Origin of the sequence: Paenibacillus turicensis (genome assembly GCF_017873435.1) — a bacterium.
In the GTDB taxonomy this organism is placed as follows: domain Bacteria; phylum Bacillota; class Bacilli; order Paenibacillales; family Paenibacillaceae; genus Fontibacillus; species Fontibacillus turicensis.
Window position 1 is genome coordinate 1 of sequence record NZ_JAGGKG010000022.1, and the last position, 57,671, is coordinate 57,671.

Here is a 57,671-nt window from a genome sequence, read left to right on the forward strand (position 1 = left end):
ATCTCATGGAATCTATTCCCTGATAGCTCAGTTGGTAGAGCACTCGACTGTTAATCGAGTTGTCACAGGTTCGAGTCCTGTTCGGGGAGCCATTAAGGCCCGTTGGTCAAGCGGTTAAGACACCTCCCTTTCACGGAGGTAACAGGGGTTCGATTCCCCTACGGGTCATTTATATATGGAGGCTTAGCTCAGCTGGGAGAGCATCTGCCTTACAAGCAGAGGGTCGGGGGTTCGAGCCCCTCAGCCTCCACCATATATTTTATATTATTGACGCGGGGTGGAGCAGTTCGGTAGCTCGTCGGGCTCATAACCCGAAGGTCACAGGTTCAAATCCTGTCCCCGCAATTAAAAATTATTTATTAGTGTGGAGCCGTGGTGTAGAGGCCTAACATGCCTGCCTGTCACGCAGGAGACCGCGGGTTCGAATCCCGTCGGCTCCGCCATTAAAAATTTTTAAAAAGACTCTCTTATTAAGAGCCATTAGCTCAGTTGGTAGAGCACCTGACTTTTAATCAGGGTGTCGAAGGTTCGAGTCCTTCATGGCTCACTTTTATGAATGCGCGCGTATGGCGGAATTGGCAGACGCACTAGACTTAGGATCTAGCGTCTAACGACGTGGGGGTTCAAGTCCCTCTACGCGCATCATAAATTGCGGACGTGGCTCAGCGGTAGAGCATCGCCTTGCCAAGGCGAGGGTCGCGGGTTCGATTCCCGTCGTCCGCTCCATAATTTAAAATGCGCCCTTAGCTCAGCTGGATAGAGCGTTTGACTACGAATCAAAAGGTCGGGAGTTCGAATCTCTCAGGGCGCGCCATTTAACTTAATAAGCCGGTGTGGCGGAATGGCAGACGCGCTCGACTCAAAATCGAGTGGGAAACCGTGGAGGTTCGAGTCCTCTCACCGGTATAAGTAAAAGAGTTCATTAGAGATATTCTCAAATGGGCTTTTTTTGTTTGAGTTTTATACCAAATTTGAGTAAATACTCGCCGATGTTACGTAATCACTGCGCCCTAGCCATTCCTGAACCTCTTTCATGCTTACACCGCTGGCTAATAATAAGTTGGCGCAGGTCGTGATACCAGTTTGGCTTAAAACCGTGTCTGTTGAGCAGAATGGAAAAGCTGCGTAATATATCGCTTAATGCGACACCCTAACGTATTGCCATAGATATACTCTAGGATATCTATGAGGCTGGCATGTTTAATCGTATCGGCCTCCTATTGCGTGGCATGTCATTTCCTCAAATAGGGCTTTCCATCGGGATTACTATCGGCTCTCTGGGCTCAATAACTGATCTTTATAACTTCTTCACAATGTATAAATTAGTTCTTCATATTTATTGTTTATATTATATTCATAAGGAGGAGATACTAATGAAAAAACTATGGATTGGAATCGCAACGATGGCTTTGGTTATGGGGATTGGAACGGCAGGTGTCTATGCGGCTACAGCCGAAAACGGCACCGACAACAGCGGTAAAGCAAATAAGCAAATCACCTTTGAACAAATGTTGCCGCATGCCAAGCAAATGCACCCGGATCTCTCCGAGGAACAAATTCGGGAGATGTATAATAGCTGCCATGGTGGCAATGGCCGGGGTGTTAAAGGTATGATGAACAATACTCAGATGTTTAGGAATATGATGAACTTCTAATTACGAATTTAGACAGGCCTCGCGAGTTACGTGAGGTCTTATCTCTACTTAATGAAAGGGATTTGTATGGAACGGACAAAAATTTTAATTGTCGATGATGAACCAAGCCTTCTCCACGTCATTAAAGCCTACCTGGAGAAACAGGACTACCTGGTTTATGAAACAGATTCAGGACAGGGGGCGCTTCGGCTTTTTGAGAATCTCCAACCTGACTTAGTCATCTTGGACTTAATGCTTCCGGACCTTTCGGGCGAGGATGTTTGCAAGACGATCCGAAAGAAATCGGATACTCCTATCCTCATGTTGACCGCCAAAAGTAGTGAAGACGACCTTGTTCATGGTCTATTAATCGGAGCAGATGACTACCTTGTCAAGCCGTTCAGTCCTCGGGAACTGATGGCCAGGGTTATCAGCTTGCTAAGAAGATCGAAGTCTGCGGGATATACGTTGAAGGAAAAAAAGATTTCTTTCGGTGGGAACCGCCTATCCATCGATCCGGAACGGCATGAAGTAACAGTCAGGGGCGAAAGCGTCCAGCTTACCCCCATTGAATTTAAATTACTTGAAATTTTAGCCAAACATTCGAAGAGAGCATTTAACCGTTTCGAACTGGTTAATCTGATACAAGGGGATGATTTTGAAGGTATGGAACGAACAATTGATGTCCATATCAAGAACATCCGCCAAAAAATCGGTGATCACCCGAAAAATCCATCGTTTATTATTACGGTCTATGGGGTGGGGTATAAATTTCAGGGGGTCCCTGATGAATAGCGGAGGACTGCGTAAAAGACTGTTAATTTCGCATTTAGGCGTAAGCCTCGGTTCACTGCTGCTTATCATGATCATTGTTTATCTGGTCATGGCTTACTCATTTGGAAGGTATACGCAAACTCAGCAACAGGCAGAGGTAGATACGATTGTCGAAGATTTGGTAGGATCCTATGATGAAATTGCAGGCGGATGGTTTGAGGTTTCTTTTATGTCTATCTCACATCAAGCTATGCTTCGGAACTATATCGTGAGAATTTATGACGTTGGAGGCAATTTAATCTGGGATACGAAATCTATGGGGAGAATGATGCATGCCTCTAAACTAACTGAAAAAGGCACTATAAATACGAAAGTAATAACGCGAGATATTACAAAAAATAATGTGAAGATCGGCAGGATCGAAATTGAGGGACTTGCAGGCAATTTTGAGACACAAAACCGGCAGTTTCTGAACCTATTTAACACATTACTTTGGGTGGCGTTTATTTTGGCCATTGCCGGTGTAACAATCTATAGCGTACTTATGGCAAATAGCCTAAGCAGACCTTTATTACGCATCAAACAAATAGCTACTCAAATGAAGGAAGGGGATTTGTCATCTCGTGTTGTATTGGCAAACCGTCATACGGAAATCGAGGAGGTGGGGCTCGCTTTAAACCATTTAGCAGATGAACTAGAGCAACAAGATCAGTTACGAAAAAATTTAACGGCCGATATTGCCCATGAATTACGTACACCGCTTGCCACGATCCAAAGTCACATTGAAGCTTTTCAAGATGGGGTATGGGAAGCGACTCCTGATAAATTGGAGGTGTGTCATGGGCAAGTTATCCGGTTAGTAAAGCTTATTCATGATTTGGAGAACTTGTCAGCGGTCGAAAATCCGATGCTCAAGCTAAAACAAGAACCGGTTAGACTGCTTGAGGTGATCAGAGATTCCGAAGAAACGGTAAAAGCTCAGTTCAGCGAGAAACCGATCGATCTCAACATTCAGGAAGAAACACCAGTTGTTATTATCGGCGATGCTGGACGCCTAGTTCAAGTTTTTGTTAACCTGTTGAATAACGCATATAAATATACCGGCGAAGGTTCAATTCATGTTAGGATTTTTGAAGTCGCAGATCATGCGAACGTAACCATTTCAGATACAGGTACAGGCATAGTACCCGATGAGCTGCCGCATATTTTTGAGCGTTTCTATCGTGGAGATAAATCACGGAATCGCAGAACAGGCGGTGCCGGAATCGGTTTGGCCATCGTAAAGGCTATCGTAGAAGCACACGGCGGCAGTATTTATGTCGAGAGTAAAATCAATCAGGGCACTCGGTTTACATTACACTTTCCGAAACAGTTAAAATAAACATACTAAGATTAGTGGGTAAGGACATCGACGGATGACTTTACCCACTATTTGGCTTTTTAGAGGCTGTGACAAAACCAATGCCTAAAGATAAAAAAACGATGAACGTTTACAATAAGTAAAAATTCATTGGTTTTCTTTATTTTATCAAAGAAAAAACACCTTCTGGTAAAATTAAGTCAACAGGCCCAAACACAACCAGAGGAAGTGTCCTTATGTTTAAAGGTTGAAAATAAAATGGGTTTGCACAAGAAGATAACCCCTCTTGTGCAAAACATAAAAAATACAAAAAAGTGGAATATGAATGGCGATTCCACTTTTCTTCTAGAGGCTTAGGTTTTGTCCTGCGCCTTTTGTTTCAAATAAGCATAAAGGTTAATTTCCAGTTTCAGCAAACCGTCGAATTCTTTCACCAATTTGATCACGTACACGTTGAAATACAGCCCACTTTTCTTCATCTGTGCCTTGGGCTTTTGCTGGGTCATCAAATCCCCAATGCTCACGTTTCACTTTAGGCGGTGTTATAGGGCATTTATCTGCGGCATCGCCACAAAGAGTTACAACCAAATCAGCGGTGTTCAAAATCTCAGTATCAATTATATCGGAAGTTTGGTTTGAAATCTCAATTCCTACTTCCTTCATAGCCCTAACTGCATTTGGATTTAAACCATGTGCTTCAATTCCTGCACTGAACACATTCCATTGATCCCCTAGATGCTTTTTTGCCCAACCTTCGGCCATCTGACTACGACAAGAGTTTCCTGTGCATAAAAAATAAAGTGTTTTCTTATCCATATTATCTTCTCCTTTATATGTGAACCTTATAAAATGGTTAACCACAGGTACAAACCAAGCAATGTTATAAATAGCGTTGGGACAGTGAGGATTATTCCTGTTTTAAAGTAGGTTTTCCAAGATATGCGAACGCCTTTATTCGCGAGTACATGTAGCCAAAGTAAAGTTGCTAATGAGCCAATCGGTGTAATTTTAGGGCCAAGATCTGAGCCAATAACGTTAGCATATATTAAAGCCTCATGAACTACTCCTGAAGTCTGAGTAGCGTCAATGGCAAGAGCATTAATCATTACTGTAGGCATGTTATTCATAACAGAGGATAAAATAGCAGCAATAAAGCCCATTCCCATCGTTGCAATAAACAACCCCTGATCCGCAATTTGGTGAATGACTTCGGCAAGTAAAGTGGTTAATCCGACATTTCGTAAACCATACACCACAACATACATTCCAATAGAGAAAAATACGATTGCCCAAGGAGCACTTTTAATTATTTCTTTAGTGTGAACAGCGTGACTTCTGCGTGCCATTAACAAAAAGAGGAGTGCAATGATGCCTGCAATGAGGGAGACGGGAATTTTCATAAACTCACTGACAAAATATCCAATCATCAGAACAGCTAAAACATACCAAGATAGCCGAAACATTGAGGCATCTTTAATGGCATCTGCAGGTGCTTTTAAGTGAATCACCTCAAAACGCTGCGGAATACTTTTGCGGAAAAAGAAGTAAAGCACTAAGATGCTGGCAATAAGAGAGAATAAATTTGGAATAATCATTCTGCTTGCAAATTCGCTAAATCCAATACCAAAAAAATCAGCCGAAACGATATTAACCAGGTTGCTGACGACCAGTGGGAGAGAAGTGGTATCCGCAATAAATCCACTTGCTATAATAAAGGGAAATACTTTCTTCTCATCAAAATTTAATGCTCGAACCATGGCTAATACTATAGGTGTTAAGATGAGTGCTGCGCCATCATTGGCGAAAAATGCAGCAACTATAGCTCCAAGAATACTGACAAACACAAACATACGTATGCCACTCCCATGGGCAGCGCGGGCCATGTGTAGCGCGGCCCACTCAAAGAAACCAATCCTATCCAAAATCAATGAAATGATAATAATAGCCACGAAAGCTAATGTTGCGTTCCAGACGATCTGACTTACGTCCAAGACATCTTGAAAATCGACAACTCCTACAAGTAGTGCTAATACTGCACCACCGCAAGCGGACCAGCCAATGGATAAATTTTTTGGCTGCCAAATTACGAACGTTAATGTAATTAAGAAAATAAAACATGCCAATACAATGGATACCATTTTAAGCCTCCAATTTCACCTTTAGCTGGATTCAGCAAATAAACATATTCGTAAATCATTATATAATCATATAATTATATAATCAATAGAAGAAATATTAATTACAAACCGGAGCTATTTCTTCTTTGTTTAGGAATGATAAAATGCTTTTTGGATCAGGCGTGAAGTCTAATACTGCTTTAATATAAGGCTTATCCTTTACGTTCAAGGAATAGTATACCCACTGCCCACGCTTATTTTCCTTTACAATACCCTGCGATTTTAGTTTTCTTAAATGTTGGCTTACACCGGGTTGGGAAATTTCTAAAATCTCAACAAGTTCACAAACACATAGTTCTCTATCTTTTAGTAAAGCCAGTATAGTGAGCCTTGTTTTATCACTTAATAGCTTTAACTTTTCAGCCATGTCAATTATTTGCTCCAAGATCATTCCTCCAGTATCAAATTTGAGAGTGTTTATTATCCATTAATATAAATTAAGTATATCACAAAACATTCTTCATACTTCCCTTCATTGATTTGGAATAGTATCTCTGATTTATTAGTCATTATGCGTTTAGGAGATAATGGAGTATCACCTGAGAAAGAAAAAATTTTGGTTACGGGAGCAACTGGTAGTGTTGGTGGTGCAGCTATGCCCATGCTGCATAAAAAAGGCTATCAAGTAGTCGCTAGCACAGGGAACTTGGATGCTGCTGATTATTTGAAATCACTTGGAGCAAGTGAACAGCAATGGCAAGCTGCCGTTGATCCTGTAGGCGGTAATATGCTTGCTGCTATTTTGAGCAAAATCGAGTATGGAGATTCCGTTCGATATTTTGAAATTCAAAGCTCTTGGCCGTATTCTGGTTCATGTGTCTCAAGATTAATTGTACAGATTTTGATGAAATGTCTTTTCGCAACAGTCTGATATTAAAAAAAGGCGAGCTTTTGGGAAGCCTGTTCAGACCTATCCCTCAGTTAAATGAAAAAATGGTTTTTTATGAGTTATCTGATCGTTATTCATGTGGAGGTTTTAGTCAGTTGAGAGCGTAAAATGTTTACGAACGTTATTGAATTCGAGAGAAGTTTTTTCTAAAAATACTTGTTGAAATTACAATTTGAAGATGATATGATCCATCTATGTAAAATACAGAATATTGTATATTGAAAGGGGAAGTTATTGTTGTTTGAAGGGCTAAACTCGAAAAGCAGCATAGTCATTCAAAAAGTTGCTGAAGAGCTTCTGTTTGTCGAATTAGATTCGAGAATTCCTAAAATAGATGATTTGTCTCAAAAGTATAATGTAGGACGGGGTACTGTACAAAGTGTGTTAAAAAAATTGGAAGAGACTCACTGCATCTCTTTAGAGTCAAGAGGACACTTGGGAACATTTCTTAGAAGGAAAAATGTGAATTTACTGCTTCAATGCTGCGGTTTAAATAATATTGTAGGCGTTATGCCTTTGCCATACTCCCGTAAATACGAAGGACTTGCTACTGCACTGCATGAAGTATTTGAAAAGTTAGGTCTGTCTCTTCATTCCGCATTTATGAGAGGAGCAACCATCCGCATAAACAATGTGTTGGAGGGGAGATACGATTTTGCGCTTGTATCTAAGTTTTCAGCGAATGAAGCTGTGGCAAAAAATGATGATTTGATGATTGTGAAAGATTTTGGCCCCAATTCGTATGTTTCTCGTCATGCACTTATTTTTGCCGAGGATAAGAGCGAAATTGAGGATGGGATGAAGATCGGCGTTGATAGTTATTCAATTGACCAACAGGTTTTGACCCAATTGGAAGTGAAAGAACGAAATGTGGAGTATGTGAATTTGAACTACATGCATTTATTGAAACACTTGAAGGCAAAATTAATAGATGCCATGGTATGGAATATGGATGAAATCGAGAGCAGTTCTTTGCATTTATCGGGCTTGACGTCGCCAGAAGCTTTGGAGATGGACAACGAAATGAGCCAGGCTGTATGCGTAATACGCAAAAATAATAAGAAGATTGAGTATTTGTTTAACCTGATATCAACTGCTGAAATTGTAAAAACCCAACAGGATGTGGAATCTGGCAAGTGTATACCCAAATACTGATGTATATAATCACTTGTGAATAAGCAAGGTCAATTTCTTGCTATTTGTTTTTGTAAGCGCTTTATAATGGTGGTACCCAAAAAAGCCACTGCGATATGCAATGGCTTGGCCTGTCAATGTTTTGAGATTGTATTTGTTTAAAATGCGCCTGCTTCGGCGTCCGTCAATATAAGGACACGGGGATGAACCTGTAGAAATGATGCTGGACATTGAGTGGTGATGGGACCATAAATAGCCCTTTGTAGTGCGTCCAATTTTTCCTTTCCTTTGGCAAGGAGTAATATCTGTTTGGCATGTAATATAGCACCAATCCCCATCGTAATGGCCTGAGTCGGAACCTCTTCAAGCGATGAAAAGAAGCGAGCATTGGCTACACGTGTTGATTCATGAAGGGAAACGACATGCGTATTTCCAATTAGTTCATTGCCCGGTTCATTGAATCCAATATGTCCGTTGTGACCGATACCCAGTAGTTGCAGATCAAAAAATGGTGACTTTTCAAGTAATGAGTTGTAGTGGGCAGCGGCTTTATCGGCATCTCCGGAGTTTCCGTCGGGAATAAACGTATTAGCGAGATCAATATCTATATGCTGAAACAGATGCTTTTTCATAAACTGGGAATAGCTCTGCTCATGATCTTTGGGGAGGCCAACGTATTCATCAAGGTTATAGGTCGTTACGTTTTGGAAGGATAGCAGGCCCTTTTGATATAATTGTATCAGTTTATTGTATACTCCAATTGGCGTGCTCCCTGTAGCTAGACCTAAAACCGCTTTGGGATTTGCTTGGAGCAGGCTGGCAATTATAGCGGCCCCTGTTTCATTAAATTGTTCCTCATCGTGTACTCTAAGTATATTAAACATAATTGTTTCCTCCTGGAGTAATAATTTTGCTTATAAACTATTGAACTTAATGTAACACGATGATATGATTAGTTCAATACAAAATACAGAATATTGTATATTGAAAAAATAAGATCAAGGATCAATTCCTCTGCTTGGTTTTTACAGGGGAACTATACTAAGAGGAGCGTGAAGAAAAGTGAGTGCTTTAAGAGAAAGACTTGATATCTTATTTACTACTAATACCATCACACCAAGCGCTATGAAGCTGTGTGAGGCAACAATTTCAAAATTTATTAATGCAAATAACGAAAAGCAATACACTAAGCTAATTACTCATCTCGCCATGGCTGTCACACGTATAGAGCGAGAAGAAGAGTTGATTGCTCCACCAGAAGATATCATGGAGGAAATCAGACGATCTCCGCATTTCTCTCAAGCTGTTGAAAACGTAAGTTGGATCGAGTCTCAGATGAGCATTATGCTTCCTAATGAAGAACGACAATATCTGATCATGCATTTTGTTAATGCTTCGCATCTTTAAAAATACTTTCGGAAAAGAGGAGAGCACATATGAAAATTGTTATTGGTGGACAAGTGGAGAAGAAGGAAATTGAGGCATTGGTTAAACAATACGGCGGGGATGCGGTTGAAGTAACTGTTAAAAACGATCTGGAAGCTGCAATGGCACTTAAAACGGGACAAGCTGATTATTATTTGGGCGCTTGTTATACAGGGGGAGGCGGTGCTTTAGCTATGGCGATTGCTCTTGTTGGCAAGCCAAATTGTGCAACGATTTCCATGCCTGGTCAGCCGCCAACACAAGAGAAAGTAAATCAGGCTGTCGCTCAAGGTGCAAAAGCATTTGGATTTACTGGTGATCATAAAGACAAAGCTGTTGAGCTTATTATGACAGCGCTTACCAAATAGGAGTTATATCAAAATTAAGGGGGGAATTGTATGTTGGAAGCTTTGTTAATCATCGCGCTAGGAACGGTAACTGCTATTATGGCCAATTTAGGAATTGCTGTATTTAATGATGGTCTTAGACCTATTGTCCCTGAAAATCTCGAAGGGAGAATGAGTCGAAAGGAGTTAGGTGTTACCGCATTTGCCATGAGCTTTGGGCTTGTGATCGGATACGGTTTACCTATTTCGATTTCAGCTAGCATTTTGCTTATTCACAGTATTTTGCTAGGAACAGATATCATCGGTTTAGTTTTCAACCGTGGGAAATTAAGTACAGCTATTGCTGGTGTGGTTGGTGGCGTGTATGGTGCTGGCATTTATTTTGGACTTCAAGCGGTGGTTAAAGCATTTGAACTGCTTCCGCTCAACTTTATTGATGGTTTTAACAAGATCGGCGAGCCTGTTGTTGTTTCCTTTATGGTGTTTCCTGCTCTCGCCATTGCACTACAATTTTCGGTCAAGAAAGGTATTATCGCTTTTCTAGCAGCGGCGTTGGTTAGACAAATTGCTGTCTTTAGTAACACTAAACAGCTTATTCAAATTGATGGCACGCCGGTTGTTTTGAGTCCCGAAGGCATTGCGCTGATTGTGGGCATGGTATTTTTAATTGCATTTGCAATGAAGGAAAAATCTGACGATCAGAGTTTATCAACATTGGCTTCGATGTTCACAGACCGTGTGCAACGAATTAAAAAGTTTTCGTGGATTATTATGATCAGCGGCGGTTTGGCCGCGGCTGCCACTAATCTCCTGCTGATTGCTGGCGATCCAATCTCGTTAAGCTTACTGGCAGATGGAAAAATTACAGAGGGCGGTATTGCCGCATTAGCCAAAGCGATTGGATTTGTCCCTCTTATTGCTAGTACGGCAATTGCTACCGGTGTGTTTGGTCCGGTTGGATTTACATTTGTATTCGGAGTAGGGATATTTTCACCAAATCCGCTTATTGCAGCACTGCTTGGTGCGGTCGTTATTTTCTTGGAAATTCAGCTGTTGTCGAAAATGGCTAAATTTTTGGATCGTTATCCAGGAATCCGTTCTTCTGGGGAGAGCATCCGAAATGCAATGACCAGAGTGCTTGAGATTGCACTTTTGATTGGTGGGGCCAATGCGGCTAATGCCATCGTACCGGGGCTTGGATATTTTGGAATTGCAGGTTTCTACTTGTTGAATGAAGTAGCAGGACGTCCAATTGTACGAATGGCCGTAGGTCCTGTGGGAGCGATTGCTGTTGGTATTATAGGGAACATTTTAGTTCTACTAGGCCTGTATACTCCGCCGTTGTAAGGAGAGAGGAGAGAGAGAAAAATGTATATTCAAACCGTGCTTGGTGAAATAAAACCAGAGGAACTTGGCGTTTGTGCGTGTCACGAGCATCTTTATGTGGATTTGAGCCGGATTAAGAAAAATGAGGATACGTGCTTGCAGGATACAAAACTTGTATTAGATGATTTGAAAAGTTTTTATAGTTATGGAGGACGTGCCATTGTTGAGGTAACTAATGATGGAATGGGACGGGATGTAAGCAAGCTTGCTGAGATTAGTAAGGCTGCAAACATTCATATTATTGCAAGCACTGGTTGCTATAAAGATCCTTTTATTCCTGAGGAGAAGCTGCAATGGAAACGAGATCAGTTCGCTGATTGGATGATTCGGGAAATACAATATGGCATTGAGAATACAGGAATCAAGCCTGGCGTGATCGGTGAGATTGGGAGTAGTCTGAACGAATTCAAACCGATAGAAATAGAGTTGTTTCATGGAGCCATCGTAGCCGCGGTAGCGACAGGTCTTCCGCTTTCTACTCATACGACGCTTGGAACCTGTGCGCTGGAGCAGATTGAGCTATTTACAAGAGAAGGTATACCTTTAGATCAAATTATTATCGGACACCAAGATCTTAACGAGCATGATGATGTGGTACTGGAGGTGCTGAAAGCTGGTGCCTATGTTGCGATGGATACCATTGGGAAGGAAAACTATCGTAGTGACAAGGCTCGCTTGGAATCCTTATTAAAGTTTATTGATCATGGATTTGAGAACCAACTGCTGTTGTCAACCGATTTGACACGGAAATCGCACCTGCGTGCACGTGGAGGACAGGGCTATGATGTAGTATTGAGATCATTTGTACCTTCATTACAAAGCAGGGGAATAGCGGATGAAATAATCAATAAGCTGTTGGTAACCAATCCACAGCAGGCATTCAGCATCAGGAAGGCGGGTGACACCTCAGTATGAGATATAAACAATCTGTATTGAAAAACCGCACCATGGAGCAGGCGCAACAGTTGCAGTTTAAATTGATTGACGAAATTACTAAGGAATTTACCAATAATGATTTTTTTCAAATTGGAGATGTCGGATTGCATCCTGAATACAACAGACCGTTAACTACCGCTCGAGTTGAAAAGGTACTTGCTCGGACATTTGGTGGAGAGCAGTGTGCACTGACAAGGGGAAGTGGTACCGGAGCAATTAGAGGGATTTTAAGTGTGCTAGTCGAGCCGGGTGATTCTGTTATCGTTCATACGGCTCCGATGTACACCACGACAAAGGAAACTTTCCGTTTAATGGGGCTTCGCCAGTCTGCTACGGATTTCAACGACATGAATGCTGTGGCGGATTTGCTAGAAAAAGATCAGACTTCCAAAGTGTTTTATGTTCAGCATGCAAGACAGCAGCCGACGGATACGTATGAGCTCCAAAAACTAATTGAGTTTGTTAAAAGCAAGCGACCTGATCTGCCAATTGTGGTCGATGATAACTACTGTGCGATGAAAATGCAGGGAATCGGTTCAGAATATGGCGCAGATTATTCTACATTTTCAGGTTTTAAGCTAATGGGTCCACAAGGGATCGGTGTCATTATCGGTAAACAGGAAGGGATCGAGAAGCTACAAGCTAGCAACTATTCGGGTGGTGGCCAAGTTCAGGGGTACGAAGCACATGAGTTGCTACGTAGTATGGTGTTTGCTCCGGTCATGCTGGCGATTCAAAACGAACAGGTGGAGAAGTTGTGTCATCGTCTAGCAAACGGCGAAGTTGCAGGGATCAAGGAAGTATATATCACCAATTCCCAATCAAAAAACGTTATTGTAGAGCTGGAGCAGCCACTTGCATCATTAATTATTGAACGTGCTTCCCACTATGGTGCGGCTACTTATCCAGTAGGGGCGGAATCTCGCTTTGAGCTGATACCGATGATTTATAGAGTATCGGGAAGCTTTCTAGAGAGTCAACCAAGGCTTAAGGAGTATGGTCTGCGTATTAACCCAATGAAAGCCTCGGCAGATACGGTTATCCGCATTTTAGAAAATGTGCTGCAGGAATTTAGGGGGTAAAACCAATGTTTATAGATATGACTTTAAAACGGAATGAGGGATTGATCACAGCGGCGATGCTTCTTCACCAGAGGGGGGAGATCCCCCCTAATACGTACGTGATTGATGCGGACGGGCTTGAGCATAATGCCAAAGTTCTGTCGGAAACAGCGATTGAGCATGACATGAAGCTCTATTATATGACCAAACAGATTGGCCGTGGGGGTTTTGCTGGAAAGCTGATTGAAGGAAGCGGGATAAAGCAAGCTGTGGCTGTTGATATAGATGAAGCTTACGCACTGTCCAAGGCTGGATGTAGTATAGGCAATATTGGACATATCGTACAGCCCGGCAAAAGCCAGTGGAGTGATGTTTTGAGCAAAATGGAGCCAGAGGTGGTAACCCTATTTTCTCTGGAACGAGCTGTGCAATTGTCAGATGCCGCTTTGGCACTTGGGTATGTACAGGATGTCATACTGAGAGTCATCTCACCAGGAGATGCTATTTTTCCGGGACAATTCGGCGGGTTTTTACTGCATGAGCTGAATTCGTTGCTACCTGAAATGTTGAAGCTACGTGGAATACGAATTGTGGGGGTTACCAGCTTTCCCGTGCTACAAATTAATGCGGAAAATACGGATTTTGCTTTCACATCGAATTTGCAGACACTACTTACTTCAGTAGAAACCTTAGCGTCGCATGGCATCGAGGTAAAGCAGGTGAACGCTCCTAGTGCAACAAGCTGCTATACTATTCCACTGTTGAAACGGTATGGCGTCACACATGGCGAGCCAGGTCATGCGCTGACAGGTACAACACCGCTTCATGCTTACAACGATAAACTTGCTGAAATTCCAAGTATTGTCTATGTTTCGGAAATTTCGCATATGGACGATGAGTACGCATATACGATTGCTGGAGGTTTTTATGCTCGCTCGCATATGCAGCAGGCCTTATACGGTGCAACATCGGAAGAGATTACTACTCAAAGGGCAAAGATCAGTCAATATTCTGCGGAAAATATTGATTACTATGGTTGTTTAGATCACGAGCAGTCAATGAAGGTTGGGGATACCGTGATTTATGCCTTCCGTACGCAAATATTTGTAACTAGAGCCCATGTCGCTTATATAAGAGGGGTAAATAGCCTCAAACCTGAATTGGTTCATTTCCAGAAAAGAGGGATTTAACGTGGGAAAACTCACCTTGTTTGTGCTGGATGGATTTGGTATTGGAGCTATGGCAGATTGCCATAAGCTTAAGCCAGAAGATGTTGGTGCCCATACGTATAGACATATTCGAGAAACAGTGCCGTTAAATATTCCAGTTCTGTATAGCTTGGGTCTTGGCAAGCTGGTGGATGATATCGGAGAGCCGCTTGGGGCATATGGTCGCAGCAATCTAGCTCATTATGGAGCGGATACTTTTATGGGGCATCAAGAGTTGATGGGTAGTAAACCAGGGATGCCGGCAACACGACTAATGTCAGAGATTGGTACAGTGCTTAAGTGTGCACTTGAAGCAGTGGGATATCGAGTGGAGACTCCCATTGCTGGCGCAACCGTTTTGCTCGTAGAGGGAGCTGTTGTTGTGGGGGATAATCTGGAGTCACAGCTAGGTAATATTATCAATGTGGTAGGGGATTTGAATCTGCTAGCTTTTGATGAAGTTGTGAGGATTGGAAAAGTCGTCCGTGCCAATATAGACACGAGTAGGGTGATAGTGTTTGGCAACAAAAAAACAGATATCAATGTCATTTTATCGGTTGTACATGAAAAAAATCCAGGCCAATGGGGGGTGGACGCACCCAAAGCCAATGTGTATGGTGAAGGTTACCAAGTCGTGCATCTTGGCTATGGGGTGGAGTTTGAGAAGCAATTTGCTTACATGGCGGAGAGAAGTGGAATTCCAGTGTATCGGATTGGAAAAACGGCGGATGTTATTCAGGCTAATGGGTTCAGTGATCCTGTAGTAGAAACGAAGGAAGTTTTGGCCACGTTTAACCAAAAGTATCAGGAAGCTGAACATAATGCAGTATTTCTGGTCAACGTGCAGGAAACCGATCTTGCTGGGCATAAAGAGGATTCCCTCTGGTATAAGGAGGTGCTCGAACAATCGGATCAGTTCCTAGAAACTTTTATTAAGGAGCTGGGAGATGAAGATCTGCTCATTATTACGGCTGATCACGGCAATGATCCCACCATCGGTCACTCTAACCATACGCGGGAACAGACACCAATTTTAATAATAGGTAAGCAAACTCTACCTGTATTTATAGGAGAACGGACTACGATGGCTGATATCGCAGCAACGATGGCGGAATATGTAGGTATTGGAGCACCGGAATATGGAACAAGTTTTTTACAGTTAATCAAAAAGAGGTGAGATCTCTCGCATAGAGGATGAAGGAAGCATATTAATGTAGTTAATGGGTCCATTAGAGAATTTCTCTAGTGGGCTTTTTTTGTTTCTGACTTTACATCCTCGGGGTATATAGTTTGAAATACAATTCATAGATTGAATAAAAAATAAAATGTAAAATACAAATTAAATAATCAAGGAGTGGAGGAAATAAGGATGGCTGAATCCTGGCATAAATTTTACACACTCATGCACAAAAGTGAACCTGTAGCTGAGATTGAGCTCGATGAAGCGACTAATTCCATCTCAGCGATAAGACAGGTTTATGCACCACAACATGTGCCAGTGGGGGTACGTGTTAAAGAGAGGAACATAGATCGCGCAGCACTAAATGAATGGTGGAGGGAACGTGCGATTCCGATTACCCGTGACGGAATTAAGGAAGCATTGCTTAAATTGAATATGTCTATAACACAGGAATTGCTAGATAAAAGCTACGGGCTGAGTTTGACTGATCAATATTGGATTTCCCCATCTGAATCACAGTTGGAATGGAATGTCGTTAATTTTTTTCACAATCCTTTTTCGGAGGATGTAGGGAATGTGTTAATTGGGCAAGGTTCATCTGATGTGATCAGTTTCATGTCACCAGATAACACAACCGATGGCTGGTTAAAAAAGAAATGGACGATGATAGATGGAAAGCGTTACTTGTTGAAAGGGGGAAGCGGGGAGACTCAGCAGGAGCCATATAATGAAGTTATTGCCACCAAGATTATGGAGCGTCTCGGTATACCTCATGTTCCTTACACGTTGATAGAGCATGAGGGTTTCCCCTATAGCGTGTGTGAAAATTTAATAACTCCACGAACAGAACTCATCACAGCATGGTACATAATGCAAACTAGCAAAAAGCGGAATCATATATCTGTGTATCAGCATTATGTGAACTGTTGTGAAGCACTCGGCATTACCGGTATTGTGGAGGCACTTGACCAGATGATGGTGGTTGATTACTTAATTGCAAATGAAGATCGACATCAGAATAATTTTGGCGTAATTCGCAATGTAGAAACCTTGGAGTGGGTTGGGCCAGCGCCAATTTACGATAGTGGTTCATCGCTCTGGTTTTCTAATCCCCTTGGTTTGGTTGCCGCAAATGCTAAGCTGACATGTAAACCATTTAAGTCTGATCATAACGAACAAATCAAGCTAGTAACCTCCTTCGATTGGCTAGACCTTTCTCTATTAGATGGAATTGAAGAAGAGGTGCAAACCATTTTTAATGGTTCACATTTTGTAAATGAAGCCCGTTGTCTTAGAGTTTGTCAGGCTTTGCGTGGACGCATTGAACGTTTGCAGAAATTTATTGACAGTCGTGAGCCACACGTATGGGTAGATGATTCCAGCACTGATGTAAAAGAAAATATTGCGTACAGTGGTTCGTTGGAAGAAGATGAAGGAGGGAGATAGGAAAGAAAAATAGAAAGAAAGATAGAAAGAAAGATAGAAAGATAGGAAAATAGGAAAATAGGATAGATGATTTGATATTCAGTTTCAAACATAACGTCTCTATGAAGATAAAATCGTGGAGGCGTGTTTTTATGGTGGTCTAAATGATTAAGAAATCCGATATATCTGGAGTAGTGCGAAGTATAAAATTGGATTGAGTATTATGTGAGTAATTTTAATCTATACTTACACTACTTTTTAATTATTGATTTTAGACATTTGATAGTATAGTAGGGAATAAATAATGTTAACTAGGGATTTTTTGTGATTTTATTCACATTTAATATAGAGTGAAAATTAGATTAATCAGATTAATCTACATTTTGTTAAACATGGAGGAATCAGCTTGAGGAAGTTAAAACCATTAATTTTATTGTTACTTATAATTTCACTTATGATGGGGGGATTCGCTGGTTGTACAAGCTTATCAACATCAGACACTACAAAGCTGAAAGTAATGACCTACGATAAGGAAGACAGATACTTTAATAATCAATATGGAGATATGTTCCATGCCAAAAATGATTCAATTAAGATTAAACTTGTTAGACATGATAGTAAAGGACTTGAGGGTAACGAATCGAACTACTTAGAAAAGCTAAAGCAATCTTTTGAGCAGGAGGAACTGGATGTTCTTTACTTAAGTATGAATGAATACAATCAGTTGTCGCAGGATGGTTTTTTGTTAGAACTTGATCCGTTAGTAGTACGGGATCATTATAATATCGATACAATTTTTCCTTCTATTACTAGCCTTTTAAGGGAGCAAGGTGGTGGAAGGTTATATGGCTTTGCACCTACATTTCAACGAAAAGCAATTTATTACAATATCGATTTGTTTGAGCAGTATGGGGTTGAGTTACCACACGATGGAATGACTTGGCAAGAAATAATTGACTTAATAGGACAATTTCCTACTGATGGAGATGAGCAATCGAGAATATACGGAGGGCTAAATTCTTTTGGGTTATCAAAAGAAAATCCCTTATTAGGGTTAGGTCTAAGCATTGGTTTATTTAAGGGATTAAAGGCAGTTAATGTTAATACTATGAAAGTAACAATGGATACAGAAGGTTGGAAACAAGCGTTTCAACAAGCGAAAGTGGCTTTATCATCAAACTCATTTCTTATTGGAAGATTTAATGAGGATGAAGATTTCGATAAACAGCAACCCTTTGTTCAGGGGCGACAAGCGATATTAATTTCTGACGAACCTATCTATGCTTATAGTGCACTCGACTATATAAAAAGTGGAAAATCAGATAACAAACCTTTTAAGATCGGAATGGTAGTTGGTCCCGTGAATGAAACTAACCGAGAAGTAACAAGAGATTTATATATGAATAATGACTATGTATATGCCATTCGTGCCAAATCCTCTAATGTAGAGGCTGCATGGGAATTGTTGAAGGTTATGCAAGGGGATGAAGTGGCAAGTAAATTAGCGAGAAGACCTGATAACGGAATTCCTTCGCGTATGGGACATAAAAGTGATTTTAATGGAATTGACCTAGATGTTTTTTATCACTTAACCTCGGTGCTATCGAATGGCTATGCGGATGATCCTAATAATGTTATCCCAGATAAATTCAATGATAAATATTGGGAATGTATGGAGCGAGAATGGACGCAAGTAGAGAAGTCCCAAAAAACTATTGATGAAGCATTAAAGACCATTCAACAAGACTTACAAGTTGCACTTGATAACGTCATGCTTGATAAGAAAGTGACTGGAGAAAATAGTGAGGGGAAGTCCAATAATAACATAAGAAAAGACATGATAATTAATTGGGAGGATTTTAAGACAATACCTTTTAAATGATGATTCTGAGTGTTGAAGTAAAGATAGGAGCCAATAAATGAAAAAAACATGGTTACGCGTACTTACAATGCTTGTTGTTAGTTGTGGATTAATAGTAGGTTGCACAAGTAATTCTATGGTACCAGGTAAAACTAAGGAGCAGCAAGAAAAGACAACTCTTAAAGTTATCTCTCCAAATTCTGAATTATTTTATAAACAATATGGGGATTGGTATACAACACTTCATCAAAATATCCAATTTGAAGTTATTAGTGAAGCAGATATTTACAAAGACATGGGGGATAAGACGAAGGAAGAAGTGTACAAAGATTTTATCACTAAAGAACAGCCAGATATATTAATTATGAGTGTGGATCAGTTTAAGCATCAAATCAAGGAAGGTAACCTAACTGAACTTAGCTCATTAAGTACAAGAGATAAGTACAATTTGGAAGACTTCGTTCCTGGTTTAGTGGACCAGTTACGTGAATTGGGCGGTGGTGAATTGTATGGACTTACTCCATCCTTCTCAAGCAAAGCGTTATTTTATAACAAGGATATGTTTAAGAAATATGGTCTAGCGTTTCCAACGGATGGTATGAGCTGGTACGATATAATTGAGCTTGCTCTTCAATTCCCTACTGGTGGGGAGAAGCAGCAACAAGTTTATGGATATAGCAGTGGGGAAATTTACGAATCACCTATGGATTTAGTTACACTGATTGATAAGATGAGTCAAACCGAGGGATTATCCATTGTGAATACCAATCAGATGCAGGTGACCATTGATACAGAGGCTTGGAAGAAATTAATTCAGACCGCAATTCAGGCAGATCAGTCTGGAGCAATTTTTAATTCCATGGATGATTTATTCACTAGTGGCACCAAAGAGGAGTTTGTTGATAGTCAACCATTTTTGATGGGACATGCGGCTATGCGTATCGGTTCTGTAACAACGATAGGACTTATGGAACATTTAAAAAAGGATTTGAACAGTGTTACATCTTTTGAAACCGGTATTGCTGCTGGACCTGTTGATCCCCATGACCCAACATCCACGTATGTGACATTAGGCGATATAGTTGCTATTAATATAGAATCCATTCATCAAGATGCAGCATGGAAATTTATTAAGTATGTGTGTGGAGAAGAATATGCTGAGGCCAGCTCTAAATCTAGTGAATTATTGCTAGGTCAACAGATGTTGTTAAGTCGAACAGGATTTATGAAGGAGTATGAAGGAATAAGCCTGGAGCCATTTTATAAGCTGAAGGCAAAGCTACTAAAGCGAAGTAGCGATTGGGGAAAGCTACCGGACTCATTTTTTAATGATTTTGCTACGATCCTAGGTAGAGAATTAGAACTAGTAAAAAAAGGGCAAAAGAGCCTTGATGAGGCATTAGCAGCAGTAAAGTCTGAGGCTCAAAGTAAACTAGAACAATCTGTTAAGAATAGATAGGATAATAAATTTGAGTTAAAACAAATGTAAGAAGAGATAATGTTTAAATCATTTCAACAAAGAAGTAGCTGTTAAGTAAATGTATCATATTTTGCAATCTTACAACGTTTAATGATTCTGATAAAGATCAAAGAATTAAGCGTTTTTTTATTTTATCACTATACTTTCCTTCATTTTCCCTTCTGCCTCTCATTAGCTTTTATTTTGTTAACAGGAGTATCGGGTGAAAGCCTTAATAAGTATAAAGCAAAAGTCAAAATAGCTTCTGTATAAATATGGTTGTATTATAGTTGTATCTAATTATTACATTTGTGGAGGGGATTAGGTATGAGTGAGAATTGGACAAAGGAAAATATGCCAGACTTAACCGGGAAAGTCGTTATTATTACTGGAGCAAGTAGTGGATTAGGTCTTGCAACGGCAACAGCGATGGCACAAAAAAATGCAACGGTAATTGTTGCAGTTCGAAACCTACAGAAGGGACAAGCTGCAATTAACCATATTAAAACAGTATGTCCGACGTCTAACGTAAAGCTGATGAGGCTTGATTTGTCTGATTTAGATTTGATCAGGTCTTTTGCTGATCAATTTGTTCATGAATACGAAACCCTCTCCATTCTTATTAATAACGCAGGGATTATGAATACACCTTATAGGCTGACAAGCGATGGCTTTGAGTCCCAATTTGGCTGTAATCATTTAGGGCATTTTGCATTGACGGGGTTACTATTACCACGGCTCCTTAATACACCTTCCTCAAGAGTGGTTACCGTAAGTAGCTTAGTTGCTCATAGTGCTTCGATTCGTTTTGATAATTTGGATGGGTCAAAAGGTTATAGTGGCTGGAAAGCTTATGGTCAAAGTAAGCTAGCAAATATGATGTTTGCAAGAGAACTAAATAATAAGCTTTCTGAGCACCAATTGGACACAATGAGTATAGCTTGTCATCCTGGTTTTTCAAATACAAATCTGATGTCATTTGGCTCTGGTAAGAGAGCGAACCCTTTGCTTCGAATGATTAGCAATCTTGCAAGTCAGTCTGCCGATATGGGAGCATTACCTTCCCTATATAGCGCAACTGCACTAAATATCAGTGGAGGTGAATATATTGGACCTGATGGACGTGGTGGAAGAAAGGGCTACCCGAAGCTTGACCCTATTATCAATAAGCTCTATCAAACTGATATCTCACAAAAGCTATGGGAAGTATCTGAACAGCTTACAGGAGTTATATATAAGTTTGAGAAATAATATAGTCTGCACAATAGGTTAGTATTTAAGCACAATGTGTTATTTCGTAAAGTAAGGTGTTTATTTATGCTAAAGATAGTGGTATGGAGGAAATGAATGATAATATAAAGGGAGATGAGTCACATTATGAAAATATGGAATGGCTATTCCAAAGGCATTAACCTAGGAGGATGGTTGTCACAATGTCCTTATAATCATGCACATTATGATAGTTTTATTACTGAAAAGGATATTGAAACGATAGCATCATGGGGACTTGACCATGTCCGTTTGCCAGTTGATCATGAGGTCATTGAGAAAACTGAAAATGTGGAAGCATATGCTGGATTTAAGTATATAGATGACTGTATGAATTGGTGCACTAAAAATGGCCTGAATTTAATTATAGATCTACATAAAGCACCAGGCTTTTCGTTTAATAGTGCAGCAACAAATTCCTTGTTTGACGATGAGCAGCTTCAGCTGCGTTTCATCCAAATATGGAAGGAAATTGCGATTCGTTATGCTAAATATAAGGATACGGTGGCTTTTGAACTTTTAAATGAAATCGTAGAAGAGGATAGCTCCAGATGGAATCAGCTAGCACTTAAAACAATTACAGAAATTCGCCAACTTGCACCTGAAACCAAAATTGTAATCGGGGGAATTCAGTGGAACAGTGTGCATACCCTTGAATTACTAGATGCGCCTTATGATGAAAATATCGTTTATAACTTTCACTTCTATGAGCCATTTTTATTTACTCACCAAAAAGCGGAATGGGTAGAAAACATGCCTGAAAGTAATATGGAGTATCCTGGTAAACTCGAAGTTTATCGCAATACGGCAAAACAAATCGGAGCTTATGGATCAGGATTGCATTTAGAAGAGTTAAAAGAAATGGGTCCGCAATATATTGAGGCGATGATTTCTAGTGCGATTGAGGTTGCAAATGAACGTGATGTTTATCTATATTGTGGAGAGTACGGGGTGATTGAGCATGCCCCTTCACAAAGTGTAGTTAACTGGTATAAGGATGTGAATGGTGTATTTGAGCATTACAATATTGGTAGAGCCGCTTGGACCTATAAATATATGTCGTTTGGGGTTAGTGACCGATATGAAAGTAGTATTAAACCGCAAATTATTTCTTATTTGTAGTTTAAACTAGTAATTTTCTTGATAAATAGCTCTGTATATATTGAAATAACCTTTCGTATCACAGAACACAAATACGAAAGGTTATTTTATGAAAACATGATTAAATCCCAACAGCTGTCATTTTAGTAAGCACCTTTTCCCCTCTTACCGCCATATCTTTGTCGTTGAACCTATGAAGTACCAGCTCTGAAACGATATTTCCGTCCTTCATAAATAGAACCCTGTCAGCCCTTGCTGCGACTTTTGGATCATGGGTTACAAGCAATATCGCTGTCCCCTCTTGGTTGATCTCTCCCAGTAGCTTCATGATTTCATCCGCAGACTTTGAGTTAAGTGCACCCGTCGGCTCATCAGCAAACAATATGTCTGGGCTACTCATTAGGGCACGGCAAATACTGGCTCGCTGAAGCTGACCACCTGAAACCTCTTTAGTATCTCTGGTTTCAAGTGTATCGATACCGGTTTTTTTCATAAGAGTTTTTGCCTTTTGTGTAAGTTTTGCTGTGTCCTTTTTCCCTCTATGCAAGGCAGGAAGAATAATATTATCTAGTAGATTTAAGTTTTTCAGCATCGTAGGCTGCTGGAAAATAAAGCCCATTTTAGTTCGCCGAATATCTGCAAGTGTATTTTCGCGAAGCTTAGAAAGCTCGGTATCACCAAATCTCACCGATCCATCTGTAATCTCATCCATACCACTAAGCGCAAATAGTAGTGTAGATTTTCCTGAACCGGAAGGCCCCATAATTGCAACAAACTCCCCTTGGGCTATGTCTACGTTTACTTCATTTAGCACTTTAAGCTGCTCCTTACCTTTACTAAAGGTTTTCACAATATTTTTACCTCTAATGAGTTTACCTGTAAGTAGGGCATTCATGATGTTAAGCCTCCTTAATATGATCAGAAATTTTTATTGCTTGAATTCCAGAAACGCCTACTATGGTGGCAACGAAGACGCAAACGGTAATCAGTAAGGGAGAAATGAGGTAGACAAACCACGGATTCACTATAAAGTGGAATGTGGATGCACCAAAGGAAGAAACGATAGTCACACCAACCAGCTCCCCTAACGTATTTGCCAAAATCGTACCAATACTTACACCCAGTGCTAATACAGTGATTGAACGCGTCAGGTATTGTCTGCGAATATCCGAATTGGTAAAGCCAATTGATTTCAATATAGCGATAGAATAACGATCTTTTGCTACCAGCATTTTCATAAATAGCGCTGTCACCAGTAATGTTAGCAGGGCTGTTGTCCCGACAGCAACAGTGGAAGCCATGTTGATGGCGTGTCGTATAGACCCAAGCATCTGTCCAATGCTTTCTTCGATACCAGTCACCTTAGCAAAGGGGATCCTTTCCCTATATTGTGCTATGGCTGCCTTTATATTTTGGCGGTCATGAAATGTGACTGCAATGTTGACGGCTAAAACATCTCCGTTATTTTCATCAAAAATAGCTTGTGCTGTTCGACCACCATTGGTGACATCAGAGTAAATTCCACAAATCATCAATTTTTTTTCTACGCCATCAACGATTAAAGTGATTTCATCACCAATCGTTTTTTCAATGTCTTGGGCACTGAGAGCAGAGAGGGCGAGTTCTGATTTCGATTGTGGCGAATGGCCTTTGGAGTAAGTGATAGGAAAAGTGGAAAAGTCACCAAATGTTACTCGTAGCTTCTCTATTGTTCCGTTCTCAGCTTTTCGGTCTAACATCATGCTGGTAAACGAAGCATATTTCTCAACATTCTGATCCTCCTTCAGCATAGTAACAACTTCTGCTGCCTTCCCTAAAACATTCTCTACCTGTGTTCGTGTCACTGCGATATTAACATCGGAAATGCCCATGCCCATATAGGTGATGAAGCTTTTTGCAGAAACCGTACTGCTAATATTTTGTGGCACAATCATAATGAATGAGGAAATAATGAGTACCATTAGCATGGTAACATATAGCTTTTTCCGAGAAAGAATATCCTTGATTCCAAGAAAGATATTCCGAGAAAAGATCTTGTTATTGCTGAGTCGGAAAAGGGAGGGGACTTTCGAATCTTCCTGCGCTGAGCCGTATCGTAACGCCTGAGCCGCAGATATTTTTCGGAAGCGACGCAATACATAGTTCACATACAGTAACACAACTCCACAGATGGATGCGGCCCCTAAAAAACTGCAAAGTAAACCAGGAAAAGGGCTCCCGCTTTCGCCCATGTATAGGCGGATGTTTTGCATAAAAGGGATTTGGAGTGGTAAGGAGAACAAAAACCCTAGCATGCAGGCTACTCCTGCCATAGCGCCATATTTCGCAAAATATAACTTTTTTATTTGTGATACCCGCATCCCAATCGCTTTGAGTACTCCGATTTCCTTATAATCTTCTTCAATCTTAGCCAATAGTGTTAAACGGATACACAAAAATGCTACGATGATAACAAGCCCGCTTATCAAAATAAGCACTGCAATCATGATTCCGTCCGTAATACTATTTATCATCTTCACTTGACTGTAAGTGATGGCGGGTGGACCATTTGCTGGAAGACCTGCATCAAGGTAGGCTGCCTCGAAGGCCGGGAAGGAAGCCTTCTCTGTAAGCCGGAACTCAATAAGGTTTTCTAGTTGTCCGAATTTACGAACTCTTTCAAAATCAGCTTGGCTCACAAGGAATCGCTTGGAGCTTACCAATGCCGCATTCATTGTAGAATCTCGTAAAAATCCTGCGACAGTAAAGGAAACACCATGGATTTTTACAGTATCGCCAAGTACAGCCTTTCCTTCTTTCATGTAATAGAGTGGGACATAGATTTCGCCATCAGTAGGCTGAATAACTTCGCCATTTAAGTTAAGGAGGAAGTCGAATTTCTCTCCCTGTACTGAAAGCCCGTTGTCTTGTACACTACCAGCAAGGGAATTTTTCCCAATGACAATATCCGAGCCTTCGATATTGAGGAATTCAAGCACCTGATCATCTTCTACGTTGTCATTCGTTTTCGCGAAGTGCCGCAATTGCTCCATGTCGATCTCGCCTGTGTGCATCTGCATAAAATGAATTGACTTTGCTGAAACAAGCATATTGTCGATTGCCCCAAAAAGGTTTACTGTCAGTGATCCAGCCAAAGCAGTTAGCATAGCAGCAACAAGGATAAACGCCATTATCGTTACAGTAATTAGCTTACTTTTTCGCATATCGTTTTTGATTATTTTTTGATACATTTTCATCCCTCTATCTTTCTGTGTCCAATAACTTTGGGAAAACTCAGGACAAACATTTTAGTATAAGGGGAGGGGGCGTCCAATATGAAAACATCACCGCAATGCTGTTCCATCACCTTTTTCACAATGGCAAGTCCAAGTCCTGATCCACTATTGGTACTTCTTGAATGACTGCCTGAAACGAAAGGCTCGAATAGTCTCCGAGAGATATATTTTGGGATAGCGGCTCCATTATCGGCAATTTGTATCTCAATACGATGAGGTTCATCCTTTAGACTTACGGCCAATAGGCTACCCATTGGGTTATGATGGATGGCATTTGTCAGTAGATTGCTAATGGCACGAGTGATCTCTATTGAATCTGCCATGTAATATAGGGCGTTGTCTGGTAATTGAAGCTCTAATTTCATTAACTTGCTTTCAATTTCTCCAAATAAAGTGGCGCAAGATACACGAAGCAACTCTACAAGGTCAACGTTCTCAAAATTTAGTTGATATTGAGGCGTTCCTAGCTTGGAATAGGAAAGTAACTGATCTATCAATTGATTCATCTGCGCAGATTTTGCCTTAATTGCTAAATGATATTCCCGCTGTTTGTCAGGTTCCTCGACCAACCCATTTGCTAGGGCCCCCGCGTATCCAGAAATTGTTGTCATGGGTGTTTTTAAGTCATGGGCAATGTGTGAGAAGAGATTCATTCTCTCATTTTCCATGATCATTCGCTGATCTTCGGAGTCTTTCAGCTTTTGCGTCATAAAATTGAAAGCATCTCGCATTTCACCAAATTCTGTTTCTGTTTCGAAATCGAGAGTGATATCTAAATTTCCAGCAGTAACCTTCTTAAATGCCTCCTCCATTTTCAGGACTGGTTCCATAACTTTTTTGCTAATACCACGCCCGAAAAGAATAATTCCTATACAATACACCGAAATTGTAATGAGTATCCATACAATTGAAGACATGATTTGTAGTGTTTTTGTCCCCTCAGTGAGAGGGGAGGAAGCCAGTTCTGAGAAGTTCATCCCGTTATTTAATGTAATTAGACTGAATAGAAACTCCAAGACTAGAAGTGTCAGTGCTATTCCTATGGTATAGCCTATAAATCTGCGAATGATTACACGTTGGAAACTTAGCTTTTTCTTCATGTGAATACCTCCAGACGATAACCTAATCCCCTGACTGTTCCAATGGATACAGCGCAATTAACAGGAAGTTTGCTACGTAGCTTACTAATGGCCACCATGACGGTATTGTCATCAACAATAACTCCCTCCTGCCATGCAGCATCATAAATTTGTTGTTTGGTATATACACGTCCGGGACTTTTCATAAATAGCTTCATAATGTTAAATTCTGTAGCGGTCAGTGAGATTTTTACGTCACCACAGTTAAGCGTGCAGCTAGAAACATTCATACTCAGTTCACCCGCAGTCAGTAAAGTTAAATGAGTCTCAACATCTGTTGTTCCGTCATAGCGACGTAACTGAGCCTTGATACGGGCGATAACCTCTAAAGGATCAAAAGGTTTTGTTACATAATCATCTGCACCAAGATCAAGCCCTAATATTTTCTCGTGATTTTCACTTTTAGCACTTACGATAATAATAGGAATATTGCTACGTTCTCTCAGGTTTTTGATCAACTGATAGCCGTCAAGCTCTGGCATCATAATGTCGATGATAGCTAGATCAACCGAGAGGGTGGTAGTTTTTGTGAGTGCATCGAGTCCATTTTCAGCCTGTATTACGGAATAGCCATCCTTTTCTATATATAACCTAAGCAGTTCACGAATTTCTTTCTCGTCATCTACAACCAAAATAGATTTGTTCATTTTTTCTCCCTTCATCTAGCTCATCTTAGCATTGAGCTGTAGGTTCATTTTAGTTCTACTACCTTTCAGTTAATCACGATTAACCTTAACATTACCTTAAGATTTCTCACATAACTCCGCTTTAAAAGCTTTGTTTTGTAATAGTACAAGCGTACAATTTTCTTGATTTTAGAAAATAAGGATGCTACAATCTCCAAAACTTAACTTTGTTTTCTCAAAGACACTAGGAGGTCACCTGTTTTATGTTAACGACATTTAAGGCTATTGCTACAAAGCTACCGCAAGGTTTACAGGTCGAAACGGAGTCCAGTGGCTTCAAAATTTTGATGGACGAGCCTAAGCAGTTAGGTGGAACAGACCAAGGCATGAACCCAGTTGAGGCTCTTTTGTGTGCGCTTGGGGCATGCCAATCGATTGTGGTTGCCGCGTTTGCCAAACGTTTTGGGTTTTCCTATGAAAAATTTCATGTTGAGCTAGAAGGGGATTTAGATCCTGATGGGTTTATGGGATTGGCGGATGTACGTAATGGATTTCAAGAAATTCGTTATGTGATGCATTTTACGACAACCGAAAGCCAGGAGAAAACAGAGGAGTTTGTTGCCTTTGTGGAAAATACATGTCCTGTAGGCGATTGTTTAACAAATGGCGTTAAATTAGTACAAGCAGGAGTTGTTAGACACTGAATTGATTAGTGGTTGATAACCACCTAAAAACTTACATTGACAACGATTACATCGTGCGTATACAATACCAATATAAACGGAGTGTCACTGATGCGATCAGGCACCACCATTTGTTTTCATAACATTGGATTTATTTCCTTTGTTTATGAGAATACTATGGTGGTGCTTTTTAGTTTTTGTCCGTAAAGGAGGTGGGGGAGATGAAATTTAGGAAATCGTTAAATAACAATATAGCCTTGGCTGTAGATGATGATGGCTGTGAGATCATTATTATTGGGACAGGCGTTGGTTTTAAAAAGGTCAAGGATCAAATTATTGATCCAGCGACGATTCAAAAAACTTTCCGTATTGGTATGGATGATAAATACCATAAGATTGAACAGTTTTTTAATGTAATTCCGCTTCAAGTGATTGATGTCACTGAACGTATCATTCAATATGGTAAAGACTTTTTAAACCAGACACTAAATGATTCCATTTTGCTAGCGTTGGCAGATCATATTCATTTTGCTTTGGAGCGATCCAAGCAAGGAGTTCAAATGCAAAATCCTTTACATTGGGACATCCGTCATCTGTACCCCAAGGAATATGCTGTAGGTCATGAAGCGGTGCGACTCATTAATGAAACATTTGGTGTAATCTTACCTTTATCAGAGGCTAGCTCGATCGCGCTTCACTTTGTAAATGCCCAATATGGCAGTAGTAGTATGGATCAGACGATTAAAATCACAAAAATTATTAACGAAATTGTAGATGTAATGATGGAGCATTTTCAAACTAGCTTGGAACAGGAATCCGTCAGTTTTTCAAGATTTATAACGCATTTGCGCTATTTTATTGTTCGTCAGTTTAATAAAGAATCGTTATCGTTTAAGGATGAAAATTTTCTGTTTGAAGTATTATCACAACGTTATCCTGAGAGCTTTGAGTGTGCCAGTAAATTAAAACTGATGTTGGAGCAAAATTATGGGTTCAATATTACAGCAGATGAAATGGTTTATCTGATGATACACATCGAAAGGGTAACTTCAAGTGCAGATGAGGATGGTCCACTGTTGTAATTATATTGTTAAATAAATTAAATATGGAGTGTTACTGAGTCAAATCAGGCACCACCAAATGTTACTGATCCATATAGATCTATATTCAATATGGGCAGGTGAAGCATTTGGTTTTTTGTGTTTTCAACATATAAGGGGGAACTTCTTATGAATAATAAAGAGCTATCTAAAGAAATTATTTCTTTGATCGGTGGAAGCAGCAATATTAATCAAGCTTGGCATTGTATTACAAGATTACGTTTTAATGTTGCCGATGAGAAAAAGGTACAGCTAGAAAAAATAGCAAGCTTGGATGGCGTATTAGGTGCACAATTCCAAAATGATCAGTTTCAAGTTGTCATTGGCAATCATGTTGCCGCTGTTTACGAGGAGCTTGAAGCACAGCTGGAGCAAGGTGGGTCCCCTGCATCGTCTAACGAGCATAGCGCTCAATCGCAACCTAAAGCCAGAGGGATTAACGCGGTGTTAGATACCATTTCGGGGATTTTCACCCCTGTTTTACCTGCGATTGTGGGTACTGGGATGCTTAAAGGTGTATTGGCACTCTTAGTATCTTTACATGTATTACAGGAACAAAGTGGCGAGTTTCAGGTCATGAGTATGATTGCAAATGCAGCCTTTTATTTCTTACCTTTTCTATTAGCGGTATCTGCGGCACGTAAATTTAAGGTCAATGAATATTTGGCATTAACTATGGCAGGGACTTTGATGTATCCAACCATTTTGGATGCATTTAACGCAAACAAGCTAGACCCGATCCAATTTTTATCGCTAAATGTATCGATTGTAAATTATTCGCAGTCGGTCATTCCGATCATTCTTGGAGTATGGTTACTTAGTTACGTGTACCGCTTCGTGGATAAATTCATTCCGGCTACAGTTAAAATTATTTTCACACCAATGCTAGTTTTAGCAATTACAGTGCCAATTCTTCTCATTTTTATCGGACCTTTGGGCAACTTTATGGGGGTATATTTAGAGAGAGGAACCTCTTGGCTATTTGCCCATGCAGGGGCACTTACAGGAATTATTTTAGGAGGTCTTATGCCTCTGATTGTTATGACAGGCATGCATTATGCCTTCTTTCCTAGCACATTGCAAAATTTAGGTAAGCTTGGCTATGACGTGTTGTTATTACCAATCAACCTAGTCACAAATATGAGTCAAGCAGGTGCAGTTTTCGCTGTATTTTTAAAAACAAAAAATAAAACCATGAAATCTATTGCGTTATCTAGCGGAATTTCCGCTGTATTAGGAATTACTGAGCCCGCATTGTACGGCGTTACACTTAAGCTGAAAAAGCCATTTTATGCTTCGATTGTAGGTGGAGCAGTGGGTGGCGGATTTATTACAGCAGTTGGGTTAAAATGCTTTGGTTTCGCAGTGCCAGGTTTATTATCTTTACCGCTTTACATTCAGCCTGACGGAGGCATGAAAAATTTTGTGTATGCGTTAATTGGACTTTTTCTTAGTATGGCAGTGTCCTTTACACTCACATTGATTTTAGGGTGGGAGGATGGAGCTCCAACGAATCAGAGTGAGCAAGCTAATGTTGTAAAAGATAACAATTCTAAAATAAATCCAAGCGTTTCATCCAATGAAGACACTAAGGTTTTATCCATAGCAGACCGTAAGGGGCAGGTTATGAGTCCATTAGCAGGTGAGCTTGTTCCACTAAATGAGCTTTCAGATGAGACATTTTCTAAGGAATTAACAGGTAAAGGGATTGCGATAAAGCCAAGTGAAGGAATCGTAAGAGCTCCTTTTGATGGAGTTGTGACGATGATTGCGAAAAGCAAACATGCTATTATGCTGCGCTCTCATGATGGAATTGAATTACTTATTCATGTTGGGTTAGATACAGTTTCTTTAAAAGGAAACCATTTTGATGTGAGGGTGTCTGTAGACCAAGAGGTACGCCAAGGTGATGTATTGATGACCTTCGAACTAGACAAAATTGAGGCGGCAGGGCTTGAAATTGTATCTCCAGTTATAGTGACCAATACACCTGATTATCTTGAGGTAGTCCCTGTACATGTGAAAGGGGTGATTTCAGTGAGTGATTTGCTCTTATTCACTGTCCGCTGATGACTCCCGTTCACATCGATGATTGATATTGGTCATGATTTAAATTTTATATTATACAAAAAGGAGAGAATATAATGTTGAAAAAAACAGTAGTACCACAATTTCAAGAGGGTTTTCTATGGGGAGGAGCAACGGCTGCCAATCAGTTAGAGGGAGCATTTGATGCAGATGGGAAAGGCTTGTCTACGTCAGATATGGCTCCATTTATTCCCTACGATTCACGTAATGGTAAGGACTTCACATTTGATGTTAACTCTGTTGAGCTTGAGCAATATTTGAGTGGAGATACAGATGTTTATTTCCCTAAGCGTAATGGGGTTGATTTTTATCATCGTTATAAAGAGGATATTGCACTTTTTGCTGAAATGGGCTTTAAAGTTTTCCGTATGTCGATCGCATGGCCACGTATCTTCCCAACTGGAGAAGAGGAAACTCCGAATGAAGCAGGGTTAGCTTTTTATGATAAGGTGTTAGACGAGCTATTAAAATATAACATTGAGCCATTAGTAACGATTTCTCATTATGAAATGCCAGTTGCGTTGTCACAAAAATATAATGGCTGGGAAGATCGTAGATTAATAGATCTGTATCTTAAATTTGCAAATACTTTATTTGATCGCTACAAGGATAAAGTAAAGTATTGGATTACGTTTAATGAAATGAACATGATGCTTACAAGCTTGTATACAGGTGGCGGAATTTTAGAGGATAAAATTAAGGGTAGCAAGGAGCAGGTCGGTTATCAAGCGACACATCATCAATTTGTGGCAAGTGCGTTAGCGGTGAAAAGTGGGAAAGAAAAAATGCCAAATGCGCAAATTGGCTGTATGATTTGTCGCTTGGAGACATATGCCGCTTCAAGTAAACCTGAAGATGTGTTACAAACGTTAAAAGAAGATCAAATGAACCTCTTCTACCCAGAAGTACAGGTACGTGGAGAGTATCCATCTTATATGAATCGTTACTTTAAGGAGCAAGGTATCGAAATCGTGAAGGAAGCTGGTGACGATGAAATTCTTCGTAATAACACAGTGGACTTTATTGCATTTAGTTATTATATGACCTACATTGGCAAATACGATCCAAATGATAACAGCAACTCTGGTATGCTGGTTAGTCAAATTAAAAACCCGCATCTAGAGCTATCGCAATGGGGCTGGCCGATTGACCCAATTGGTTTGCGTATTGCACTAAATCGCTTGTATGATCGTTATCAAAAACCATTATTTGTAGTAGAAAATGGCTTAGGCGCAAAAGATGTGTTAGAAGAAGATGGTTCTATTCATGATTCCTATCGTATCGACTACCTACGTGCGCATATTGAGCAAATGAAGGAAGCCGTTGCAGATGGTGTAGAACTTATGGGCTTCACAAGCTGGGGACCAATTGATATTATTAGCTGTTCAACTTCTGAGATGGCAAAACGTTACGGCTTTATTTATGTCGATCAGGATAACTTAGGTAATGGCACGCTTGATCGCTATCGTAAGGATTCCTTCTACTGGTACAAGCAAGTGATTGAAAGTAACGGGGAAGTGTTGTAAAGGCAATGATTTAAAGGGGAAACGGTTTATAGATTAATATTTAGGGAGTGTCCCATGATGATGGGGCACTTCTTTTTTTGCATACAAAAAGGCAGTATATTCAGGTTTTCAATCCAAGATATTCTTTTATCTTTTGAATAATCTATTAATGTATCTCAGAAATAAGGAGGAGTAAACATGGTGACTTTTAAATATGATCGTTTATGTGGCTCAGAATCTTTACAAACGACACATCAAGGAATATCAGCTAAAATAAAGCTTCCATCTAATATTATTGTTGGTTCTTCCCCTATTAATGGAACACGGAATGATGACTATGTGAATTTTTATTTAATTTATAATAATTATCTTGAAGGTGGTATCTCTTGGACACCTTACGCAGAGGATGGTAAGGCGGGTTTTCGTCTTTTTCTAAATAGTGGTGCTTTTGAAGGTGGAGACAACCTTTATTGGAGATCTAAAAACGTTTCAGAATTAGGCTACAATTTTGGATTTGGAGATACAGTGTTACTTACACTTGTACCTACTCAAAATGGATCGCGGTCTCAACTATGGGTGAACAGTAAAATAGTGTATGATCTACCCAATCATAAATCTCAACCAACAACAGCTCGTGTAGCATACACACATGGTTGTAAGGATCAATATGGGTATGTCCAACACAATACAGCGACCTGGTCTCAAGTTGAAATTCTCCGTAATGGAACATGGGGAGGATGGGGTGCGAATGACTGGGGTTACGCTCCATATCGAAAAAATGCTAATGCTTATGGTATATACACTGAGCATCCTGTTTCTGCTTATTTAGCTAAGCCTAATGGTCCTTCACCAGCAGGTTAAAGGAAAGTAACAGTAAGCTTAAAATAAGTTAGATAGATTATAAAAACTGCCGAGATTCTCGGCAGTTGATTTTTTTAACTGTTTAAGTGATAAGTTTTCTTATTTAATTTTTAATTCTGGCCCCAATTACCAGGGGAGTACTTGATACTGCTGGTACAACAACTTGGAAAGATTCTGATACGGTTGATAAGCCACCAACCTGTAATTCCAAGATATCTAGACCGTACCATCCTGGAACATTCCCCCATTGATTAGAAGGGGAGTATCTATATCCAATTCCTTTATAGTAGAAACAAGGGAAAAGTGATCCACCTGAACTACCAATGAATATTTGATATCTACGTGAGGAGGTACTAGTATTTCTAATTGGCAATGTTATATTGATTTGTTGACCATAGTTTCCTAAAATTCCACCAGATGCCCCACCGCTGTAATCTGCTATCCATGGTACATCAGCACCGTTAAAGGTATCACCTGCAGCAGCAAGTGTATAATATTTTCCTTTTGAATCAGTTGGGGCTAATGAATTAAAGTTTGTTGTATTCCAATAGCCACCTTGACCAATTCCACGAACTCGGTTTGATCCGTCTACAGCTGCGGCAGCATTTGCATTTCCTGAATTTGAAATATAAGCTAAATCCCAAAAGGTAACACTTGCATCAGTATTATTTTGAGCATTAGTTATACTTACACGAGCTACTATGCCAAATACGCCATCATTTGGAATTTGATTTTGTAGAAAAATATTTCCGTATCCACCTGGTTGAATGGTTACTGTAACGGGGGAAGACATACTTGTGTTCCAGAAAGAAAGCCATGCGTTAGAATCTGGTTGGACTCCAGAAAATTTTGTAAGACCATAATTAGACGAGGAAACTTTGACTGGGAATGCGTTAGGATTATGAATTAGGATACAGTTAGTGATTGAAGAACCTGTTTTGTTAGAATGCCAGGTATAAATCTGACCTGTACCTTTAACTGGTGCACGATTTAAAAAATAACCGTTATCAGCTAGGGCTGTTTTTGAAACTGATTCTGGATTATTGGAATAAAAGAAAAAACCACCAGCTAAGTTTGTAGTACCTGATCCACGTGGCTCAGCACTATTATATCCGAATAAAAACGGAGAACTATTATTAATAACGACAGTACCCATTTTATCACTCCATAACTATAATTTTTTTGTGAGAGATTACTAGTGAGTAAATTTCATCTCAAAATTAATCTATGAAAGGATGTTCAAAGATTCTTGTGGTAATGACATGAATTTTATAAGTTTTTTTTAATTTATGTATTTAGCATGGGGGATACATCTGCATGGAAGATAGAAAAATAGATTTATATAGTATAAAATTGGAATAATATAAATCCAAGGAAGCTGGAGGACTGATATGAAACGTTTGTATTTGTTTCTTGTACTTTTATTGGCTCTAAGTGCATGTGATACTGCTACAAATAATATGAAGGCAAATGATGTGCCTAAGGTGGAGAATAGCACAACGATGGTTCCCCCAACTAACGGTGATCAGAATAAATCAGAGGCGAAGATATCTCCTGCTTTTTTAGCAAAGGAGGATAAAAAATTATCGATTCAGGACTATGAAACCGCGTATAAAATGACGACAAAGGCATTAACTCAATATTATAAAGCAATTTGGAATCATGCAGAGTTTGATGCAGATGCTTATTTCTTAAATGAAAATTTAAAGCAATATACGACTAAAAAAATAAAAGATCAGTATAATCTTGCTGTAAAGCATGACCTTACGAGTAACATTGTGACAAATGTTGAGTTTATAAGTGATGAGGTAAAATTTGTGGATGATGAAAATCAGTATTTATATTTGAAATTAAAAGCGGCTATTCAGCATGACATAGGTGGTTATGGTGAAGTTACGGAGTTCCTTGTCCAAAATCAAGAGGGGAAGCTCGTCATTGTAGATTGGTATTGTGGTGCAAAGGATAGCTATGACATGACTATACGTGGAGCTGGTCAGGTCATCAACAATCCTAACGTTTGGAATGATGATGAGTGGGTTGAAAAACTTAAGCTTAAAGCCGCTACAAACGAAGGTTAATTTTGCTAATTGTGTTAGCTAAGATCCAGAGATTTTAAGAGACAACCTTCGCTAGTCTGAGTTAGCCTCAAGCACTGATCTCAAGATTGAGCCTCTTTTTCATATACTTTTTACATATATATCTCATAGAATTGCCCAATTTGGTTGTTATTCTTAATACAAATCCAAACAAGAGGTGATTCAATTATGAAAAAGTGGACTAAACAAGTAGCAGCATTATTAACAGCAATTAGCGTGATGGGCGCAGGTACAAGCGCATTTGCGGCTTCCTCGGAAGTTTCAAATAGCAAGACACCTGTGAAATCATCAGTAACAAGCTCAAGCAGCACAACTAAAGCACCTGCATATAAAGCAGCAGAAAAGAAAACTACAACAGGTATTACACCAAAAACGACTACCAAGCAAACACCAGTTACAAAAACAGAAACTAAAAAAGCGACAACTACAAAACCAGCAATAAAAACGACAACTACAAAGCCAGCAACTAAGAAAACAACTAAAGCAGTAACAACAAAAAAGACTCCCAAAAAAGTAGTGAAAAAAGCCAAAGCAGTTAGCAAAAAGCATAAAGCAATTAAAAGCAAAAAACATCAAAAAAAAGTTAACAAAACAGTGAACAAAAAACATGTAAGTGCAAACAAAAATAATGTAAGCAACAATAAAAAGAAACCAACTAAAAAAGTAGAAACTAAAACAACTACTCCAGTAACTAAGAAAAAATAATATAAGCTTTAAGATTTTCATCTAATATTCACTTATATTCAGAAGGCGAGAGCTCCATTGGACTCCCGTCTTTTGTTCTATTAAAATATCGTTAGTAGTTTTTATTTTGTCGTGGGGAGAGAAGGATCATGCAGAAAATTGTCGTTGTGGATGATGATCAATTTATTTTACAGCTTCTATCCGAATATTTACGTAAGGAAGGGTATGAGGTTACTTCATTTCTGAATGGGAAAGAGCTGATTCCGTTTGTGAGATCGTCATCACCAGACTGTATGATATTAGATATTATGATACCAGGTATCGATGGTTTGACCTTGCTGACAGAGCTTCGTTCCTTTACTGAAATGCCTATTATTATGATCTCCGCACGTGGAGAGGAAAATGATAGAATACAAGGCTTGGAATTAGGATGTAGTGATTTTTTGAGCAAGCCCTTTAATCCACGTGAACTAGTAGGTCGAGTCAAGGCGATGCTTCGTCTCTCCGAGGCTGGTTATGGACATAGCAAAGGTCAAGAGTCTTCTAAAGATAAAGGCTGGGCGATCGGCAATGTACGGATTGAACCTGAATTTCGTCGGGTAATGATCAATGAGGCGGAAGTTCCATTAACCTCGCGTGAATTTGAGTTGTTACAATTTTTAGCGTCTTATCCTGAACGACCCTTTGAGAGGGAGCACCTCATTCAGCAAATATGGCAATATGACTTTTTAGGGGATATTAGGGTGGTTGATGATCTTGTGAAGCGTGTCCGCCGGAAGCTCTCTGAATCTGATTCTACCTTAATGATTGATACAGTATGGGGTTTTGGCTATAAAGTATCGGTTCGGCAGGTATAATATGAAGACGATTAGAGGGAAGTTATTATTTTCCATGTCTGCTGCCATGTTAGCAACGATTGCAATTACGATTGTGCTGTTCATCCATCTCATTGATGATCTTATTTTAAACCAAGCCAAGGATCAGCTCCATCAGCAAGTTCCCCGAGCTTTAGAAATATTAAATAGTGGAGATTTAAAGGATTTGGATCGAACAAGCTTTAAATATATTGTGCGTGATGTGATGCTTGATGCGGATTACTTAGTGTTTGATAAAAATCATAGAATTATAGCCGCTAGCGATATTAAAGAAGAAGGGACAGTTTTTCACTTTAAAAGTCATGATGGTGAAGGAACAAGCTCACTCCAAGGGACAAAAATAATTTATGCTCAGGCAGAATTAAAAAATACACCGTATCGAATTTTAATTTATTCTCCTTTGTCATCAGTAAGAGCATTAGCAGGCTCCATTCTTAAAACAACCTTGTTAGCAACGGGAGCTAGTTTTGCGGTTATTCTCTGCATTGGTTTACTTACCGTTTCTCAAATTGTGAAGCCACTTAATCGTTTGAAAAAGAAGGTAAGTGAATATGAGCCAAGTCATCCTGCTATAAGTTCCTTTTCAATCGATGAAAAAGGGGAAATTGGTGAGCTTAGTCATACTTTTCAGCTAATGGCTGACCGAATCTCTTCTCATCATCAAAAGCAAATTGAATTTTTACAAAATGTATCACATGAGTTAAAAACACCATTGATGTCCATTAACGGGTATGTATATGCCATTCGAGATGGTGTTGTATCTCAGGAAAATGGGCTACAGGTCATTACTTCTCAGTCCCGTAGGCTGGTTGAAATGGTAGATAAGCTATTGTTATTATCCAAATTGGAGGCATTGGAAGAGGCTTGGCCTGAAGAGGAGATAAATGTGCAGGATTTGGTACAGGAAGCCATTGATTTAATGACTCCGGCTGTTGTTGAGCGTAACCTATCTTTACAGCTTGCGGGTCATAATTTTGGGATCAAAACGACAGGGGAGCAATTATTCCGTATCCTTTTAAATTTACTTCAAAATGCAGTTAGGCATACAATCAGTCAAATTGTGGTTACAACCGAGCAAACCAATGAAGGATGGGTACTGCATGTGGATGATGATGGCCCGGGTTTGGCAGAGTCTGAGCGTACAGAAGTATTTGGAAGATTTGTTACTGGGGCAAACGGTGTAACAGGCTTGGGTTTAGCGATCAGTCTACAAATAGCACGTCATCTTGGTGGTGAACTTATTTATTCTGACTCTCCTTTAGGAGGGGCTAGATTTAGTTTTATTCGAGCTCATCGCTAGAAAGCACCATCTATTATATATTGTTACTGTTTAGGTAAAAAGCTTATAGATTGATTTAAGGTTGCTAAATATATTCAACCCTCATGCTATGTTATATAATGTGCAATATAAATGATAAAAGAGATGGAGTATTCTATATGATCAAAAAAATGGACTGGGAATCAGGGAAATGGCTTAATCCACCATTGTCTGCACAAAAAGAAGGCGATTTCTTTAAAATTACACCTGAAAAAGGAAGAGATTTTTGGAAAAAGACGTTATATGGTTTTGAATTTGAGGATGGCGCCGCATTGTTAGAAGAGTGGGATAAAAGTACAGCCGTAGAAGTTTCCTTTTTGTTATCTTCATTTACAGAGCTATATGATCAAGCAGGGATTTTACTCTATCATGGGCCAGAGCAGTGGATTAAATGTGGAGTGGAAATCAACGATGGAATTCCGCAGGTATCCGCAGTTGTTACAAATGGCTACTCTGATTGGTCACTTGCAGCAGTTCCTGATTGGATGGATGAAGAGGTTACGCTTCGTGCATCGATTATAAAAGATGCGGTTGTTATACGTGCTCGAACTCAAAATCATCCTTGGCGAACGATTCGCGTTGCTCGTTTCCCTTATGAGACAGGGAATCAAGCGGGGCCTTACACTTGTTCCCCAACACGAGAAGGTCTAGAGGTTACCTTTACACGATGGGCTTTTACAAAGCCGGATGAAGATCTTCATACTGACCCAGTTACAGAATAAAACGAAAAATGAGAAAAAAAGGAAATCAAACTATGACATTATTGTTGAATATTCCAATGAGGACATTGAGACAATGAATGTTTTATTTTGTGAACAGGAAATAAATACTCTTGATTAACGATTCTATATAATGAGTGTGGAATTTTGTATTAAAGCCTAGAAGATAGAAGCTTAGGAAATTAAGCTTAGAAAATAGAAGTAATCCTTCAAAAAAAGCTATGCGAATTGCTCGCACAGCTTTTTTTGAAGCAATTAGTATATTACGGTATAAGCTGGATCCGTAATTTTTAATCTATCCTTTAACCCTGAGGTGGCGTATATTTTTTGCTCATTTGTAATAAACAGAGCTTCAACGCCATCCAAACCTTCAATATATTTAAGCCCCTCTTTTACGCCCATCACAAAAATCCCTTTCGTAAGCGCCTCTGCTTCAACGGCATCCTTGCCGATAATGGTTACACTTTCTAGTCCATTTTGAATCGGATAACCGGTTCGAGGATCGAAGATATGATGATATCTTACACCATCCTGTATAAAGAAACGCTCGTAAACACCAGACGTATTAATGACCTCATTATTTAAGGTTATTGTTCCAAGGGAGTTACCTCTGCTTTGATCTGGATTTTGAATGCCTAATAACCAATCCGAGCCATTCAGCTTTTTACCTACCGTAATAATACTACTACTTCCCATGTTGATTAAGGCACTTACATGACCATTTTTTAGCAAATACGCTCTAATTTGTTCCGCGGCGTATCCTTTCCCGATTCCACCAAGGTCCAGCACCATACCTTTACGCAAGAGCTTGACACTATGCTCCTGTTTATTTAATTCAATATCCTTATAGTTGGTTAGTGCCATTGCAGTGTTAATTTCGTTTTGCTTAGGAACATGTGCACCTTCGTTCCCAATTTTCCATAAGTCAACGAGAGGGCCAATTGCGATATCAAAAAAACCATTGGTTTGATCTCCATATTTAATAGAACGGGCAATTAACTCAAACAAATCAGGGGAGACCTTAACTGCAGACACACCAGCGGCAGCATTAATTTGCTGTATTTCACTACCAACCTTATCTTTGTTCATTTTATCGTCTAAATCGTGAAGTAAATTCCCGATATCTGTTAATGTTTGTTCATTTGCCTTCTCACCAAAAACCTTGACTCTTACCACGGTATCATAAATGAAATAGTCTTCTGTTACAAAATCAGAGGTAGAAGCTGGAGTAGGGTTATCCTTTTTCTTATTTTGAAGCAAATAAACGCTAGTCGCAGTAATTAGCAACAAAAGTATACTGGCTGTAATAATGACACTTTTTTTTCTCATGAAGGGCACCATCCGTTAGTTGAAATAAATTAATGTATCCAAAGCAAAAAGCATACGTGAATCCGTAAAATCTATTATAACAAATAACTTCTTAGTAGCATGTGAAAATAAATAAAAAATATTTGCAAAATCTTAATACATTCTTAATGCGAGCTGCGATATTATAATACGATCCTGATATTATACATGATATACTGACCGATGAAGCATTCTGACTGTTATTAAAAGTATTTCTTAATTTTAGAAAGCGGGTGGAGAAGGAATGTCACATCAGCCCGAAGATGTCTTACAGAATGTAAAGGCAACGAGAAATCAAGCCAACAATAAAAGAGGCGCTTTGAAAATATTCATTGGTTTTTCACCAGGGGTTGGCAAAACCTTTACGATGTTATGTAATGCTCACAAGGAATTAGTTCAGGGTAGGGATGTCATTATTGGTTGCGTTCAAAATAATCAGAAATATAGCCTTGAGTCACTTTTACAACAGTTTGAGCATTTACCTTTCATCGAGCATCATGGAATGTCTTATCCTAATTATAATTTTGATCTAGATCGTGCATTAGCTAGAAAACCTCAGTTAATCGTCTTGGATAACTTAGGATATCGTAATAAAGCAGGTAGTCGACATAAAAAAAGATATCAAGATATTGAGGAGCTACTTCAGGCGGGAATCGATGTGTACACTACACTAAATATACAGCAATTAGAGAGTTTAACAGATATCGTGTCTCCCTATATTGCATTTTCTGAGCCTGAACGAATTCCGGATCATGTATTAGATGGTGCAGATTTTATAGAGTTTATTGATTGTGATATAGAGCAATTAATGACTAGATACGAGCAAGGTTTAATTTTTAAAAGTGAAAAAGAGATGGCTTCTTATAAGTTGTTGTTTCAAAAAGAGAGATTACTTGCGTTACGTGAGATTGCACTACGTACTGTAGCTCAACAATTAAAGCGAATTGCCTCACAGCAATCGATGAAGACGAAACAAAACGATGAGTCTATTAAAGATCATCTGTTAGTATGTGTTTCAGCCGCAGAATCTAACAAAAAGGTGATTCGTACAGCAGCCCGAATGGCGGAGGTGTTTCATGCTCGTTTTACAGCTTTATATGTAGAAACTACCCAAAGTAAAGAGGATGAAAAATTTAATTCGGCAGGGTTAAGAGATAATTTTCGATTAGCAGAGCAATTAGGGGCGCAGATTGCGACTGTTTATGGGGATGATATTCCCTTGCAAATCACGGAATATGTGAAAACAAGTAGGGTATCTAAAATTGTATTGGGACGTTCCCCAGAGCGTAAGCGAAGCTTCTCAAAAACGACAATCGTAGATAAGCTAATTGGTCTTGAACCTAACATCGAAACCTATATTATTCCGTATTCACGTTACAAGGAGAAAAGAAAGTTTTCTATCCGTAAATTTGAATCCTCCTTTTCATGGATGGATGCCTTTAAAACAACACTCATTCTTTTGATGTGTACATTAGCAGGCTTATGGTTCCAAGCGTTAGGGTTCCGGGAAGCGAATATTATTACTGTATTTATTTTAGGGGCATTAATAAACGCAATGGTTACGCAGGGAAGGCTCTACAGTGGGATCACCTCAATCATTAGTGTATTAATTTTCAATTTTTTATTTACAGCACCACGTTATTCGTTTCAAGCGTATGATTCAAGCTATATTGTTACATTTGTGGTCATGTTGATTGCTTCCTTTATGACAAGTACACTGACGATACGTGTACGCAAGCAAGCGCGACAATCTGCTCAGAAGGCATATCGCACAGAGGTTTTGCTGGAGACAAGTCGTAAACTACAGCAAGCGAATTCAGCCTCCGCAATTATGGAGGAAACAGCACGACAAATGGTGAAGTTGTTAGATAAAACAGTTGCTTTTTATCCTGTTCATAATGACAAAACGGAATCGCCTATTTTAATTGCTAAGCCAGATTTAACAGCAGAGCAGGTGCAAGGGCTTATTTCAGATAAGGAGTATATTGTAGCTGACTGGGTATTACGTAATAATAAATCAGCGGGGGCAACAACGGATACTTTTTCCAATGTTCGGTGGTTATATTTTGCTGTTCGTAGTGGTGAAAAAGTACATGCCGTTGCAGCGATTGATTTAGGGGAGCAAGAGCCAGTAGATACTTTCCAGAAGAGCTTAATGATTGCGATGCTTGGTGAATGTGCGCTTGCATTAGATAAAGAGTACCTTAGTGAGCATCAAAAAAGTATATCGCTACAAATAGAACAGGAGCAGCTTCGAGCCAATTTGCTTCGTGGCATTTCTCATGATTTGCGTACCCCATTAACTAGCATTTCAGGAAATGCGGGCATTCTAATTAGTAATGGCTCAGTGTTAAGTCAGGAACAGGTAAAGGGGCTATATGCTGATATTTATGATGATTCAGTCTGGTTAAATCATTTAGTTGAAAATGTGCTGGCGATTAGCCGCATTGAGAATGGAGTTTTAAATTTTAATTTCCAAATTGAAGTGATTGAAGATGTCATTTTAGAAGCCTTGCAGCATGTCAAACGTGAAAAAGCAAATCATATCATTAATATGAATTTGCCAGATGAAATACTTATGGCAGCTATGGACTCTCGCTTAATTGTGCAAGTATTAATTAATTTGATTGACAATGCGATCAAATATACAGAAGTGGGCACAGCAATTACGATTTCAGCTAGACAGGAAAATCAGAATGTGCTGATTGAGGTAGCAGACCTTGGAGCTGGTATCCCTGATAAGGACAAACCTAAAATTTTTGAGACATTTTATACGCTTAAATCTAATGTAGATGGAAGGCGTAGCTTAGGATTAGGCCTTTCACTATGCAAATCTATTATTGAGGCTCATGAAGGAAAGATTGGACTACGCGATCATTATCCTTGTGGGACAGTTTTTTGGTTTACATTACCAGCTGCTGAGGTGAATTTTGATGAATAAACCATTTATTCTCGTTGTTGAGGATGACAAGCCAATAAGAAAGCTCATTACTACAACGTTAGAGACACAAGGATATCGCTATCAAGCGGCAACAACGGGGGAGCTTGCCATTATGGAGGTATCTACAAGACAACCTGACTTGATGATCCTTGATTTAGGTCTACCAGATATGGATGGGGTAAACATTATCCGTAGAGTGAGAGAGTGGTCAAACATGCCGATTATTGTGGTCAGTGCGCGTAGTGAGGATCGCGATAAAATCGAGGCGTTAGATGCAGGCGCAGATGATTATTTAACGAAACCATTTAGTGTAGAGGAACTGTTAGCTAGGTTGAGGGTGAGCCTGAGAAGACTTCAATATGTCCAGGAAAAGCAATATGATCACTCTATTTTTATAAACGGTGTCCTTAAAATAGACTATGCCGCAGGTTGCGTCTGGCTACAGGATGAGGAAATCCATCTAACCCCAAGCGAATATAAGCTATTATGCTTACTTTCTAAATATGTAGGTAAAGTGCTCACGCATAATTATATTTTGCATGAAATATGGGGGAATCATCCCTATGATATTCCTGCTTTACGTGTTTTTATGGCAACTTTGCGTAAAAAGATTGAACCTTCAGGTCAGCAAAAGCTCATTCAAACCCATATTGGGATTGGTTATCGAATGTTGCAGATTAACGAGGATTAGAACTAAAATTTTGGCGGCAGTAAGTAGCTTAGAATAACAGAAAGAGTCCTGATTTAAGGGCTCTTTTTTCTTTTTTGAACTATTCGAAATCTTTTCTAAATCTTTCCTTAATCCCTTATTCTAAACCTTAATCCTACGTTAATGGCTAGGGTGCTACGATTGATGTGTATCCAATTTCTAGGAATAAAGGGGAGGAAGATCAATGAGAATGTATGAGCTTATTAAAAATATTGAGCAGCTAAGCGTTGTTTTGATTATCTTTTTTGCTGGTAAGAAGTTTTTCGCATATATGGATTTTGTCCATCAATTTAGCAAAAGTAATGGGGTGTTGGAGCAATACGAGGATTGCAATGTATACAAGGCGGCGGTTGCATTTGCAAATGGAGCATCTAATCAAGGTGTAAAAGAAATGATGTTACAAAATTATCAATTTAATGAAGATAAAATCAACCAAATTTTAATTTTGGCACAAAAAAACATAACCAAGATGGATGAACAGGATGAGCTGGATGATGCAGGTCTAGCTAACGCTTTTATAGACGCTGTCAATGAATCTTTAGGAGAAAATGTGTATTACTTAGACTCCCCACAGAAATCTTAATGCAATCTTAATCTCGTTCCGAAGGCTCTAATCCTGACTTAATGCTGGTCATGGTACTCTGAGTATCTAGCAGGGATTTCATAATAAAAAGTAATTTCTTTTAAAGGAGGAAATGGCATGCTGGATCTCATCATGATTGGAACATTAGCTTGTGCCATACTGTTATGTTATTTGTTTTTAACCTGGTGTGGGAGGTTGACAGGGGAAGCGGAGGAGGACCAGTCATGATCATTGTCTATGTTTTGACGGTGTTGTTATTTCTGTATCTCATTTATGCACTAGTTTACCCAGAGAAATTTTAGAGGTGTGGTTTTATTAGTTAGAGGAGGTCATGAAATGGCCATTTTGCAAATGGTGATAGTCATTATAATTTTGATTTTATTAGTAAAGCCATTAGGAAGTTATATCTATCATGTTTTTTCTAATCAGTACAATAAAACAGATAAAGTATTTGGCCCATTAGAGAAATTAATTTATAAAATTGCAGGCTTAAAAAATCAAGAGGGGATGAGCTGGAAACGATATACGCTAAGCTTGTTAGTCACTAATATCGTATTTATGGCATTTAGTTATTTGATTTTGCGAGTTCAGAATATATTGCCTGGAAACCCCAATGGCATTGCGAACATGGAGCCTACACTAAGTTTCAACACAGTGATCAGCTTTATGACCAATACAAACTTACAACATTATAGCGGGGAAACAGGGTTAACCTACTTCTCACAAATGGCGGTCATTATGATGATGATGTTTACATCAGCTGCCACTGGTATCGTCGTTGCTATTGCTTTTATTCGTGGCTTAACGCGTAAAGGGACATCATTAGGTAACTTTTTTGTTGATTTTATTAAAGTACAAACGAGACTACTTCTTCCTATGGCAATCATAGTAACATTGCTGCTAGTTGCTTTAAAGGTTCCACAGACATTGAGTCCTACAATAGAAGCAACCACGTTGGAGGGAGCAACACAGCATATTGCGATTGGCCCTGTCGCATCGCTGGAGTCGATCAAGCATTTGGGTACAAATGGGGGTGGTTTTTTTGGTGCGAATTCTACACATCCATTTGAGAACCCAAGTCCACTTACAAACGTTATTCACATTTTGGCGATGTGGTGCATACCCGCTTCATTAACTTATACATTTGGTAGATTTGCAAAAAATCAAAAGCAAGGTTGGGTTATTTTTAGTGCGATGCTTATCTTATTTTTAGCATTATTATCACTATCCTATACGTCTGAGCTAACTGGTAATCCAGCAATCAATGCGTTAGGTGTAGATGCTACTATTGGCAATATGGAAGGGAAAGAAGTTCGCTTCGGTATTGCCCAATCTGCATTATTTACAACCGTTACAACAGCGGCAACAACAGGTTCAGTCAATAATATGCATGACACCTTAACACCTCTTGGAGGACTTGTGCCACTTATCCTTATGATGCTAAACAATGTATTTGGTGGAGATGGTGTAGGATTAATCAACATGTTAATGTATGCTATTTTGGCCGTGTTCCTATGTGGGCTTATGGTTGGACGTACACCTGAATTTATGGGGCGGAAAATTGAGCCAAAAGAGATGAAGCTGATTGCCATTGCGATTTTAGTTCATCCATTTATAATTTTAGCGCCAACTGCGATTGCTTTTATAACAGAGCTTGGCAAAGGGGCGATTAGTAATCCTGGCTTTCATGGCATCACGCAAGTGTTATATGAATTTACCTCTTCAGCAGCAAATAACGGCTCTGGGTTTGAAGGATTACGGGACAACACGACATTTTGGAATATGACTACAGGTTTGGTCATGTTGCTTGGTAGATATATTTCAATTATTGCATTGCTTGGGGTAGCAGGCTCCTTAACTACGAAACAGTGGGTTCCAGAAACGATTGGAACATTCCATACCGATACGCGATTGTTTACGGGGATATTAATTGGAATTGTGCTTGTTATAGGTGCATTAACGTTTTTACCCGCGCTTGTGCTTGGCCCAATTGCAGAGCATTTGGTACTCCTGAACTAGATGAGGTGAAGAGATGAACATGAACATGAATGCGAAACGAAAAAGTATGCTTTCTGTTGGAATTGTAAAAAGAGCTCTAATAGACAGCTTTATAAAGTGTAATCCACTCATAATGGTGAAAAATCCAGTGATGTTTGTGGTGGAGGTTGGGACATTTGTTGTATTGTTAATGATCTTGTTCCCTAGCTATTTTGGCACACAGGATAAAATCGGATTTAACATTGCTGTGTTTTTTATTTTGCTGTTTACGGTGTTGTTTGCTAACTTTGCAGAAGCATTAGCAGAAGGTCGAGGAAAAGCACAGGCAGATAGTTTAAAAAAGACCAAACAAGAAATTATGGCAAATAAACTCGTAGGAGGCGCTTTGATAACTATACCCTCTACGGAGCTGCTTAAAGGCGATATCGTTATTGTAGCTCAAGGCGAGATGATACCAAGTGACGGAGAAGTCATCGAGGGATTAGCATCTGTAGATGAATCCGCAATAACGGGCGAATCTGCCCCTGTCATTAAAGAGGCAGGTGGAGATTTTAGCTCGGTAACCGGCGGAACTAGAGTGGTTAGTGACCAAATTACCGTGCGCATAACTAGTGACCCTGGGCACACCTTTATCGATGTTATGATCGCGTTAGTTGAGGGTGCGAAGCGTCAAAAAACACCAAATGAAATCGCACTAAATACGCTTCTTGTGAGTCTGACTTTAATATTTTTAATTGTTGTCGTGACCCTGGCGCCTATGGCAGATTATCTCGGAATAAAACTGGATATTCTTGTCTTGATCTCGCTACTCGTTTGTCTGATTCCAACCACAATAGGAGGTTTATTGTCTGCAATTGGGATTGCGGGAATGGATCGGGTTACCCGTTTTAACGTGCTTGCGATGTCAGGCAAAGCGGTGGAGGCAGCAGGTGACATCGATACAATGATTTTAGATAAAACAGGAACGATTACGTTTGGAAATCGGATGGCGAGTGAATTTATCCCTGTCGGCGATAGTACTGTAGAGTCTGTGGCTCAGTGGGCAGCCATTAGCTCGTTAAAGGATGAGACACCAGAGGGACGTTCTGTATTAGAACTAGTGAAGAAAGAAGGATTCACTTTTACTATTGAGGTTGCGGATAAAGCACAATTCGTTGAATTCAAAGCAGAAACTCGGATGAGTGGGATGGATTTACAGAATGGGCAAAAGATTCGTAAAGGTGCAGTGGATTCAGTGAAAAGTTGGGTGAGTGGCAACGGAGGAATGATTCCCGAAGATTTAGATGAGAAGGGAAACAAAATTGCATCTGCGGGTGGTACACCTTTAGCTGTGGCTGTCGATAACGTGATCGTTGGCTTGATTTATTTAAAGGATACTGTAAAACCTGGTATGCGAGAACGGTTTGATCAGCTACGAAAAATGGGGATTAAAACGATTATGTGTACTGGTGATAATCCATTAACCGCGGCAACGATTGCCTCTGAGGCAGGCGTGGATGATTTTATAGCAGAGAGCAAGCCAGAGGATAAGATCGCGGTCATTAAAAAGGAGCAGGCGGCTGGAAAGCTTGTTGCTATGACGGGGGACGGTACAAATGATGCCCCTGCACTAGCACAAGCAGATGTCGGGTTAGCGATGAATAGTGGTACTACGGCAGCAAAAGAAGCAGCTAATATGGTGGATTTGGACTCTGATCCCTCCAAAATTATAGAGGTAGTTGCCATAGGCAAGCAATTACTGATGACCCGTGGTGCTTTGACCACATTTAGTATTGCAAATGATATCGCGAAATATTTTGCTATTATTCCTGCCATGTTTATGGTAGCTATTCCTCAATTGAAGATACTTAATGTGATGGCATTAGGGTCACCTATGTCTGCGATTTTATCAGCACTTATATTTAACGCTATCATCATTCCGCTGCTTATTCCGTTAGCGATGAAGGGGGTTTCCTACAAGCCGATGAGCTCGGCTAAATTGTTAAGTCGTAATTTGCTAGTGTATGGTTTGGGCGGAATTATTACCCCGTTTATAGGTATTAAATTCATTGATTTGTTTGTTCATTTATGGGTGTAAGGTTAGCGAACAATAGGAAGGAATGAAAAAACGATGGAAACGACTAAAAATAGATCACAGCACCTACCATGGTTTGGGACTGTTCGGCTTAGCTTTGTGTTCATCATATTATGCGGAATTATATATCCGCTGCTTAGTACGGCGCTGGCTCAATTGTTTATGCCACACCAAGCGAATGGAAGCTTGGTCACAGATAGCAATGGTAAAATTATCGGGTCCGAATTGATCGGGCAAAGCTTTAGTGATCCGCATTTTTTCCAAGGTCGCATTTCTAGTATTCAGTTTAATGCCGAGGCGTCAGGCTCTAACAATTACGGACCTTCTAACGAGGAATTAATGAAGCGAATCAAGGGATCTATCGAGACATGGGAAATAAATAACCCAGATGTTCCTATCAGTCAGTTGCCTATCGCTTTAATTACAAACTCAGGCTCAGGCCTTGATCCACATATTACACCTCAATCAGCTATTGTACAGATTCCTAGAATTAGTAAATTAACAGGCCTATCTACTCATAAATTAGAAGAATTAGTGAGAGAAAACACAGAGGAGCGCGACTTGGGGATTTTTGGAGAGCCACGTGTTAACGTATTAAAATTAAATCTTGCACTCTCTAAGCAGCAACAAGGGAATTAAGATTTTATATTAATTTGGGTTTATTCCAAAATACAAGCTGGAGGTTAACCATGGCGCCTTTCAAACGGAAAACACCAGAGGAGATATTGTATTCTATCGATCAGCTACATCGAGGCAAATTCAAGATCATTATTGGTGCTGTCAGCGGCTCCGGTAAAACCTATCATATGCTCCAGGAAGGGCTACAGCTTAAAAGACAAGGGATCGATGTCATTTGTAGTGCCGTATCTACGATGCAAAGGCTGGAGACTGTGCAGTTACTGGATGAGCTAGAGCGTATTCCAAGTATTCATTGGTGGAGGGGGGAGCTAGAGAAAAAGGATTTGCCCATTGATGATATTGTTGCACGCAACCCAGAGGTGTTGCTTGTAGATGGATTGGCACACCGTAACAGAGACGGTGCTAGATTTGAAACGCGTCTAATGGATATTAAATATTTAATGGATCAAGGAATTAGCGTAATTACGACGGTTAACGTATATGAACTTGCTGATGTGAAGCCAATTATATATAAAATTACAGGAATACAGGTTGAAGAAACTGTTCCACTAGATACGTTAGAGTTAGCAGATGAAGTTAGACTCATTGATGTTTCTCCAGAGACCATTTTAAAACGAATCGAAGAAGGTATTTTGGGTAATTACCCCAATCCTGCGTTAGCCCAGAAAGGGAACCTTGCTGTGCTAAGAGAAGTTGCCTTACGGCTTGTGGCGGAAGGAGTTAACGACTCATTAGATAGGCATCGTGAGGAGCAAGGGTTAGTTGGTGCATCTGGTGCAACAGAACGCATTTTAGTATCTGCACAATACCATTGGAATGGCTCCTTATACATTCGAAGAGGGCAACAGATTGCGAAACGCCTTGGTGGTGACTTGGCTGTAGTTTCATTTGTACAAAATAATAAGCCGTTAACGAAGGAACAACAAGACTTTAAAAAATACATTAAAAAGTTAGTGAAACGGATTGAAGTTAGTTTTGACGAAATAGCTTTAGCTAACATACGGCGACTTCCTGCTGTACTAGTTCGGTATGCAACTGCAAATAATGTGACCCGAATTGTAATGGGACATTCCCAAAAAAGTGTGTGGCAGGAAATTTGGCAAGGTTCTATCGCCAATCGTGTACTTAGAAAATCAAAAAACATTGATATTTTTCTCATGGCTGATCGGGCTTTGGAGGAAGGAGAACGAATTCTCCCAGTGAAAGCGACTCCCACAAAACAAGAAAAAAGGTTCCATCGGTTAAGTGATAGTGAGCTTCAACAAAAGGTGGACTGCATTCGTAGGGGGACTTTTAAAGTATACATTGGTGCTGCCCCAGGGGTGGGAAAGACATATAAGATGCTACAAGAAGGAAATATACTATTTCAAAAAGGCATTGATGTCGTAATTGGGTTATTAGAGACGCATGGGAGAAAAGAAACGCAGGAGCAAATAGGTGATTTGCCAATAATCCCTCGTGCGAAGCTAGAATATCAAACTACTATTTTAGAAGAGATGGATACAAATGCCATTATTGTCCGTCATCCGGAAGTCGTGCTTATCGATGAATTAGCTCATACCAATGTACCTAGTAGTGCAACTCGCAAACGATATCAGGATGTAGTTCGAATACTAGAGCAAGGTATATCTGTAATTACAACGGTAAATGTGCAGCATTTAGAAAGCCTTAATGACGCGGTCGAGCAATTAACAGGAGTACGTGTGCGTGAGACGGTGCCAGATGCACTTTTAAAATTAGCGAATGAAGTGGAATTAATCGATGTTACACCCCAAATGCTTCAGGCAAGAATGCAAGAAGGGAAAATTTATGCACAGGAAAAAATTGATCAAGCGCTTAGTTCCTTTTTTAAGCTTGGCAATCTTATTGCGCTGAGAGAACTCGCTTTAAGAGAAATTGCAGATGATGTGGATGAGCGGCTAGAGGCGTGGGATCGTGATGCCGCATTAAGGGGGGCATGGAGTAGGGAAGAGGTTATTTTTGTATGTGTAGATTTAGATTGTCGTGCGGAAAAACTGATACGTCGAGGTTTTCGTGTTGCACATCGCTTAAAAGCTAAATGGGTTGTTCATTACGCTCAAAGTGGAATTACCTTAAGCAATGAACAGCAAAAATTTCTTGACTCGTTACGATTACTCACTGAACAACTTGGGGGAAATATGGAGATAACGGAGATTGAGAGTCATCGAAAAGTTCATAAGCATCTCCTCGACCGTATGAATAAAGTACACACAACTCAGCTTTTGATCGGACAATCTCGTAAACCTTGGTGGCTTACTATATTTAGAGAAACCCTTGTCCACTATTTATTAAGAAATGCAAGACATATTGATATGCTAATCGTGGCTGATTTCGAAAAGTAAGGATTAGGCGATATTTTATTTGGGATTGCAGTTTAGCAAATAATAACGTAATATATATGATAATAATTATCATTATCATTATCAATAATTGGGAGGAATTATATCATAATGAATCATGAAATAATGGATGTTACGATTATCGGCGGTGGTCCTGCGGGATTATTTGCTGCTTTTTATAGTGGTTTACGTGAAATGAAAACAAAGCTTATCGAGTTCCAACCGATGCTGGGTGGGAAGGTGCATGTGTATCCTGAGAAAATGATTTGGGATGTGGGTGCAATAACACCTGTGCCTGGTGCACAACTTATTGAGCAGATGGTGGCGCAAGGACTTACATTTGATCCAGAAGTAGTATTAGGTGAAAAGGTGACTTCGATTGCACAAGCGGAAGAAGGACATTTTGTTTTACATACTGCATCAGGGGATCAACATTTAAGCAAGACGGTTATACTTGCGATTGGTGGCGGAATTTTAAATCCTACGAAGCTAGAGATTGAAGGAGCGGAACGCTTTGAGGTGACGAATTTAAATTACACCGTAAAATCGTTAGCTCGTTTTAAAGATAAAACGGTATTAATTTCAGGTGGGGGCCACTCTGCGGTAGACTGGGCAAATGAATTGTCATTAATTGCAGATAAAGTATATTTGACCTACCGTAAGGATCAGCTTAAAGCACATGAAGCGGATATTTCCAAACTGGAAAGTAATGGTGTTGAAGTTTTATTTAATACCTCGATTAAAAAGCTGATCGCTGGTCAAGATCAATCATTAATCGAAACAGTATTGCTAGAAAAAGGCGAAGATCGTTCTGAAATCGAGATTGCTGTGGATGAAGTCATTATAAGTCATGGCTATGATCGTGATAAGGAGTTACTTGAAAATTGTGAAGTGAAGTTTGATATGGTGGAGGAGTACTGGGTTGCTGGAAACTCCATGAGTGAAACTTCTGTACCAGGTATTTATGCAGCTGGAGATATTTTAAATTACGAAGGCAAGCTACATTTGATTGCGGGTGCTTTTCAGGATGCAGCAAATGCAGTGAATAAAGCGAAAAAATTCGTGACCCCAGACGCAAGGGAATATGGTATGGTTTCCTCACATAATGACCTGTTTATAAAGAAAAACAGAGAAATGATGAAGGATGTTTATAAAAAGTAAGTAATCAGTACTTGACAAAGTAAGAGGTAAGAGGCTACGTAGTAGAGAGTGGTTTCAACCGCTGTTAAGGTCCCAATTTCGTATCAAAAGGTATTAAAATGATGAAATTGTGATCTTAAAGGCGGCCGCTATGGCTTTTCCACCATCTCTCTACTCCTCCGCTTGGTTAGCTTATTGCCAAGTCTTGATTTTAAGTTGAGCGAAAAATAATGTTAATTTATTTTTGGTTACTTGACCGCTAACCCAAACTAGCGAAGGGACAGAGAGATTCTGAAGATTGTCTCTTAAAATCATATTCCATCAATACATTTACTTCAATATAAAAGGAATATGATTTTAACACAATCGCAAGAACTCTCTGGAGCGTAGCTACCACCCACTAGAGGTTATCAAGTACTAATTTATAAATAGAGCCTTATTTTACCCTGCAATCACATCACGTTTCTTTAGACATAGGCTGGCAAACAGCCAACAAGCTAAAATAAATAGAAGGCAGTTTAATATAAATGTAGTCATACTAATTGGCATCGCACCCTCTGGATTTGTTGCGTTCATCCCTAAAGCAAGTAAGGAATAAGGGTAATAAGCACCTAAGCCTTGGGATAAAAATGCCACGCCACTAAATCCGCCAATCAATGCAATTCCTACAGGTACAGCAAAGCTACGAATGATTAAGGAGAAAATAAGCTGGATTGCACAAATTACAATACCTGCAAATGCCCCTCTGACCAACCATCCCAATAAATTAATAGGAACCGAGCCGCTGACACCTGCTAACCAACCAGAGGCAATAAATAACACACCAATCCAAACCATAGTCAAACAAACCATCACAGAAGCAGTAAAAAGTTTAGCAAAATATAAATACGAAATTCGAACAGGTGCTGTCATTACTGCGTTCCAATTATGATTTGTATGCTCCATACGATATAAATAAGAGCAGTACACCCCGATTAAGGCAGGGATAAAAAAGTAGCAATTAAATAAAGTATGTTGAGTCCACAAACTATACCAATGGTTTTGTAAAACGGCTTGATTTTGTAAATAGTTAAAGGTGCCCATAATTGCCGGTAAGATCGGCAGTAATATAAAGGAAAGCCAAACAGGATTACGTTTCATTTTTAACCATTCTGCGGCTATTGTCGCTTTTAGCATGTCATTATAGCTCCTTTCTTACAAATGCACTTCGACCTATCGCATATACAATAGCAAACACAACAAGTAATATGAAAAAGCCAGACCAATTGGCAGGTAGCCACTGAAATGTGCTCACTCTAGTTGCCTCATCCCAGGTCATATTTACAACCATTAAGACACCATAATATCCCCAAGGAATTAATTTTTGCAGCCATTGCGGAAAAAACATACTAAATAGACCAAACAAGCCACCAAGTAGGCCAACGGTTAATGCAGCCATTTGATTTCTAAATAAGAGCGATAATACTTGCTGCAGTAAATAAAGTGTTAGGCTGACAGAAGCAACAAATAGTAAATAATAAGCCAGCATTAAAGATGGAAATGGTTCAGTAAAGCCTTTTACATTACCATATCCAATCATGACAGCAACCTGAAGCAAAATTGCAGCTAACATATAAAGCGCACCACAAACAAACTTAGCATCAAATATTACTCCAGCAGGGAGAAAGGTACGAAGCAGCTTAAAGGTGTTGCCTTTATGCTCTATGTCACATAACCTAGAGGCAGTAACAGCAGCAACAACGGGCATAATAAGTGCATTAAGCAAGGGAAGCTGATACATAAAACGTTTCCAGCCTTGTGCCAGCTCGGTGTTATCCATTTTTCGAAAGGCCCATAGTAGCCATAATAGCTCTACAGCGATAAGTGCAGCGATAATGACCCATATTTTACGCTTGCGTGTTTTCTGAAACTCAGCTAAAAGTGCCTTCATTACAAACTCACCACCGTTCCTGTAAGCTCAAGGAAGATATCCTCCAAGCTCTTGCGACGTTCCTCAATCCGTACAATCCCAACAGCATGCTCAGATAAAATATGTGTCATTTTAGCAAGTAAATGATCTGACATATGAGGTAACATAATATATCCATCCTTAAACTCACAATGAATACCCATAGATTGCATCACCTGTGTAGCAGTTGCATTATCTATTGCTCTAAGCGCTAAATGGGCTTGACTTCGCTCATGAAGAGTGGGTAGCTTATCTTGAAAAACAAGCTCGCCTTGGCTAATAATTCCGACATTTGTAGCAATCTGATCGATTTCACTTAACAGGTGACTAGAGACAACGACAGTCATGCCAAATTGCTGAGGCAAGGAGCAGATCAGTTCGCGCATTTCTTGAATTCCAGCAGGATCAAGTCCATTTGTGGGTTCGTCCAAAATCAGTAGCTTCGGATTCCCTAACAAGGCACAAGCAAGCCCTAATCTCTGCTTCATCCCTAATGAAAATTGTCCTACTGGTTTTCCTTTCGTATTATCCAGTCTAACAATGCTCAAAACCCGCTTAATATCCTTTTCAGGTACGCCACGTAGTGTCTGAGCTATTTTTAAATTTTCCTCCGCGGTTAGGTGACTATAATAGCTAGGGGATTCAATGAGTGATCCTACGTTTTTTAATATAGATAAGCGATTACGGCTATTCATTTCCTTGCCAAACACTTCAATCCTTCCATCCGTTGGTTTAGCTAACCCAAGAATAAGCTTTAAAGTGGTCGATTTTCCAGCGCCATTTGGTCCAAGAAAGCCATAGACAGCTCCCTCTGGGACTGATAAATCGAGGTCTTTTACCCGAAGGGTCTTACCATATAACTTACATAGACCTTGTGTCTTAATGATGGTTGCCACTAAAAACAACTCCCTTTCCAAATTTGTTTCTAGTGTAGCAATACGTCCTTTCACATAACTTTCAGCTACCTTTCATTTACCTTAAGCTTTTGTCTATTCGTTCAATCCTGTATAGGAATAGGCTATAATGAATTTAAAATTTAGAAAAAAGTATAGGTGCTAGCATATGAATAACATTTTTGAGAGTCGGATTTTAATTATAGATGATGAACCTGATTTAAGAATGATGATTGAAAATATATTGCGACAAGAAGGCTTTGAACATGTCTTTACTGCTGCGGATTGCGCACAAGCAAGGCGTTTATTTGCTTCGATAAAACCGGATGGGGTACTTATGGATGTAATGCTGCCAGATGGAGATGGATTTTCGTTAATGTCTGAGTTTCGTAAGCATTCCCCAGTTCCTATTTTGTTTCTTTCGGCCAGAGATCAGGATGAGGATCGTCTACTTGGCTTGGGTCTAGGTGCAGATGATTATATTACAAAGCCGTTTTTACACAGAGAGCTATTATTACGTCTTAAGTCTGTGCTCAATCGCGCTTATTTCCCTGTTTTGTTCAAGCAGGTAGATCACAAGCCCATTTTTTATTTGCAAGACACAAAGGTAGATTTAAATAGCGGTACAATTATAGTGGGAGATGCACTAAGAGGTGAGCAAGAGCAGCGATCTTTAACGGCAAAGGAGTTTGTCATTTTAGAGAAGCTATATGAAAATCGTGGACGGATTGTAACAGGGGACAGCTTATGCCATGCGGTGTGGGGGGAAGGCTTGTATGGGTATGAAAATTCACTCATGGTACATATTCGCCGCTTACGCGAAAAGCTGGAGCCAGAGCCATCTAAACCCCGTTATCTTCTCACTGTACGTGGATTAGGGTATAAGCTGAAGCTGGAGGGCGAGCAATGAAAGGGATGCTCAAAGTATTGTCACGTTATGTTGCTACAGCGGCAACCGTTGCTGTGCTATTGCTTATACTGAATGTTATTGTTGCATTTGTATGGATTACTGGAACCTATGATAGCGGGAAAACGCAAGGGAATGTGGCGGAAATTGCAAAACACTTAACCAAAAACAATGGGGGCCTTTCTTTTACAGAACAAGGAAGAGAGCAGCTTGAGCAGCAATTTGAGTGGGCGATGTTGCTTGATCAAAGTGGAGAAGTCATATGGTCTGAACATTTGCCTCAAAACATGGCAAGAAAGTATACGAATTCAGAGGTAGCGGGTTTTTCTCGTTGGTATTTGGCAGGATATCCTGTGTATGTGTGGCAGCATCCAGAGGGCTTGTTTGTGCTTGGAGCCCCTAAAGATAGTGTCTGGAAAAAAAACATGGAGATGCCTCAGCATGTTGTTAAGCAGTTACCTGAGTGGATGTTAGGTGTATTAATTGCAAATATTGGAGCGGCGTTATTGTTAGCCTTGTTATTTGGACTTCGTTTGT

General features: G+C 39.7%; 50 protein-coding genes, 10 tRNA genes and 1 pseudogene (1 of these 61 running past the window's edge). 48 read left to right on the forward strand and 13 right to left on the reverse strand.

What is annotated here, in order from left to right:
• Positions 1-16: 16 nt before the first annotated feature.
• From J2Z32_RS18540 to J2Z32_RS18600, 13 genes are all read left to right on the forward strand, one after another.
• A tRNA-Asn gene (locus J2Z32_RS18540) sits at positions 17-92 on the forward strand.
• Positions 93-96: 4 nt separating this feature from the next.
• Positions 97-168 (forward strand) — tRNA-Glu (locus J2Z32_RS18545).
• 9 nt (positions 169-177) lie between these two features.
• A tRNA-Val gene (locus J2Z32_RS18550) sits at positions 178-253 on the forward strand.
• Positions 254-271: 18 nt separating this feature from the next.
• Positions 272-345 (forward strand) — tRNA-Met (locus tag J2Z32_RS18555).
• A 21-nt stretch (positions 346-366) separates the two neighbouring features.
• A tRNA-Asp gene (locus J2Z32_RS18560) sits at positions 367-443 on the forward strand.
• Between the two features lie 31 nt (positions 444-474).
• Positions 475-547, forward strand: a tRNA-Lys gene (locus tag J2Z32_RS18565).
• Between the two features lie 13 nt (positions 548-560).
• A tRNA-Leu gene (locus J2Z32_RS18570) sits at positions 561-642 on the forward strand.
• Between the two features lie 9 nt (positions 643-651).
• A tRNA-Gly gene (locus J2Z32_RS18575) sits at positions 652-726 on the forward strand.
• A gap of 11 nt (positions 727-737) precedes the next feature.
• A tRNA-Arg gene (locus J2Z32_RS18580) sits at positions 738-814 on the forward strand.
• Positions 815-827: 13 nt separating this feature from the next.
• A tRNA-Leu gene (locus J2Z32_RS18585) sits at positions 828-906 on the forward strand.
• 467 nt (positions 907-1,373) lie between these two features.
• Positions 1,374-1,655, forward strand: coding sequence for an FAD/FMN-containing dehydrogenase (locus J2Z32_RS18590; RefSeq protein WP_245251605.1), 282 nt, complete (start codon positions 1,374-1,376; stop codon positions 1,653-1,655).
• A gap of 66 nt (positions 1,656-1,721) precedes the next feature.
• Positions 1,722-2,429, forward strand: coding sequence for a response regulator transcription factor (locus J2Z32_RS18595; protein ID WP_210090692.1), 708 nt, complete (start codon positions 1,722-1,724; stop codon positions 2,427-2,429).
• A gap of 88 nt (positions 2,430-2,517) precedes the next feature.
• Positions 2,518-3,789 carry a sensor histidine kinase gene (locus J2Z32_RS18600; RefSeq protein WP_245251606.1) on the forward strand — a complete coding sequence of 424 codons (1,272 nt, stop codon included), beginning with the start codon at positions 2,518-2,520 and terminating at the stop codon, positions 3,787-3,789.
• A 375-nt stretch (positions 3,790-4,164) separates the two neighbouring features.
• On the opposite strand, the gene arsC is transcribed toward J2Z32_RS18600, so the two are convergent.
• The 3 genes from arsC to J2Z32_RS18615 all read right to left on the reverse strand — a co-directional run bounded on the left by arsC (position 4,165) and on the right by J2Z32_RS18615 (position 6,330).
• Positions 4,165-4,584: an arsenate reductase (thioredoxin) gene (gene arsC, locus J2Z32_RS18605; RefSeq protein WP_210090694.1), complete on the reverse strand. Its 420-nt coding sequence runs from the start codon at positions 4,582-4,584 to the stop codon at positions 4,165-4,167.
• A 26-nt stretch (positions 4,585-4,610) separates the two neighbouring features.
• Positions 4,611-5,906, reverse strand: coding sequence for an arsenic transporter (locus tag J2Z32_RS18610; protein ID WP_245251607.1), 1,296 nt, complete (start codon positions 5,904-5,906; stop codon positions 4,611-4,613).
• Positions 5,907-6,003: 97 nt separating this feature from the next.
• Positions 6,004-6,330: an ArsR/SmtB family transcription factor gene (locus J2Z32_RS18615; protein WP_210090695.1), complete on the reverse strand. Its 327-nt coding sequence runs from the start codon at positions 6,328-6,330 to the stop codon at positions 6,004-6,006.
• 117 nt (positions 6,331-6,447) lie between these two features.
• Between J2Z32_RS18615 and J2Z32_RS18620 the strand changes: the two are divergent.
• Positions 6,448-6,717: pseudogene (locus J2Z32_RS18620) on the forward strand (oxidoreductase); the annotation flags it as partial.
• Positions 6,718-7,071: 354 nt separating this feature from the next.
• A complete protein-coding gene (yhfZ, locus tag J2Z32_RS18625; protein WP_210090697.1) occupies positions 7,072-7,989 on the forward strand; it encodes a GntR family transcriptional regulator YhfZ in 918 nt (305 codons plus the stop codon).
• A 137-nt stretch (positions 7,990-8,126) separates the two neighbouring features.
• On the opposite strand, the gene nagB is transcribed toward yhfZ, so the two are convergent.
• Entirely contained in the window at positions 8,127-8,852 is a 726-nt protein-coding gene (gene nagB, locus J2Z32_RS18630; RefSeq protein ID WP_210090698.1) for a glucosamine-6-phosphate deaminase, read from the reverse strand.
• Positions 8,853-9,030: 178 nt separating this feature from the next.
• Here nagB and J2Z32_RS18635 point away from each other — a divergent pair, with 178 nt between their 5' ends.
• From J2Z32_RS18635 to J2Z32_RS18690, 12 genes are all read left to right on the forward strand, one after another.
• Entirely contained in the window at positions 9,031-9,375 is a 345-nt protein-coding gene (locus J2Z32_RS18635; protein ID WP_210090699.1) for a PRD domain-containing protein, read from the forward strand.
• Between the two features lie 29 nt (positions 9,376-9,404).
• On the forward strand, positions 9,405-9,761 hold the full coding sequence (locus tag J2Z32_RS18640; RefSeq protein WP_210090700.1) for a DUF2620 domain-containing protein: 357 nt from the start codon (positions 9,405-9,407) through the stop codon (positions 9,759-9,761).
• A 30-nt stretch (positions 9,762-9,791) separates the two neighbouring features.
• Positions 9,792-11,087 (forward strand): YhfT family protein, encoded by a 1,296-nt coding sequence (locus J2Z32_RS18645; protein ID WP_210090701.1) that lies wholly within the window; start codon positions 9,792-9,794, stop codon positions 11,085-11,087.
• Between the two features lie 21 nt (positions 11,088-11,108).
• Positions 11,109-12,041, forward strand: a complete 933-nt coding sequence (locus tag J2Z32_RS18650) for a phosphotriesterase family protein (RefSeq protein WP_210090702.1) — start codon at positions 11,109-11,111, stop codon at positions 12,039-12,041.
• Positions 12,038-13,144, forward strand: coding sequence for an aminotransferase class V-fold PLP-dependent enzyme (locus J2Z32_RS18655; RefSeq protein WP_210090703.1), 1,107 nt, complete (start codon positions 12,038-12,040; stop codon positions 13,142-13,144). Before J2Z32_RS18650 ends, J2Z32_RS18655 begins: the two co-directional genes overlap by 4 nt.
• A 5-nt stretch (positions 13,145-13,149) precedes the next feature.
• Positions 13,150-14,313, forward strand: a complete 1,164-nt coding sequence (locus J2Z32_RS18660) for a YhfX family PLP-dependent enzyme (protein WP_210090704.1) — start codon at positions 13,150-13,152, stop codon at positions 14,311-14,313.
• Position 14,314: 1 nt separating this feature from the next.
• On the forward strand, positions 14,315-15,508 hold the full coding sequence (locus J2Z32_RS18665; protein WP_210090705.1) for a phosphopentomutase: 1,194 nt from the start codon (positions 14,315-14,317) through the stop codon (positions 15,506-15,508).
• A 192-nt stretch (positions 15,509-15,700) separates the two neighbouring features.
• Positions 15,701-16,957 carry a HipA domain-containing protein gene (locus tag J2Z32_RS18670; protein WP_210090706.1) on the forward strand — a complete coding sequence of 419 codons (1,257 nt, stop codon included), beginning with the start codon at positions 15,701-15,703 and terminating at the stop codon, positions 16,955-16,957.
• A gap of 385 nt (positions 16,958-17,342) precedes the next feature.
• Positions 17,343-18,818: an ABC transporter substrate-binding protein gene (locus J2Z32_RS18675; RefSeq protein WP_210090707.1), complete on the forward strand. Its 1,476-nt coding sequence runs from the start codon at positions 17,343-17,345 to the stop codon at positions 18,816-18,818.
• Between the two features lie 37 nt (positions 18,819-18,855).
• Positions 18,856-20,256, forward strand: coding sequence for an ABC transporter substrate-binding protein (locus tag J2Z32_RS18680; protein WP_210090708.1), 1,401 nt, complete (start codon positions 18,856-18,858; stop codon positions 20,254-20,256).
• A 327-nt stretch (positions 20,257-20,583) separates the two neighbouring features.
• Entirely contained in the window at positions 20,584-21,507 is a 924-nt protein-coding gene (locus J2Z32_RS18685; RefSeq protein ID WP_210090709.1) for an oxidoreductase, read from the forward strand.
• Positions 21,508-21,633: 126 nt separating this feature from the next.
• Positions 21,634-22,647 carry a glycoside hydrolase family 5 protein gene (locus J2Z32_RS18690; protein ID WP_210090710.1) on the forward strand — a complete coding sequence of 338 codons (1,014 nt, stop codon included), beginning with the start codon at positions 21,634-21,636 and terminating at the stop codon, positions 22,645-22,647.
• Positions 22,648-22,747: 100 nt separating this feature from the next.
• On the opposite strand, the gene J2Z32_RS18695 is transcribed toward J2Z32_RS18690, so the two are convergent.
• Genes J2Z32_RS18695 through J2Z32_RS18710 form a run of 4 tightly spaced genes read right to left on the reverse strand, consistent with a single transcriptional unit; the run spans position 22,748 to position 27,687 of the window.
• Complete coding sequence (locus J2Z32_RS18695) at positions 22,748-23,521, reverse strand: ABC transporter ATP-binding protein (RefSeq protein WP_210090711.1); 774 nt, start codon at positions 23,519-23,521, stop codon at positions 22,748-22,750.
• 4 nt (positions 23,522-23,525) lie between these two features.
• Entirely contained in the window at positions 23,526-25,856 is a 2,331-nt protein-coding gene (locus J2Z32_RS18700) for an ABC transporter permease (protein ID WP_210090712.1), read from the reverse strand.
• Between the two features lie 2 nt (positions 25,857-25,858).
• On the reverse strand, positions 25,859-27,001 hold the full coding sequence (locus tag J2Z32_RS18705) for a HAMP domain-containing sensor histidine kinase (RefSeq protein WP_210090713.1): 1,143 nt from the start codon (positions 26,999-27,001) through the stop codon (positions 25,859-25,861).
• Positions 26,998-27,687 carry a response regulator transcription factor gene (locus tag J2Z32_RS18710; RefSeq protein WP_210090714.1) on the reverse strand — a complete coding sequence of 230 codons (690 nt, stop codon included), beginning with the start codon at positions 27,685-27,687 and terminating at the stop codon, positions 26,998-27,000. The genes J2Z32_RS18705 and J2Z32_RS18710 overlap by 4 nt, the downstream gene beginning before the upstream one ends.
• A gap of 242 nt (positions 27,688-27,929) precedes the next feature.
• On the opposite strand from J2Z32_RS18710, the gene J2Z32_RS18715 reads away from it, so the two are divergent.
• The 5 genes from J2Z32_RS18715 to J2Z32_RS18735 all read left to right on the forward strand — a co-directional run bounded on the left by J2Z32_RS18715 (position 27,930) and on the right by J2Z32_RS18735 (position 33,903).
• Positions 27,930-28,370: an OsmC family protein gene (locus tag J2Z32_RS18715; RefSeq protein ID WP_210090715.1), complete on the forward strand. Its 441-nt coding sequence runs from the start codon at positions 27,930-27,932 to the stop codon at positions 28,368-28,370.
• A 200-nt stretch (positions 28,371-28,570) separates the two neighbouring features.
• The gene (licT, locus tag J2Z32_RS18720) at positions 28,571-29,431 is read left to right on the forward strand and encodes a BglG family transcription antiterminator LicT (RefSeq protein ID WP_210090716.1); all 861 of its coding nucleotides are present in this window, start codon (positions 28,571-28,573) and stop codon (positions 29,429-29,431) included.
• 147 nt (positions 29,432-29,578) lie between these two features.
• Positions 29,579-31,519: a beta-glucoside-specific PTS transporter subunit IIABC gene (locus tag J2Z32_RS18725; protein ID WP_210090717.1), complete on the forward strand. Its 1,941-nt coding sequence runs from the start codon at positions 29,579-29,581 to the stop codon at positions 31,517-31,519.
• A 74-nt stretch (positions 31,520-31,593) separates the two neighbouring features.
• The gene (locus J2Z32_RS18730; protein WP_210090718.1) at positions 31,594-33,063 is read left to right on the forward strand and encodes a glycoside hydrolase family 1 protein; all 1,470 of its coding nucleotides are present in this window, start codon (positions 31,594-31,596) and stop codon (positions 33,061-33,063) included.
• A 177-nt stretch (positions 33,064-33,240) separates the two neighbouring features.
• The gene (locus J2Z32_RS18735) at positions 33,241-33,903 is read left to right on the forward strand and encodes a hypothetical protein (protein WP_210090719.1); all 663 of its coding nucleotides are present in this window, start codon (positions 33,241-33,243) and stop codon (positions 33,901-33,903) included.
• A gap of 103 nt (positions 33,904-34,006) precedes the next feature.
• Here the strand turns inward: J2Z32_RS18735 and J2Z32_RS18740 are convergent, their stop codons facing one another.
• Positions 34,007-35,059, reverse strand: coding sequence for a hypothetical protein (locus tag J2Z32_RS18740; RefSeq protein ID WP_210090720.1), 1,053 nt, complete (start codon positions 35,057-35,059; stop codon positions 34,007-34,009).
• A gap of 235 nt (positions 35,060-35,294) precedes the next feature.
• On the opposite strand from J2Z32_RS18740, the gene J2Z32_RS18745 reads away from it, so the two are divergent.
• The 5 genes from J2Z32_RS18745 (at position 35,295) to J2Z32_RS18765 (ending at position 39,598) form a co-directional block, all read left to right on the forward strand.
• Complete coding sequence (locus J2Z32_RS18745; protein ID WP_210090721.1) at positions 35,295-35,981, forward strand: hypothetical protein; 687 nt, start codon at positions 35,295-35,297, stop codon at positions 35,979-35,981.
• Positions 35,982-36,167: 186 nt separating this feature from the next.
• A complete protein-coding gene (locus tag J2Z32_RS18750; protein WP_210090722.1) occupies positions 36,168-36,704 on the forward strand; it encodes a hypothetical protein in 537 nt (178 codons plus the stop codon).
• Between the two features lie 128 nt (positions 36,705-36,832).
• Positions 36,833-37,540, forward strand: coding sequence for a response regulator transcription factor (locus tag J2Z32_RS18755; RefSeq protein ID WP_210090723.1), 708 nt, complete (start codon positions 36,833-36,835; stop codon positions 37,538-37,540).
• Between the two features lies 1 nt (position 37,541).
• A complete protein-coding gene (locus J2Z32_RS18760) occupies positions 37,542-38,858 on the forward strand; it encodes an ATP-binding protein (protein ID WP_210090724.1) in 1,317 nt (438 codons plus the stop codon).
• A gap of 137 nt (positions 38,859-38,995) precedes the next feature.
• On the forward strand, positions 38,996-39,598 hold the full coding sequence (locus J2Z32_RS18765; protein WP_210090725.1) for a DUF1349 domain-containing protein: 603 nt from the start codon (positions 38,996-38,998) through the stop codon (positions 39,596-39,598).
• Positions 39,599-39,850: 252 nt separating this feature from the next.
• On the opposite strand, the gene J2Z32_RS18770 is transcribed toward J2Z32_RS18765, so the two are convergent.
• Entirely contained in the window at positions 39,851-40,924 is a 1,074-nt protein-coding gene (locus tag J2Z32_RS18770) for an FAD:protein FMN transferase (protein ID WP_210090726.1), read from the reverse strand.
• A 262-nt stretch (positions 40,925-41,186) separates the two neighbouring features.
• On the opposite strand from J2Z32_RS18770, the gene J2Z32_RS18775 reads away from it, so the two are divergent.
• The 9 genes from J2Z32_RS18775 (at position 41,187) to J2Z32_RS18815 (ending at position 53,407) form a co-directional block, all read left to right on the forward strand.
• A complete protein-coding gene (locus J2Z32_RS18775) occupies positions 41,187-43,883 on the forward strand; it encodes a sensor histidine kinase (RefSeq protein ID WP_210090727.1) in 2,697 nt (898 codons plus the stop codon).
• A complete protein-coding gene (locus tag J2Z32_RS18780) occupies positions 43,876-44,574 on the forward strand; it encodes a response regulator (RefSeq protein WP_210090728.1) in 699 nt (232 codons plus the stop codon). Before J2Z32_RS18775 ends, J2Z32_RS18780 begins: the two co-directional genes overlap by 8 nt.
• A 202-nt stretch (positions 44,575-44,776) precedes the next feature.
• Positions 44,777-45,175 carry a hypothetical protein gene (locus J2Z32_RS18785; protein WP_210090729.1) on the forward strand — a complete coding sequence of 133 codons (399 nt, stop codon included), beginning with the start codon at positions 44,777-44,779 and terminating at the stop codon, positions 45,173-45,175.
• A 224-nt stretch (positions 45,176-45,399) separates the two neighbouring features.
• A complete protein-coding gene (gene kdpF / locus J2Z32_RS22735; RefSeq protein ID WP_425343019.1) occupies positions 45,400-45,477 on the forward strand; it encodes a K(+)-transporting ATPase subunit F in 78 nt (25 codons plus the stop codon).
• Between the two features lie 34 nt (positions 45,478-45,511).
• The gene (kdpA, locus tag J2Z32_RS18795; protein ID WP_210090731.1) at positions 45,512-47,194 is read left to right on the forward strand and encodes a potassium-transporting ATPase subunit KdpA; all 1,683 of its coding nucleotides are present in this window, start codon (positions 45,512-45,514) and stop codon (positions 47,192-47,194) included.
• A gap of 25 nt (positions 47,195-47,219) precedes the next feature.
• On the forward strand, positions 47,220-49,250 hold the full coding sequence (gene kdpB, locus J2Z32_RS18800) for a potassium-transporting ATPase subunit KdpB (protein WP_210090765.1): 2,031 nt from the start codon (positions 47,220-47,222) through the stop codon (positions 49,248-49,250).
• A gap of 33 nt (positions 49,251-49,283) precedes the next feature.
• Positions 49,284-49,886 carry a potassium-transporting ATPase subunit KdpC gene (gene kdpC / locus J2Z32_RS18805; RefSeq protein WP_210090732.1) on the forward strand — a complete coding sequence of 201 codons (603 nt, stop codon included), beginning with the start codon at positions 49,284-49,286 and terminating at the stop codon, positions 49,884-49,886.
• Positions 49,887-49,936: 50 nt separating this feature from the next.
• A complete protein-coding gene (locus J2Z32_RS18810; RefSeq protein ID WP_210090733.1) occupies positions 49,937-52,249 on the forward strand; it encodes a histidine kinase in 2,313 nt (770 codons plus the stop codon).
• Positions 52,250-52,357: 108 nt separating this feature from the next.
• Positions 52,358-53,407 (forward strand): NAD(P)/FAD-dependent oxidoreductase, encoded by a 1,050-nt coding sequence (locus J2Z32_RS18815; RefSeq protein ID WP_210090734.1) that lies wholly within the window; start codon positions 52,358-52,360, stop codon positions 53,405-53,407.
• 420 nt (positions 53,408-53,827) lie between these two features.
• Here the strand turns inward: J2Z32_RS18815 and J2Z32_RS18820 are convergent, their stop codons facing one another.
• From J2Z32_RS18820 to J2Z32_RS18830, 3 genes are read right to left on the reverse strand one after another with little or no spacing between them, the layout of a single operon-like run.
• Positions 53,828-54,562: an ABC transporter permease gene (locus J2Z32_RS18820; RefSeq protein ID WP_210090735.1), complete on the reverse strand. Its 735-nt coding sequence runs from the start codon at positions 54,560-54,562 to the stop codon at positions 53,828-53,830.
• A gap of 4 nt (positions 54,563-54,566) precedes the next feature.
• A complete protein-coding gene (locus J2Z32_RS18825) occupies positions 54,567-55,316 on the reverse strand; it encodes an ABC transporter permease (protein ID WP_210090736.1) in 750 nt (249 codons plus the stop codon).
• Entirely contained in the window at positions 55,316-56,230 is a 915-nt protein-coding gene (locus J2Z32_RS18830; protein WP_210090737.1) for an ABC transporter ATP-binding protein, read from the reverse strand. Before J2Z32_RS18830 ends, J2Z32_RS18825 begins: the two co-directional genes overlap by 1 nt.
• A 166-nt stretch (positions 56,231-56,396) precedes the next feature.
• On the opposite strand from J2Z32_RS18830, the gene J2Z32_RS18835 reads away from it, so the two are divergent.
• Positions 56,397-57,137 (forward strand): response regulator transcription factor, encoded by a 741-nt coding sequence (locus J2Z32_RS18835; protein WP_210090738.1) that lies wholly within the window; start codon positions 56,397-56,399, stop codon positions 57,135-57,137.
• On the forward strand, positions 57,134-57,671 hold the beginning of the coding sequence (locus J2Z32_RS18840; protein WP_210090739.1) for a sensor histidine kinase. The gene runs 845 nt beyond the window's last position; only the first 538 of its 1,383 coding nucleotides appear in the window; it begins with the start codon at positions 57,134-57,136; its stop codon lies beyond the right edge, outside the window. Before J2Z32_RS18835 ends, J2Z32_RS18840 begins: the two co-directional genes overlap by 4 nt.

What these genes read in the sequence shown, in the direction of transcription:
- J2Z32_RS18750 (WP_210090722.1), top strand. Translation starts at nt 36,168, where the DNA reads ATGAAAAAGTGGACTAAACAAGTAGCAGCATTATTAACAGCAATTAGC.
- J2Z32_RS18730 (WP_210090718.1), top strand. Translation starts at nt 31,594, where the DNA reads ATGTTGAAAAAAACAGTAGTACCACAATTTCAAGAGGGTTTTCTATGG.
- kdpA (WP_210090731.1), top strand. Translation starts at nt 45,512, where the DNA reads ATGGCCATTTTGCAAATGGTGATAGTCATTATAATTTTGATTTTATTA.
- J2Z32_RS18610 (WP_245251607.1), bottom strand. Translation starts at nt 5,906, where the DNA reads ATGGTATCCATTGTATTGGCATGTTTTATTTTCTTAATTACATTAACG.
- J2Z32_RS18745 (WP_210090721.1), top strand. Translation starts at nt 35,295, where the DNA reads ATGAAACGTTTGTATTTGTTTCTTGTACTTTTATTGGCTCTAAGTGCA.
- J2Z32_RS18765 (WP_210090725.1), top strand. Translation starts at nt 38,996, where the DNA reads ATGATCAAAAAAATGGACTGGGAATCAGGGAAATGGCTTAATCCACCA.
- J2Z32_RS18685 (WP_210090709.1), top strand. Translation starts at nt 20,584, where the DNA reads ATGAGTGAGAATTGGACAAAGGAAAATATGCCAGACTTAACCGGGAAA.
- J2Z32_RS18780 (WP_210090728.1), top strand. Translation starts at nt 43,876, where the DNA reads ATGAATAAACCATTTATTCTCGTTGTTGAGGATGACAAGCCAATAAGA.
- J2Z32_RS18740 (WP_210090720.1), bottom strand. Translation starts at nt 35,059, where the DNA reads ATGGGTACTGTCGTTATTAATAATAGTTCTCCGTTTTTATTCGGATAT.
- J2Z32_RS18715 (WP_210090715.1), top strand. Translation starts at nt 27,930, where the DNA reads ATGTTAACGACATTTAAGGCTATTGCTACAAAGCTACCGCAAGGTTTA.
- J2Z32_RS18590 (WP_245251605.1), top strand. Translation starts at nt 1,374, where the DNA reads ATGAAAAAACTATGGATTGGAATCGCAACGATGGCTTTGGTTATGGGG.
- J2Z32_RS18710 (WP_210090714.1), bottom strand. Translation starts at nt 27,687, where the DNA reads ATGAACAAATCTATTTTGGTTGTAGATGACGAGAAAGAAATTCGTGAA.
- J2Z32_RS18690 (WP_210090710.1), top strand. Translation starts at nt 21,634, where the DNA reads ATGAAAATATGGAATGGCTATTCCAAAGGCATTAACCTAGGAGGATGG.
- J2Z32_RS18595 (WP_210090692.1), top strand. Translation starts at nt 1,722, where the DNA reads ATGGAACGGACAAAAATTTTAATTGTCGATGATGAACCAAGCCTTCTC.
- J2Z32_RS18645 (WP_210090701.1), top strand. Translation starts at nt 9,792, where the DNA reads ATGTTGGAAGCTTTGTTAATCATCGCGCTAGGAACGGTAACTGCTATT.
- J2Z32_RS18775 (WP_210090727.1), top strand. Translation starts at nt 41,187, where the DNA reads ATGTCACATCAGCCCGAAGATGTCTTACAGAATGTAAAGGCAACGAGA.
- J2Z32_RS18700 (WP_210090712.1), bottom strand. Translation starts at nt 25,856, where the DNA reads ATGTATCAAAAAATAATCAAAAACGATATGCGAAAAAGTAAGCTAATT.
- J2Z32_RS18650 (WP_210090702.1), top strand. Translation starts at nt 11,109, where the DNA reads ATGTATATTCAAACCGTGCTTGGTGAAATAAAACCAGAGGAACTTGGC.
- arsC (WP_210090694.1), bottom strand. Translation starts at nt 4,584, where the DNA reads ATGGATAAGAAAACACTTTATTTTTTATGCACAGGAAACTCTTGTCGT.
- J2Z32_RS18770 (WP_210090726.1), bottom strand. Translation starts at nt 40,924, where the DNA reads ATGAGAAAAAAAAGTGTCATTATTACAGCCAGTATACTTTTGTTGCTA.
- J2Z32_RS18640 (WP_210090700.1), top strand. Translation starts at nt 9,405, where the DNA reads ATGAAAATTGTTATTGGTGGACAAGTGGAGAAGAAGGAAATTGAGGCA.
- J2Z32_RS18820 (WP_210090735.1), bottom strand. Translation starts at nt 54,562, where the DNA reads ATGCTAAAAGCGACAATAGCCGCAGAATGGTTAAAAATGAAACGTAAT.
- J2Z32_RS18670 (WP_210090706.1), top strand. Translation starts at nt 15,701, where the DNA reads ATGGCTGAATCCTGGCATAAATTTTACACACTCATGCACAAAAGTGAA.
- J2Z32_RS18680 (WP_210090708.1), top strand. Translation starts at nt 18,856, where the DNA reads ATGAAAAAAACATGGTTACGCGTACTTACAATGCTTGTTGTTAGTTGT.
- J2Z32_RS18835 (WP_210090738.1), top strand. Translation starts at nt 56,397, where the DNA reads ATGAATAACATTTTTGAGAGTCGGATTTTAATTATAGATGATGAACCT.
- J2Z32_RS18725 (WP_210090717.1), top strand. Translation starts at nt 29,579, where the DNA reads ATGAATAATAAAGAGCTATCTAAAGAAATTATTTCTTTGATCGGTGGA.
- nagB (WP_210090698.1), bottom strand. Translation starts at nt 8,852, where the DNA reads ATGTTTAATATACTTAGAGTACACGATGAGGAACAATTTAATGAAACA.
- J2Z32_RS18755 (WP_210090723.1), top strand. Translation starts at nt 36,833, where the DNA reads ATGCAGAAAATTGTCGTTGTGGATGATGATCAATTTATTTTACAGCTT.
- licT (WP_210090716.1), top strand. Translation starts at nt 28,571, where the DNA reads ATGAAATTTAGGAAATCGTTAAATAACAATATAGCCTTGGCTGTAGAT.
- J2Z32_RS18655 (WP_210090703.1), top strand. Translation starts at nt 12,038, where the DNA reads ATGAGATATAAACAATCTGTATTGAAAAACCGCACCATGGAGCAGGCG.
- J2Z32_RS18695 (WP_210090711.1), bottom strand. Translation starts at nt 23,521, where the DNA reads ATGAATGCCCTACTTACAGGTAAACTCATTAGAGGTAAAAATATTGTG.
- J2Z32_RS18815 (WP_210090734.1), top strand. Translation starts at nt 52,358, where the DNA reads ATGAATCATGAAATAATGGATGTTACGATTATCGGCGGTGGTCCTGCG.
- J2Z32_RS18735 (WP_210090719.1), top strand. Translation starts at nt 33,241, where the DNA reads ATGGTGACTTTTAAATATGATCGTTTATGTGGCTCAGAATCTTTACAA.
- kdpC (WP_210090732.1), top strand. Translation starts at nt 49,284, where the DNA reads ATGGAAACGACTAAAAATAGATCACAGCACCTACCATGGTTTGGGACT.
- J2Z32_RS18600 (WP_245251606.1), top strand. Translation starts at nt 2,518, where the DNA reads ATGGCTTACTCATTTGGAAGGTATACGCAAACTCAGCAACAGGCAGAG.
- kdpB (WP_210090765.1), top strand. Translation starts at nt 47,220, where the DNA reads ATGAATGCGAAACGAAAAAGTATGCTTTCTGTTGGAATTGTAAAAAGA.
- J2Z32_RS18660 (WP_210090704.1), top strand. Translation starts at nt 13,150, where the DNA reads ATGTTTATAGATATGACTTTAAAACGGAATGAGGGATTGATCACAGCG.
- J2Z32_RS18705 (WP_210090713.1), bottom strand. Translation starts at nt 27,001, where the DNA reads ATGAAGAAAAAGCTAAGTTTCCAACGTGTAATCATTCGCAGATTTATA.
- J2Z32_RS18785 (WP_210090729.1), top strand. Translation starts at nt 44,777, where the DNA reads ATGAGAATGTATGAGCTTATTAAAAATATTGAGCAGCTAAGCGTTGTT.
- J2Z32_RS18760 (WP_210090724.1), top strand. Translation starts at nt 37,542, where the DNA reads ATGAAGACGATTAGAGGGAAGTTATTATTTTCCATGTCTGCTGCCATG.
- J2Z32_RS18825 (WP_210090736.1), bottom strand. Translation starts at nt 55,316, where the DNA reads ATGAAGGCACTTTTAGCTGAGTTTCAGAAAACACGCAAGCGTAAAATA.
- kdpF (WP_425343019.1), top strand. Translation starts at nt 45,400, where the DNA reads ATGATCATTGTCTATGTTTTGACGGTGTTGTTATTTCTGTATCTCATT.
- J2Z32_RS18810 (WP_210090733.1), top strand. Translation starts at nt 49,937, where the DNA reads ATGGCGCCTTTCAAACGGAAAACACCAGAGGAGATATTGTATTCTATC.